The sequence below is a fragment of the Citrobacter sp. MGH104 genome (assembly GCF_001034485.1).
GTDB lineage: Bacteria > Pseudomonadota > Gammaproteobacteria > Enterobacterales > Enterobacteriaceae > Citrobacter > Citrobacter freundii.
Genome location: NZ_KQ089818.1, coordinates 3014734 through 3072404, shown reverse-complemented (window position 1 = coordinate 3072404; position 57671 = coordinate 3014734). Strand labels below are relative to the sequence as shown.

The 57671-nt window shown below is 51.4% G+C and carries 55 protein-coding genes, 5 tRNA genes, 1 other RNA gene and 1 pseudogene (1 of these 62 running past the window's edge); 26 read left to right on the top strand and 36 right to left on the bottom strand.

The window, feature by feature from the left end; genetic code table 11:
* Positions 1-28: 28 nt before the first annotated feature.
* The 6 genes from modF to gpmA all read left to right on the top strand — a co-directional run bounded on the left by modF (position 29) and on the right by gpmA (position 6963).
* Positions 29-1501, top strand: coding sequence for a molybdate ABC transporter ATP-binding protein ModF (gene modF / locus SK34_RS14350; RefSeq protein ID WP_048233291.1), 1473 nt, complete (start codon positions 29-31; stop codon positions 1499-1501).
* A 217-nt stretch (positions 1502-1718) separates the two neighbouring features.
* Positions 1719-2735 carry a UDP-glucose 4-epimerase GalE gene (gene galE / locus SK34_RS14345; protein ID WP_003837100.1) on the top strand — a complete coding sequence of 339 codons (1017 nt, stop codon included), beginning with the start codon at positions 1719-1721 and terminating at the stop codon, positions 2733-2735.
* Between the two features lie 9 nt (positions 2736-2744).
* Entirely contained in the window at positions 2745-3791 is a 1047-nt protein-coding gene (gene galT / locus SK34_RS14340) for a galactose-1-phosphate uridylyltransferase (protein WP_003837102.1), read from the top strand.
* Positions 3792-3794: 3 nt separating this feature from the next.
* Positions 3795-4943, top strand: a complete 1149-nt coding sequence (gene galK / locus SK34_RS14335; protein WP_016149810.1) for a galactokinase — start codon at positions 3795-3797, stop codon at positions 4941-4943.
* A complete protein-coding gene (gene galM / locus SK34_RS14330) occupies positions 4937-5977 on the top strand; it encodes a galactose-1-epimerase (protein ID WP_016149809.1) in 1041 nt (346 codons plus the stop codon). The genes galK and galM overlap by 7 nt, the downstream gene beginning before the upstream one ends.
* Before the next feature lie 233 nt (positions 5978-6210).
* Positions 6211-6963: a 2,3-diphosphoglycerate-dependent phosphoglycerate mutase gene (gene gpmA, locus SK34_RS14325; protein ID WP_003022999.1), complete on the top strand. Its 753-nt coding sequence runs from the start codon at positions 6211-6213 to the stop codon at positions 6961-6963.
* Positions 6964-7030: 67 nt separating this feature from the next.
* Here the strand turns inward: gpmA and aroG are convergent, their stop codons facing one another.
* The gene (gene aroG, locus SK34_RS14320) at positions 7031-8083 is read right to left on the bottom strand and encodes a 3-deoxy-7-phosphoheptulonate synthase AroG (protein ID WP_003837108.1); all 1053 of its coding nucleotides are present in this window, start codon (positions 8081-8083) and stop codon (positions 7031-7033) included.
* A 317-nt stretch (positions 8084-8400) separates the two neighbouring features.
* On the opposite strand from aroG, the gene SK34_RS14315 reads away from it, so the two are divergent.
* Positions 8401-8775, top strand: coding sequence for a YbgS-like family protein (locus SK34_RS14315; protein ID WP_003022994.1), 375 nt, complete (start codon positions 8401-8403; stop codon positions 8773-8775).
* Between the two features lie 113 nt (positions 8776-8888).
* Positions 8889-9830 (top strand): CDF family zinc transporter ZitB, encoded by a 942-nt coding sequence (gene zitB, locus SK34_RS14310; RefSeq protein ID WP_003022992.1) that lies wholly within the window; start codon positions 8889-8891, stop codon positions 9828-9830.
* Here the strand turns inward: zitB and pnuC are convergent.
* The 19 genes from pnuC to cydA all read right to left on the bottom strand — a co-directional run bounded on the left by pnuC (position 9827) and on the right by cydA (position 21827).
* The gene (gene pnuC / locus SK34_RS14305; protein WP_003022990.1) at positions 9827-10546 is read right to left on the bottom strand and encodes a nicotinamide riboside transporter PnuC; all 720 of its coding nucleotides are present in this window, start codon (positions 10544-10546) and stop codon (positions 9827-9829) included. The genes zitB and pnuC overlap by 4 nt on opposite strands.
* Positions 10547-10572: 26 nt before the next feature.
* Positions 10573-11616: a quinolinate synthase NadA gene (nadA, locus tag SK34_RS14300; RefSeq protein WP_048233290.1), complete on the bottom strand. Its 1044-nt coding sequence runs from the start codon at positions 11614-11616 to the stop codon at positions 10573-10575.
* A gap of 281 nt (positions 11617-11897) precedes the next feature.
* A non-coding RNA gene (locus SK34_RS23915) (RtT sRNA) lies at positions 11898-12031 on the bottom strand.
* 22 nt (positions 12032-12053) lie between these two features.
* A tRNA-Lys gene (locus tag SK34_RS14295) sits at positions 12054-12129 on the bottom strand.
* 133 nt (positions 12130-12262) lie between these two features.
* A tRNA-Lys gene (locus SK34_RS14290) sits at positions 12263-12338 on the bottom strand.
* Between the two features lie 3 nt (positions 12339-12341).
* Positions 12342-12417: transfer RNA gene (locus SK34_RS14285), tRNA-Val, on the bottom strand.
* A 137-nt stretch (positions 12418-12554) separates the two neighbouring features.
* A tRNA-Lys gene (locus SK34_RS14280) sits at positions 12555-12630 on the bottom strand.
* A 45-nt stretch (positions 12631-12675) separates the two neighbouring features.
* Positions 12676-12751, bottom strand: a tRNA-Lys gene (locus SK34_RS14275).
* A 165-nt stretch (positions 12752-12916) separates the two neighbouring features.
* Positions 12917-13702 carry a cell division protein CpoB gene (gene cpoB, locus SK34_RS14270; RefSeq protein ID WP_044701059.1) on the bottom strand — a complete coding sequence of 262 codons (786 nt, stop codon included), beginning with the start codon at positions 13700-13702 and terminating at the stop codon, positions 12917-12919.
* A 9-nt stretch (positions 13703-13711) separates the two neighbouring features.
* Positions 13712-14230, bottom strand: coding sequence for a peptidoglycan-associated lipoprotein Pal (gene pal, locus SK34_RS14265; RefSeq protein ID WP_003022983.1), 519 nt, complete (start codon positions 14228-14230; stop codon positions 13712-13714).
* A gap of 34 nt (positions 14231-14264) precedes the next feature.
* The gene (gene tolB, locus SK34_RS14260) at positions 14265-15557 is read right to left on the bottom strand and encodes a Tol-Pal system beta propeller repeat protein TolB (RefSeq protein ID WP_048233289.1); all 1293 of its coding nucleotides are present in this window, start codon (positions 15555-15557) and stop codon (positions 14265-14267) included.
* A gap of 128 nt (positions 15558-15685) precedes the next feature.
* On the bottom strand, positions 15686-16942 hold the full coding sequence (gene tolA / locus SK34_RS14255) for a cell envelope integrity protein TolA (protein ID WP_003022980.1): 1257 nt from the start codon (positions 16940-16942) through the stop codon (positions 15686-15688).
* A gap of 64 nt (positions 16943-17006) precedes the next feature.
* On the bottom strand, positions 17007-17435 hold the full coding sequence (gene tolR, locus SK34_RS14250; RefSeq protein WP_003022978.1) for a colicin uptake protein TolR: 429 nt from the start codon (positions 17433-17435) through the stop codon (positions 17007-17009).
* A 3-nt stretch (positions 17436-17438) separates the two neighbouring features.
* Positions 17439-18131 (bottom strand): Tol-Pal system protein TolQ, encoded by a 693-nt coding sequence (gene tolQ / locus SK34_RS14245; RefSeq protein WP_003022976.1) that lies wholly within the window; start codon positions 18129-18131, stop codon positions 17439-17441.
* A complete protein-coding gene (gene ybgC, locus SK34_RS14240) occupies positions 18128-18532 on the bottom strand; it encodes a tol-pal system-associated acyl-CoA thioesterase (protein WP_003835413.1) in 405 nt (134 codons plus the stop codon). The genes tolQ and ybgC overlap by 4 nt, the downstream gene beginning before the upstream one ends.
* A 150-nt stretch (positions 18533-18682) precedes the next feature.
* The gene (gene ybgE, locus SK34_RS14235) at positions 18683-18976 is read right to left on the bottom strand and encodes a cyd operon protein YbgE (RefSeq protein WP_003022971.1); all 294 of its coding nucleotides are present in this window, start codon (positions 18974-18976) and stop codon (positions 18683-18685) included.
* On the bottom strand, positions 18976-19089 hold the full coding sequence (gene cydX / locus SK34_RS23910) for a cytochrome bd-I oxidase subunit CydX (RefSeq protein WP_003022970.1): 114 nt from the start codon (positions 19087-19089) through the stop codon (positions 18976-18978). Before cydX ends, ybgE begins: the two co-directional genes overlap by 1 nt.
* Before the next feature lie 14 nt (positions 19090-19103).
* Positions 19104-20243, bottom strand: a complete 1140-nt coding sequence (cydB, locus tag SK34_RS14230; protein WP_003022968.1) for a cytochrome d ubiquinol oxidase subunit II — start codon at positions 20241-20243, stop codon at positions 19104-19106.
* Positions 20244-20258: 15 nt separating this feature from the next.
* Positions 20259-21827: a cytochrome ubiquinol oxidase subunit I gene (cydA, locus tag SK34_RS14225; protein WP_003022965.1), complete on the bottom strand. Its 1569-nt coding sequence runs from the start codon at positions 21825-21827 to the stop codon at positions 20259-20261.
* A 1217-nt stretch (positions 21828-23044) separates the two neighbouring features.
* Here cydA and glmS point away from each other — a divergent pair.
* The 10 genes from glmS (at position 23045) to cobO (ending at position 34200) form a co-directional block, all read left to right on the top strand.
* Entirely contained in the window at positions 23045-23494 is a 450-nt protein-coding gene (glmS, locus tag SK34_RS14220) for a methylaspartate mutase subunit S (protein ID WP_003022963.1), read from the top strand.
* A complete protein-coding gene (glmL, locus tag SK34_RS14215) occupies positions 23494-24882 on the top strand; it encodes a methylaspartate mutase accessory protein GlmL (protein WP_003835417.1) in 1389 nt (462 codons plus the stop codon). Before glmS ends, glmL begins: the two co-directional genes overlap by 1 nt.
* A gap of 18 nt (positions 24883-24900) precedes the next feature.
* Positions 24901-26346 (top strand): methylaspartate mutase subunit E, encoded by a 1446-nt coding sequence (locus SK34_RS14210; protein WP_003022957.1) that lies wholly within the window; start codon positions 24901-24903, stop codon positions 26344-26346.
* Entirely contained in the window at positions 26346-27587 is a 1242-nt protein-coding gene (locus SK34_RS14205) for a methylaspartate ammonia-lyase (RefSeq protein WP_003022953.1), read from the top strand. Before SK34_RS14210 ends, SK34_RS14205 begins: the two co-directional genes overlap by 1 nt.
* Before the next feature lie 3 nt (positions 27588-27590).
* Positions 27591-28961, top strand: a complete 1371-nt coding sequence (locus SK34_RS14200; RefSeq protein ID WP_003835421.1) for an acyclic terpene utilization AtuA family protein — start codon at positions 27591-27593, stop codon at positions 28959-28961.
* Entirely contained in the window at positions 28958-29275 is a 318-nt protein-coding gene (locus SK34_RS14195) for a DUF4387 domain-containing protein (protein ID WP_008320068.1), read from the top strand. Before SK34_RS14200 ends, SK34_RS14195 begins: the two co-directional genes overlap by 4 nt.
* 168 nt (positions 29276-29443) lie before the next feature.
* Positions 29444-30748: a dicarboxylate/amino acid:cation symporter gene (locus tag SK34_RS14190; RefSeq protein ID WP_003022946.1), complete on the top strand. Its 1305-nt coding sequence runs from the start codon at positions 29444-29446 to the stop codon at positions 30746-30748.
* Between the two features lie 125 nt (positions 30749-30873).
* Positions 30874-31875 carry a glutaminase A gene (gene glsA / locus SK34_RS14185; RefSeq protein WP_032942734.1) on the top strand — a complete coding sequence of 334 codons (1002 nt, stop codon included), beginning with the start codon at positions 30874-30876 and terminating at the stop codon, positions 31873-31875.
* A 60-nt stretch (positions 31876-31935) separates the two neighbouring features.
* On the top strand, positions 31936-33588 hold the full coding sequence (locus SK34_RS14180; RefSeq protein ID WP_003835428.1) for a class I fumarate hydratase: 1653 nt from the start codon (positions 31936-31938) through the stop codon (positions 33586-33588).
* 9 nt (positions 33589-33597) lie between these two features.
* Positions 33598-34200 carry a cob(I)yrinic acid a,c-diamide adenosyltransferase gene (cobO, locus tag SK34_RS14175; RefSeq protein WP_048233288.1) on the top strand — a complete coding sequence of 201 codons (603 nt, stop codon included), beginning with the start codon at positions 33598-33600 and terminating at the stop codon, positions 34198-34200.
* 82 nt (positions 34201-34282) lie between these two features.
* Here the strand turns inward: cobO and SK34_RS14170 are convergent, their stop codons facing one another.
* Positions 34283-35185 carry a LysR substrate-binding domain-containing protein gene (locus SK34_RS14170; RefSeq protein ID WP_003022936.1) on the bottom strand — a complete coding sequence of 301 codons (903 nt, stop codon included), beginning with the start codon at positions 35183-35185 and terminating at the stop codon, positions 34283-34285.
* 405 nt (positions 35186-35590) lie between these two features.
* On the opposite strand from SK34_RS14170, the gene cobA reads away from it, so the two are divergent.
* A complete protein-coding gene (gene cobA / locus SK34_RS14165) occupies positions 35591-36379 on the top strand; it encodes a uroporphyrinogen-III C-methyltransferase (RefSeq protein ID WP_003835432.1) in 789 nt (262 codons plus the stop codon).
* Here the strand turns inward: cobA and SK34_RS14160 are convergent.
* From SK34_RS14160 to sdhC, 9 genes are all read right to left on the bottom strand, one after another.
* Complete coding sequence (locus tag SK34_RS14160) at positions 36358-37251, bottom strand: PocR ligand-binding domain-containing protein (RefSeq protein WP_048233287.1); 894 nt, start codon at positions 37249-37251, stop codon at positions 36358-36360. The genes cobA and SK34_RS14160 overlap by 22 nt on opposite strands.
* A 225-nt stretch (positions 37252-37476) precedes the next feature.
* Complete coding sequence (sucD, locus tag SK34_RS14155) at positions 37477-38346, bottom strand: succinate--CoA ligase subunit alpha (RefSeq protein ID WP_003022929.1); 870 nt, start codon at positions 38344-38346, stop codon at positions 37477-37479.
* The gene (gene sucC, locus SK34_RS14150; protein WP_003022927.1) at positions 38346-39512 is read right to left on the bottom strand and encodes an ADP-forming succinate--CoA ligase subunit beta; all 1167 of its coding nucleotides are present in this window, start codon (positions 39510-39512) and stop codon (positions 38346-38348) included. The genes sucD and sucC overlap by 1 nt, the downstream gene beginning before the upstream one ends.
* Positions 39513-39602: 90 nt before the next feature.
* Positions 39603-40826, bottom strand: coding sequence for a 2-oxoglutarate dehydrogenase complex dihydrolipoyllysine-residue succinyltransferase (gene odhB / locus SK34_RS14145; protein WP_003022925.1), 1224 nt, complete (start codon positions 40824-40826; stop codon positions 39603-39605).
* A gap of 14 nt (positions 40827-40840) precedes the next feature.
* On the bottom strand, positions 40841-43642 hold the full coding sequence (sucA, locus tag SK34_RS14140) for a 2-oxoglutarate dehydrogenase E1 component (RefSeq protein ID WP_003022923.1): 2802 nt from the start codon (positions 43640-43642) through the stop codon (positions 40841-40843).
* Between the two features lie 403 nt (positions 43643-44045).
* The gene (sdhB, locus tag SK34_RS14135; protein ID WP_003022921.1) at positions 44046-44762 is read right to left on the bottom strand and encodes a succinate dehydrogenase iron-sulfur subunit SdhB; all 717 of its coding nucleotides are present in this window, start codon (positions 44760-44762) and stop codon (positions 44046-44048) included.
* 15 nt (positions 44763-44777) lie between these two features.
* A complete protein-coding gene (sdhA, locus tag SK34_RS14130; protein ID WP_003022919.1) occupies positions 44778-46544 on the bottom strand; it encodes a succinate dehydrogenase flavoprotein subunit in 1767 nt (588 codons plus the stop codon).
* Positions 46544-46891 carry a succinate dehydrogenase membrane anchor subunit gene (gene sdhD, locus SK34_RS14125; RefSeq protein ID WP_003022916.1) on the bottom strand — a complete coding sequence of 116 codons (348 nt, stop codon included), beginning with the start codon at positions 46889-46891 and terminating at the stop codon, positions 46544-46546. The genes sdhA and sdhD overlap by 1 nt, the downstream gene beginning before the upstream one ends.
* The gene (sdhC, locus tag SK34_RS14120) at positions 46885-47289 is read right to left on the bottom strand and encodes a succinate dehydrogenase cytochrome b556 subunit (protein ID WP_003831406.1); all 405 of its coding nucleotides are present in this window, start codon (positions 47287-47289) and stop codon (positions 46885-46887) included. The genes sdhD and sdhC overlap by 7 nt, the downstream gene beginning before the upstream one ends.
* Before the next feature lie 383 nt (positions 47290-47672).
* Between sdhC and SK34_RS24835 the strand changes: the two are divergent.
* The 7 genes and pseudogenes from SK34_RS24835 (at position 47673) to SK34_RS14090 (ending at position 53461) form a co-directional block, all read left to right on the top strand.
* Positions 47673-47783 (top strand): annotated as a pseudogene (locus tag SK34_RS24835) (hypothetical protein).
* A 203-nt stretch (positions 47784-47986) separates the two neighbouring features.
* Positions 47987-49270: a citrate synthase gene (locus tag SK34_RS14115; protein WP_003831404.1), complete on the top strand. Its 1284-nt coding sequence runs from the start codon at positions 47987-47989 to the stop codon at positions 49268-49270.
* Between the two features lie 219 nt (positions 49271-49489).
* Positions 49490-51133, top strand: a complete 1644-nt coding sequence (tssD, locus tag SK34_RS14110) for a type VI secretion system tube protein TssD (protein ID WP_048233286.1) — start codon at positions 49490-49492, stop codon at positions 51131-51133.
* Complete coding sequence (locus SK34_RS14105; protein WP_046669878.1) at positions 51130-51468, top strand: hypothetical protein; 339 nt, start codon at positions 51130-51132, stop codon at positions 51466-51468. Before tssD ends, SK34_RS14105 begins: the two co-directional genes overlap by 4 nt.
* A gap of 61 nt (positions 51469-51529) precedes the next feature.
* Complete coding sequence (locus SK34_RS14100; protein ID WP_032938511.1) at positions 51530-51811, top strand: bacteriocin immunity protein; 282 nt, start codon at positions 51530-51532, stop codon at positions 51809-51811.
* A 76-nt stretch (positions 51812-51887) separates the two neighbouring features.
* Positions 51888-52292 carry a DUF2251 domain-containing protein gene (locus SK34_RS14095; protein ID WP_032938540.1) on the top strand — a complete coding sequence of 135 codons (405 nt, stop codon included), beginning with the start codon at positions 51888-51890 and terminating at the stop codon, positions 52290-52292.
* Between the two features lie 122 nt (positions 52293-52414).
* On the top strand, positions 52415-53461 hold the full coding sequence (locus SK34_RS14090; protein WP_048233284.1) for an AbrB family transcriptional regulator: 1047 nt from the start codon (positions 52415-52417) through the stop codon (positions 53459-53461).
* On the opposite strand, the gene nei is transcribed toward SK34_RS14090, so the two are convergent.
* The 6 genes in view from nei to pxpC are tightly spaced (at most 53 nt apart) and all read right to left on the bottom strand, a layout consistent with a single transcriptional unit that may run on beyond the window.
* A complete protein-coding gene (gene nei / locus SK34_RS14085; protein WP_048233282.1) occupies positions 53458-54249 on the bottom strand; it encodes an endonuclease VIII in 792 nt (263 codons plus the stop codon). The two genes, SK34_RS14090 and nei, sit on opposite strands and share 4 nt — an antisense overlap.
* Positions 54250-54263: 14 nt before the next feature.
* On the bottom strand, positions 54264-54908 hold the full coding sequence (pcp, locus tag SK34_RS14080) for a pyroglutamyl-peptidase I (RefSeq protein WP_048233280.1): 645 nt from the start codon (positions 54906-54908) through the stop codon (positions 54264-54266).
* Positions 54909-54917: 9 nt separating this feature from the next.
* Entirely contained in the window at positions 54918-55913 is a 996-nt protein-coding gene (locus tag SK34_RS14075; protein ID WP_048233279.1) for a DUF979 domain-containing protein, read from the bottom strand.
* A complete protein-coding gene (locus SK34_RS14070) occupies positions 55910-56632 on the bottom strand; it encodes a DUF969 domain-containing protein (RefSeq protein WP_048233278.1) in 723 nt (240 codons plus the stop codon). The genes SK34_RS14075 and SK34_RS14070 overlap by 4 nt, the downstream gene beginning before the upstream one ends.
* Positions 56633-56685: 53 nt before the next feature.
* Positions 56686-57420: a 5-oxoprolinase subunit PxpA gene (gene pxpA, locus SK34_RS14065; protein ID WP_003835451.1), complete on the bottom strand. Its 735-nt coding sequence runs from the start codon at positions 57418-57420 to the stop codon at positions 56686-56688.
* Positions 57410-57671, bottom strand: the 3' portion of a protein-coding gene (gene pxpC / locus SK34_RS14060; protein WP_032938517.1) for a 5-oxoprolinase subunit PxpC. It continues 671 nt past the right edge of the window; 262 of the gene's 933 nt are visible here — the last part of the coding sequence; its start codon lies beyond the right edge, outside the window; its stop codon occupies positions 57410-57412. Before pxpC ends, pxpA begins: the two co-directional genes overlap by 11 nt.

Sequence of the window (57671 nt, the reverse complement as noted above, 5' to 3'; positions counted from 1 at the left end):
TTCATCGCTGCAAATAATGGGATACAAAATGTCATCGTTGCAAATTTCGCAAGGCATGTTTCGTCTTAGCGACACAAAAACGCTCCAGTTAGATGCGTTGACGTTAAACGCGGGTGATAGCTGGGCGTTTGTTGGCTTTAATGGTAGCGGGAAATCTGCGCTGGCCCGCGCGCTGGCGGGCGAGTTGCCGCTCCTGAAAGGCGAACGCCGCTGCCAGTTCACACGTATTACCCGACTCTCCTTTGAGCAGCTCCAAAAGCTGGTCAGCGACGAGTGGCAGCGGAACAACACCGATCTTCTTAGTCCCGGTGAAGACGACACAGGGCGCACCACCGCAGAAATCATTCAGGATGAGGTCAACGATCCCGCCCGCTGCGCTGCGCTGGCGCAGCAGTTTGGCATTTCAGCCCTACTCAACAGGCGTTTCAAATACCTTTCCACCGGTGAAACACGCAAAACTCTGCTCTGCCAGGCATTAATGTCCACGCCAGATTTGCTGATCCTTGATGAACCCTTTGACGGGCTGGACGTCGCGTCCCGCCGCCAGTTAGCAGAACTGCTCGATGAGCTGCACCAGGCCGGCTTAACGCTGGTACTGGTGCTTAATCGCTTTGATGAAATTCCCGAATTCGTGCAGTTTGCCGGCGTGCTTGCCGATTGCACACTGACGGAAACCGGCGCAAAAATCGACCTTCTGCAACAGGCATTAATCGCTCAGCTTGCCCATAGCGAGCGGCTGGAAGGCATCCAGTTACCTGAGCCGGATGAGCCTTCAGTACGCCACACATTGTCAGATAACGAGCCGCGCATTGTGCTTAACGATGGCACCGTCTCGTATAACGATCGCCCTATCCTGCATCATCTGAGCTGGCGGGTAAATCCGGGGGAACACTGGCAAATCGTCGGCCCCAACGGTGCGGGGAAATCAACCCTGCTCAGTTTAATCACCGGCGATCATCCCCAGGGATATAGCAACGACCTGACCCTGTTTGGCCGACGCCGGGGCAGCGGTGAAACTATCTGGGATATCAAAAAACACATTGGCTATGTCAGCAGCAGCCTGCATTTGGATTACCGGGTAAGTACAACAGTTCGCAACGTTATTCTCTCCGGTTATTTCGATTCAATCGGCATTTATCAGGCCGTCTCCGACAGGCAGCACAAGCTGGTACAGCAGTGGCTGGATATTCTTGGCATCGATAAACGTACCGCGGATGCGCCATTTCATAGTCTTTCCTGGGGACAACAGCGGCTGGCATTGATTGTTCGTGCTCTGGTGAAACATCCTACATTGCTGATCCTCGATGAACCCTTGCAAGGATTAGATCCGCTCAACCGCCAACTGATCCGTCGGTTTGTGGATGTCCTGATCGGTGAAGGCGAAACTCAGCTTTTGTTCGTCTCTCATCACGCCGAAGATGCCCCGGCCTGCATTACCCATCGGCTAGAGTTTGTACCCGAGGGAGATATCTACGGCTATCGACAAACTTCTCTGCGTTAATTTTCATGCCAGGGCGTTTATCACGCCCTTTTTTCTGCTTTTTTTTCAGACAATCGCTGTAATAACAACCTAACATAATGATTTATAATAAATTAACTAGCAGCGTCGAGTGAAAACCCTGGAGTGTAAACGATTCCACTAATTTATTCCGTGTCACACTTTTCGCATCTTTGTTATGCTATGGTTATTGCATACCATAGGCTTAACGGAGCGAATTATGAGAGTATTGGTTACAGGTGGTAGCGGTTACATTGGAAGCCACACTTGCGTGCAGTTGCTGAAAAACGGTCACGAGGTGGTGATCCTGGATAATCTCTGCAACAGCAAGCGCAGCGTACTGCCCGTCATTGAGCGTTTAGGCGGCAAGCATCCGACCTTCGTGGAAGGAGACATCCGTAACGAAGCGCTGATAACCGAAATTCTGCACGATCATGCCATTGATACGGTCATCCATTTTGCCGGTTTAAAAGCCGTTGGAGAATCCGTTGCCAAGCCGCTGGAGTACTATGACAACAACGTCAACGGCACTCTGCGTCTGGTGAATGCAATGCGCGCAGCCAACGTGAAAAACTTTATTTTCAGCTCCTCCGCGACCGTCTATGGCGATCAGCCGCAAATTCCTTACGTTGAAAGCTTCCCCACCGGCACGCCACAAAGTCCGTACGGCAAAAGCAAGCTGATGGTGGAACAGATCCTGACCGATCTGCAAAAAGCTCAGCCCGACTGGAGCATTGCCCTGCTGCGCTACTTTAACCCTGTTGGCGCTCATCCGTCAGGAGATATGGGGGAAGATCCGCAAGGTATTCCAAACAACCTGATGCCTTACATCGCGCAGGTTGCCGTTGGCCGCCGCGAGTCTCTTGCCATATTTGGCAATGACTACCCTACTGAAGATGGCACCGGCGTACGCGACTACATCCATGTGATGGATCTCGCCGACGGCCACGTTGCCGCCATGGAAAAACTGGCAGGCATTCAGGGTGTGCATATTTATAACCTCGGTGCAGGCATCGGCAGCAGCGTGCTGGACGTGGTCCACGCCTTCAGCAAAGCCTGTGGTAAACCGGTGAATTACCACTTCGCCCCGCGCCGTGAAGGCGATCTTCCGGCCTACTGGGCTGATGCCAGCAAAGCCGATCGCGAGCTCAACTGGCGCGTGACCCGCACATTGGATGAAATGGCACAAGATACCTGGCACTGGCAGTCACGCCACCCACAGGGATATTCGGATTAAGGACCAATCATGACGCAATTCAATCCTGTCGATCATCCACACCGCCGTTTTAACCCGCTCACCGGGCAGTGGATCCTCGTATCACCGCATCGCGCCAAACGCCCGTGGCAAGGGGCGCAGGAAACTCCGTCTAAGCAGGTACTACCTGCACATGACCCGGACTGCTTCCTGTGCGCTGGCAATACGCGCGTTACCGGCGACAAAAACCCGGATTACACCGGGACCTATGTCTTTACCAATGACTTTGCGGCGCTGATGTCCGATACCCCCGACGCGCCGGACAGTCACGATCCGTTGATGCGCTGCCAGAGCGCGCGCGGTACCAGCCGCGTGATTTGCTTCTCACCCGATCACAGCAAAACGTTGCCGGAACTCAGCGTCCCTGCACTGACAGAAATCGTAAAAACGTGGCAGGAGCAGACCGAAGACTTAGGGAAAACCTATCCCTGGGTGCAGGTATTTGAGAATAAAGGCGCAGCGATGGGGTGCTCGAACCCGCACCCACACGGACAAATTTGGGCCAACAGCTTTTTGCCTAACGAAGCCGAACGTGAAGATCGCCTGCAGAAAGCGTACTTCGCCGAACAAGGCGCGCCAATGCTCGTTGATTACGTCCAGAGAGAACTGGCGGACGGCAGTCGTACGGTCGTAGAAACCGAGCACTGGCTGGCGGTTGTGCCTTACTGGGCCGCGTGGCCGTTCGAAACGCTGCTGCTGCCGAAAGCGCATGTGCTGCGTATTACCGATTTGAGCGACGAACAGCGTGCTGACCTGGCGCTGGCGTTGAAAAAACTGACCAGTCGTTACGACAATCTGTTCCAGTGTTCATTCCCCTACTCCATGGGCTGGCACGGCGCACCGTTTAACGGTGAAGAAAACCAACACTGGCAGTTGCATGCACACTTTTATCCGCCGCTGCTGCGTTCCGCGACTGTGCGTAAATTTATGGTCGGATATGAAATGCTGGCAGAAACCCAGCGCGACCTGACGGCAGAACAAGCGGCTGAACGACTGCGTGCGGTCAGCGACATCCATTTTCGCGAATCCGGAGTTTAAATAATGAGTCTGAAAGAAAAAACACAATCTCTGTTTGCAGAAACATTTGGCTACCCTGCCACCCATACTATTCAGGCACCGGGTCGTGTAAACCTGATCGGCGAACATACCGATTATAACGACGGCTTCGTTCTGCCTTGCGCCATCGACTATCAAACCGTTATCAGTTGTGCGGCACGCGACGATCGAAAAGTCCGCGTGATCGCCGCTGATTACGACAATCAGATTGATGAGTTCTCGCTTGATGCGCCGATTATCGCCCACGACAGCCAGCAGTGGTCAAACTACGTGCGTGGCGTAGTGAAACATCTGCAAAAGCGCAATAACACCTTTGGCGGCGCTGATCTGGTGATCAGCGGTAACGTCCCACAGGGCGCGGGGTTAAGTTCTTCTGCCTCGCTGGAAGTCGCTGTGGGTACGGTATTCCAGCAGCTCTATCATCTGCCGCTCGACGGCGCGCAGATTGCCCTGAACGGTCAGGAAGCTGAAAACCAGTTTGTCGGCTGTAACTGCGGCATTATGGATCAGTTGATCTCGGCACTTGGTAAGAAAGATCATGCGCTACTGATCGACTGCCGAACGCTTGGCACCAAAGCAGTTTCTATGCCTGAGGGCGTAGCGGTGGTGATCATCAACAGTAACTTTAAACGTACGCTGGTCGGTAGCGAATACAACACCCGTCGCGAACAGTGTGAAACCGGCGCGCGTTTCTTCCAGCAGCCAGCGCTGCGTGATGTTAACCTTGAAGCGTTTAACGCCGTCGCCCACGAATTGGATCCGATCGTCGCCAAACGCGTTCGCCACGTGATCACGGAAAATGCGCGTACCGTTGAAGCAGCACAGGCGCTGGAAAAAGGCGACCTGCTGCGTATGGGCCAACTGATGGCGGAATCTCACGCCTCAATGCGCGATGACTTTGAAATTACCGTGCCGCAAATTGATACGCTGGTTGAGATTGTCAAAGCGACCATTGGCGATAAAGGCGGTGTACGCATGACCGGCGGCGGCTTCGGCGGCTGTATAGTGGCGCTGATCCCGCAAGATTTGGTGCCTGCCGTACAGCAAGCTGTCGCTGAGCAGTACGAAGCAAAAACTGGAATTAAAGAAACATTCTACGTCTGCAAACCTTCTCAAGGAGCCGGACAATGTTAAACGAAATCCCCGTGCAGGCTCCGGACGGTCAGCCGTTTCGCCTGCTCACCCTGCGCAATGACGCAGGGATGGTGGTCACGCTGATGGACTGGGGCGCGACCCTACTCTCTGCGCGTATTCCGCTCAGCGATGATAGCGTGCGCGAAGCATTACTCGGTTGTGCCAGCCCGGAACAATACCCGGGACAGGCTGCATTTCTGGGGGCCTCGATTGGTCGCTACGCTAACCGTATCGCCAACAGCCGCTATACATTTGCTGGCGAAACCGTTGAATTAATACCAAGTCAGGGCGACAACCAGCTGCACGGCGGGCCGGACGGTTTTGACAAACGTCGCTGGCAGATAGTCAATCAAAATGACCGCCAGGTGCTGTTCGCCTTAACGTCTGACGATGGCGATCAGGGCTTCCCTGGCCATCTTTGCGCTACCGTGCAGTATCGCCTGACTGACGATAATCGTATTTCGATAACCTACCGCGCCACGGTCGATAAGCCCTGCCCGGTGAATCTGACGAATCACGTTTATTTCAACCTCGACGGTGACAAAACGGATGTGCGCCAACACAAGCTGCAAATCCTCGCCGACGAGTACTTGCCGGTTGATGAAATGGGCATCCCGCACGACGGACTGAAATCCGTCGCTGGTAGCACTTTCGATTTCCGTACGCCTAAGATCATCAGCAGTGAATTTCTTGCCGATGACGATCAGCGCAAGGTAAAAGGTTACGATCACGCCTTCCTGCTCCAGGCACAGGGCAATACGCATACGCCGGTCGCTCGACTGTGGTCCCAGGATGAAAAACTGCAGATGGAGGTCTACACCTCCGCCCCGGCATTACAGTTTTATTCCGGGAATTTCCTCGGCGGTACGCCATCCCGTGGTCCTGATGCCTACGCCGACTGGCAAGGTCTGGCACTGGAAAGCGAGTTCCTGCCGGACAGCCCGAACCATCCGGAATGGCCGCAGCCAGACTGCTTCCTGCGTCCTGGTGAAGAGTACGCCAGCGTGACGGAATACCGGTTTATTCCAGCTTAATTGTTCCCCCCTCCCAGGCCCGATGACGTAACGTATCGGGCCTGTTGCTTGTTTATCACAGTAGAACCGCTCAAATCCCCACCGTTCAAAGACAAAATCGCAACCTTGAGTTCACAAGAACCTTACACTGTGGCGCTATTTTCGCTATGGTTATGCGTAAGGATTGCCGCTGACGCATTACGGCAATATAATGAGAATTATTATCATTAAATATGATTTATAGGAGTGAGTGTATGGCTGTAACTAAGCTGGTTCTGGTACGTCACGGTGAAAGTCAGTGGAACAACGAGAACCGTTTTACCGGTTGGTATGACGTTGATCTGTCCGAGAAAGGTGTGGGCGAAGCAAAAGCGGCAGGTAAACTGCTGAAAGAGGAAGGCTACAGCTTCGATTTTGCTTATACCTCTGTGCTGAAACGTGCCATTCACACCCTGTGGAACGTACTGGACGAACTGGATCAGGCCTGGCTGCCAGTTGAGAAATCCTGGAAACTGAACGAACGTCATTACGGCGCGTTGCAGGGTCTGAACAAAGCTGAAACCGCTGAAAAATACGGTGACGAGCAGGTTAAACAATGGCGTCGCGGCTTTGCGGTAACGCCACCGGAACTGACCAAAGATGACGAGCGTTATCCGGGTCACGATCCGCGTTATGCGAAACTGACCGACAAAGAGTTACCGGTTACCGAAAGCCTGGCGCTGACCATCGATCGCGTTATCCCCTACTGGAACGAAACTATTCTGCCGCGCATGAAAAGCGGTGAGCGTGTGATTATCGCCGCTCACGGTAACTCTCTGCGTGCGCTGGTTAAATACCTGGATAACATGGGCGAAGATGAGATCCTTGAACTGAACATTCCGACCGGCGTACCGCTGGTATATGAGTTCGACGAAAACTTCAAACCGATCAAACACTACTATCTGGGTAACGCTGACGAGATCGCCGCAAAAGCTGCGGCCGTTGCGAACCAGGGTAAAGCGAAGTAATTTCTTCGCGACACATAAAAAAGCGCGGATTATCCGCGCTTTTTTATTTTTCTGGAAGGCTAACGTTTTAACCGCGACGCGCTTTTACCGCATCCGCCAACTGGCGCAGCACCGCATCGGTGTCTTCCCAGCCAATGCAGGCGTCGGTGATGCTCTTACCGTAGGTCAGCGGCTCGCCGCTATCCGGGTTCTGATTACCCTCGACCAGATGGCTTTCGATCATCACGCCAATAATCGCTTTTTCTCCACCAGCGACTTGTCCGCAAACGTCTTTCGCAACATCCATCTGCTTTTTGAACTGCTTGCAGGAGTTGGCATGGCTAAAGTCGATCATCACTTGTGCAGAGAGCCCTGCTTTGATCAGACCTTCTTTCACGTCGGCAACGTGCTGAGCGCTGTAGTTAGGTTCTTTGCCGCCGCGCAAAATAATATGGCAATCGCCGTTACCGCTGGTATTCACGATCGCTGAATGACCCCATTTGGTCACAGACAGGAAGCAGTGTGGCGCCCCTGCTGCGTTGATTGCATCAATCGCAACTTTGATCGTGCCATCGGTACCGTTTTTAAAACCAACCGGGCAAGACAGACCTGATGCCAGCTCGCGGTGTACTTGAGACTCGGTGGTACGAGCCCCAATCGCGCCCCAGCTCATCAGATCGGCAAGGTATTGCGGCGTGATCATATCGAGGAACTCACCCGCAGCCGGCAATCCGCTATCGTTGATATCCAGCAGCAATTTACGTGCAATGCGCAGCCCATCGTTGATTTGGAAGCTGTTGTCCATGTGCGGATCGTTGATAAGCCCTTTCCAGCCGACGGTGGTTCGCGGTTTTTCAAAATAGACGCGCATGACAATTTCAAGCTCGCCTTTTAACTCTTCGCGCAGCGCCAGCAGGCGGGCGGCGTACTCTTTAGCGGCTGCCGGATCATGAATAGAGCACGGCCCAATCACCACTAACAGGCGATCATCGCTCCCTTTCAGAATTTTATGAATCGCCTTACGGGCATGAGCCACCGTGTTTGCGGCATTTTCAGTAGCGGGGAATTTTTCCAGCAATGCGACTGGCGGTAATAACTCGTTGATCTCTTTAATGCGTAAATCGTCGTTCTGATAATTCATGATTATTCCAGCGTTGCCATACTTATATAAATGAATGCAATCCCTCCAATCTATATCTTCAGTCATAAAGTGTAAACGGGGTTTTACACTTTGGACGGATTAATCCTGGAATTGGCCAAAAAAACACAATAAAGTAGCGAAAAACGAGATCCAACCTACAATTTATAACTGTAACAGCTTTAATTTTCATAAATTTCAAGATTCTATGCTGGGTTTAATTTCTCAGACAAAACTATTAACCACATATTGATGATGTAACTGGCACATGCACTGTTGGAAGACGTTATCCGACATATCGACCATAACAGGAGCATATTATGCATATGACAAAGCTGGCTTCACTCTTTCTTACCGCTACACTCAGCCTCGCCAGCGGCGCGGCGCTGGCTGCTGAAACCAATACGCAGTCCAATAACGGCCAGGCAAATTCCTCGGCGGATGCCGGTCAGGTCGCCCCAGACGCACGCGAAAACGTGGCACCAAATAACGTCGACAACAGTAACGTGAATTCGGGTGGCACAATGCTGCACCCGAACGGTTCATCAATGAACCATGAAGGGATGACCAAAGACGAGATGCACAAGAACACCATGTGTAAGGACGGTCGCTGCCCTGATGTGAATAAGAAGGTTGAGACCGGAAACGGCATTAATAATGATGCCGAGACAAAAACTGATGGCACTACGCAGTAACGCTGAAAATAAAGCTAATAACGGGAGAGCAATAGCTCTCCTTTTTAATTTTATCATCCCAAAAACGGTATGATGGCATACAGTAAAGATGAGAATAACAAAGGGATGGCATAATGGCGCACTCGCATACTCATAATTCCTCTGAGCAACCCAAGGACAATAATGCCCGCCGCTTGATGTTTGCATTCTGCATTACAGCCGGATTTATGTTGGTTGAAGTGGTAGGTGGAATACTTTCAGGTTCACTGGCCTTATTGGCTGATGCCGGGCATATGCTCACTGATGCCGCAGCGCTCCTTTTCGCGCTGCTGGCCGTCCGGTTTTCCCATCGACCGCCTACAATACGACACACCTTCGGCTGGCTGAGGCTCACGACACTGGCCGCGTTTGTTAATGCCATCGCATTGGTCGTGATCACCATTTTAATCGTCTGGGAAGCCATTGAGCGCTTCCATACGCCCCGCCCCGTAGCAGGCGGTATGATGATGGTTATAGCTGTCGCGGGTTTACTCGCTAACGTGCTGGCTTTTTGGGTTCTACACCGCGGCAGTGAGGAGAAAAACCTGAACGTCCGCGCCGCGGCACTACATGTGATGGGCGATTTACTCGGCTCGGTCGGGGCGATCATCGCTGCGCTTATTATTATCTGGACGGGCTGGACGCCTGCGGACCCAATTCTTTCGATTCTGGTTTCCGTGCTGGTACTGCGCAGCGCCTGGCGACTGTTAAAGGATAGCGTTAACGAATTACTGGAAGGTGCCCCGCTGACGCTGGATATTGCCGCACTGCAGCGCCATCTCAGCCGGGATATCCCCGAAGTCCGCAATGTACACCATGTCCATGTCTGGATGGTGGGTGAAAAACCGGTAATGACTCTGCATGTGCAGGTGATCCCGCCGCACGATCATGATGCCCTGCTGGAACGTATTCAGCATTTCCTTATCCATCACTACCAGATTGAACACGCGACGATCCAGATGGAGTATCAGCCGTGCAATGGGCCGGACTGCCACCTGTACCAAGGCGTGTCCGGCCATTCACATCATCACCATTAATGGGACAGCGCGCGGGAACCCCGCTCACGCGCGCTGTTAATCCACATCCTGCTACCATTCAGGGCGATAACCGTCAGGATCATATACTCCAGCGACATGGCATATACGCCTTGTAGGGCGAAAATCACTACGCTTATTACGTTAATGATCACCCACAGCAGCCAGTTTTCGACGTATTTGCGCGTCATCAGGATCATCGCCGCAATCGACAACACCATCATGCAGGAGTCCCAGAACGGGAATGCATCGGGTTGCAACTCAGGCACAACAACCTGTAATCCTAATGCCTGCATAATGTTCACCGCAATGCGGGTCAGGAACGCAAAAACCGGATCGATATAGACCGACATCAGACCGATCGCTACCACGCAAGCCGCCAGCCAGCCGATCGCTTTTGGTAACGGCAGCCAGCGAATTTTCAGTTCCGCTTCATGCTGGTTAGTTTGCCTGGACCAGGCATACCAGCCGTAGATGTTGGCGGCAAAGAAGAAAACTTGCAGCAACAGGCTTGCATAGAGCTGGATCTGAAAGAAGATAATCGCAAACAGCGTGACGTTTATCAGGCCGAAGAAGTAATTGCTTATTTTCTCAAGGCTCGCCAGACCAATACACAGCAACCCGGCGATCGTCCCCACAGCTTCGATCCACGACAGATCGTAACCGCCAGCGCCAATCGGAATATGTACCAGAATATTCTGCGTGCTAAAAAAGTCCATCTTTTCCCCCAGAGCAAAAAAATTAATTAAGCTCGAAGTGTAGCCGCAAATTCCAACATGCGGTTTAACGGTAACAACGCCCCTTCTCGCAGCGCAGCATCAACATGTATCTCATGAGCCGCTCCGCCTTGTTCCAGGCCCTCAGCAATCGCCTTGAGGCCGTTCATCGCCATCCACGGACAATGCGCACAGCTGCGACAGGTTGCCCCCTCGCCAGCCGTCGGCGCTTCAAGCAATTCTTTATCCGGAACGGCCTGCTGCATTTTGTAAAAAATGCCCCGGTCAGTCGCCACAATCAGTTGTTGATGCGGTAACGATTTAGCTGCGTTGATTAACTGGCTGGTTGAGCCAACCGCATCGGCCATATCAACGATAGACTGAGGGGACTCCGGGTGCACCAACACCGCAGCATCAGGGTAAAGCCCCTTCATGCGTGTTAAAGCCTGAATTTTAAATTCGTCGTGGACGATACAGGCCCCCTGCCAACAAAGAACGTCTGCACCGGTCTGTTTTTGCACGTAGTTGCCCAGATGTCTGTCCGGAGCCCAGATGATCTTTTCACCTAAACTATCAAGATGCTCAATAAGTTCTACCGCGATACTGGACGTGACAACCCAGTCCGCCCGCGCTTTAACGGCAGCGGAGGTATTGGCGTAAACCACCACAGTACGATCAGGATGCGCATCGCAAAACGCGCTGAAAGCATCAATCGGGCAACCCAGATCTAATGAACATTCCGCCTGTAAGGTCGGCATCAGGATGGTCTTTTCCGGGCTGAGGATTTTGGCGGTTTCCCCCATAAACCTCACTCCTGCAACCAACAGCGTAGAGGCAGAATGTTTTGAGCCGAACCGCGCCATCTCCAGAGAATCAGAAATACAGCCACCGGTCTCTTCGGCCAATTGCTGAATTTCAGGATCGGTGTAATAGTGCGCGACCATAACGGCATCACGCTCTTTCAACAGGCGCTTGATTTTTTCACGATAAAATTGCTTTTCATCCACACTCAGCGGGGCTGGCTTCGGCGGAAACGGATAAATTGCTGCTTCTGGATCAAACATCACGCTCATCTTGCTTTCTCGTTTTACTAGCTTAACGAAATAACCGATTAAAAGCGTGACGCACGCCGTATTCGGTTAGATTTGTTTTATATGCTAAACAAGATAGCGGATTGGCGTAAGAAAGTCACAATAATTGCGTGTGATGAATGCCGGATGGCGACTGACGTCTTATCCGGCCTACGTGAATAGTGTCGTCTGTAGGACTGATAAGCGAAGCGCATCAGGCAAGCAGGTTCGAATCGTTAATTCTGCGCATAGCAAAAAAGCGCCTTTAGGGCGCCTTTTTACACTGGTGGGGCGTGCAGGATGACTCGCTACGCTCGCCCTTCGGGCCATCGCCGTAAACGGCTCCGTTGTCTCACTTCGTTCGACCCGAACCTGCTGCAGATTCGAATCATGAAATCCTGCGCATAGCAAAAAAGCGCCTTTAGGGCGCTTTTTTACACTGGTGGGGCGTGCAGGATTCGAACCTGCGACCAATTGATTAAAAGTCAACTGCTCTACCAACTGAGCTAACGCCCCCTTATGGGGTTTACTTCTTTATACTTTCAGGATGGTGGGTCGTGCAGGATGACTCGGCTTTGCCTCGCCCTACGGGCCGTTGCTTACGCAACGTTATCCTTCACGTTTTACAATCGCGTTCCACCTTAGCGATTGGTGGGTCGTGCAGGATTCGAACCTGCGACCAATTGATTAAAAGTCAACTGCTCTACCAACTGAGCTAACGCCCCGAGTGGTGGGTGATGACGGGATCGAACCGCCGACCCCCTCCTTGTAAGGGAGGTGCTCTCCCAGCTGAGCTAATCACCCGATACTACGCTGGATACTACTTACTAACTGAGTTAGTGGTGGGTCGTGCAGGATGACTCGACTTCGTCTCGCCCTACGGGCCGTTGCTTACGCAACGTTATCCTTCACGTTTTACAATCGCGTTCCACCTTAGCGATTGGTGGGTCGTGCAGGATTCGAACCTGCGACCAATTGATTAAAAGTCAACTGCTCTACCAACTGAGCTAACGACCCGCTCGGGTATAACCTGAAAATTTTTACTCGGTACCACCAATAAATTGGTGGGGCGTGCAGGATTCGAACCTGCGACCAATTGATTAAAAGTCAACTGCTCTACCAACTGAGCTAACGACCCACTTTTTTTGCCGCTTTCGGGCTGTTTGATATCCCTTGGCAACGGCGGCATATATTACTGATTTCAGATTTTAGCGCAACAAAAATTTCGATGTAAATAACTCAACTGCTTAGGAATCACACGACGCGACCAGAATTAACACGATTTCTGGTCGCATGGTGTTCATTACATCGCGCCAAGGCGTTTTTGCGCTTGTTTCGCGCCATCAGTGCCAGGGTATTTAGTGATAACCTGCTGATAAACGGCTTTAGCTTTTGCTGTGTCACCTTTGTCCTGCATGATGACGCCGACTTTATACATCGCGTCTGCAGCCTTTGGTGATTTCGGGAAGTTTTTAACTACTGAAGCAAAATAGAACGCTGCATCATCTTTTTTCCCCTTGTTGTAATTCAACTGACCCAGCCAGTAATTCGCATTTGGCAGGTAAGTCGAGTCTGGGTACTTTTTGATGAAGTTCTGAAATGCTTCAATCGCATCATCCTGGCGGGATTTATCCTGCACCAGAGCAATGGCCGCATTGTAATCAGTGTTCGCATCGCCAGTCTGCGCCGGGGCTCCTGCCGCTGCGCCCGCATCAGGCGTAGGGGTTGCTGCTGCCCCACTCTGATCGCTACCTGCAGACTGCGCCGCAGGCGCACTACCGCTGCCAAGATTATTAATCTGCAACAATATTTGCTTCTGGCGTTCAACAACCTGGTTCAACTGATACTGATTTTCCTGAATTTGACCACGCAGGGAATCAATATCGGACTGATTATCGGAGAGTTGTTGCTGGAGTTGGGTTAAAAGCTGACTGTGAGCGTTAGAAATACGCTCGAGTTGAGTGACACGGTCTTCGACCGAGCCTGAGCCGACACTACTGATTGGCGCCTGAGCAAAAGCGGCCCAAGGGGCCGCTATGCCAACCAGTAACGACAGACTCAACAGATGATGTCTGAAGTTACTGCTCATGCAATTCTCTTAGTAAACCAGTACGGCGCGACGGTTTTTGGCGTAAGCCGCTTCGTCATGACCCAGTACTGCAGGTTTTTCTTTACCGTAAGAAACGATGGAGATCTGGTCAGCAGAAACGCCTTTACCCTGCAGGTACATCTTAACGGCGTTCGCACGACGCTCACCCAGGGAGATGTTGTACTCAGGAGTACCACGTTCGTCCGCATGACCTTCTACGGTGACTTTGTAAGACGGGTTGCTACGCAGGAAGTTAGCGTGAGCATCCAGCATTGCAGCGAAATCAGAACGGATATCGTACTTGTCCAGATCGAAGTAAACGATGTTGTTCTGCTGCAGCTGTTGCATCTGAAGACGCGCTTGCTCTTCAGAAGACATGTTGCCGCTGCCGTTTGCATCCATACCAGTGCCGGCACCCAGCATGCCTTCGCTGCCGTCATTGCTGGCGTTCTTGTTAGAAGAACACGCTGCAATAGCCATAACAGGCAGAGCAATCATCAGCCCTTTCAGCACTTTGTTCAGTTGCATTTCAATGATTCCTTTATTAATCAATTATTTATTATCACAGATACGGCGACCAGGCAGGGAATTTAACCTGTCCATCAGTTGCCGGAAGACGCGCTTTGAAACGCCCATCTGTAGAAACCAAATTCAGCACGGATCCCATCCCCTGAGAAGAGCTGTAGATTACCATAGTGCCGTTAGGTGCCAGACTTGGCGTTTCGTCCAGGAACGTTGACGACAGAACTTGTACGCCACCCGCTACCAGATCTTGTTTGGCAATGTGCTGCTGACCGTTGGCCGAACTTACCATTACCATAAATTTACCGTCGCTGCTCACATCCGCATCCTGGTTTTGCGAACCTTCCCAGGTAATGCGCTGCGGAGCACCGCCGTTGACGTTAACTTTATATACCTGCGGACGACCGGCCTGGTCAGATGTAAAGGCCAGGTTTTGGCTGTCCGGGAACCAGGTCGGTTCCGTGTTGTTGCTACGACCATCCGTCACCTGACGGATCTGACCGGAACCAATGTCCATGACATACAGGTTCAGGCTACCGGTTTTAGACAGGGCAAACGCCAGTTTGCTGCCATCCGGAGAAAACGCAGGCGCACCGTTGTGACGTGGGAACGACGCTACCTGACGAACCGCGCCATTAGACAACGTCTGAATAACCAGTGCAGAACGACCACTCTCGAAGGTTACGTACGCCAGTTTTGAACCGTCCGGAGACCACGCCGGAGACATCAGCGGCTGCGGAGAACGGTGTACCACGAACTGGTTGTAACCATCGTAGTCGGACACACGTAATTCGTACGGGAACTGACCACCGTTGGTCTGAACAACATAAGCGATACGGGTACGGAATGCACCTTTAATGCCGGTCAGTTTTTCAAACACTTCGTCACTTGCAGTATGCCCCGCGTAACGCAGCCACTGCTTGTTCACTTTATAAGTGTTCTGTGCCAGTACGGTACCCGGTGCGCCACCGGTGTCAACCAGCTGATAGGCAACGCTGTAAGAACCATCCGGGTTCGGCGTAACCTGGCCGACGACTACGGAATCAATGCCCAGCGCAGACCAAGCGGCAGGTTGAACTTCCTGCGCGGTACCAGGCTGCTGAGGCAGACGAGAACGGTCTAACGGGTTAAATTTACCGCTGTTACGCAGGTCAGCACCTACGATACCACCGATATCTTCAGGTGCAGCACCCGGTCCTGCCCACTGGAAGGGGACAACACCAATCGGGCGCGCCGAGTCCACCCCCTGGGTGATCTCGATACGTACTTCTGCGTGCAGCACCGCTGCCCACAGCATCAGAAAACCAAATGCTACTCGTAATGCCTGCTTCATCATATCTCCCTTATCTGGACGGAAAGCCCACGATAATTTAGCAGAATGTTAACAAACTCAAATACACAAAACTACCACAACTCAGTATCAACCTTAGACCGTTTCCCCTGATTTCTCAGGGGTCGTTATTACAGTTTGAAGTCCAGTTTGGCATCTTTTACTTTTTCATAAACTGCCTGGCTAGGCGGTTTAGGAATTCTGGCGGTTTTCGCAGCCGTCAGCGCAGCCTGACACAATGCTGGATCCCCACCCTCTTCGGTCACATCCAGTAACAGACCATCGGGTGCTAACTTGATATGTAATACGCAAGATTTACCTGCATACAAATCTGCACCATACAGACGGCTCTGGATCGCATTACGAATTTGAGATGCGTAAGCACTGATATCAGCACCAGATGCACCGCCATTGGCACCACTTGTACCACTATCTTTCGCCGGTTGGCCGTTTCCTTTCGCTCCACCGCCCGATTTCGGTGCATTCTTACCGGAGCTCAGGTCACCCAACAAGTCGTCAACGCCAGAGGCTGCAGCGGCTTTTTCGGCCGCAGCCTTTTTAGCAGCAGCTGCTTTATCTGCCGCAGCTTTCTTATCGGCAGCGGCTTTCTCGGCTGCAGCTTTTTTGTCTGCTGCTGCTTTTTCCGCTGCGGCTTTCTTATCAGCCGCCGCTTTTTCAGCAGCGGCCGCTTTCGCAGCGGCGGCTTTTTCTGCTTTCTCAGCGGCAGCTTTCTCGGCTGCTGCTTGCTTAGCGGCTTCAGCCTGTGCTTTCTTCGCAGCGTCCGCGGCAGCTTTAGCAGCTTGTGCTTCGGCAACTTTCTTCGCATCAGCAGCGGCTTTAGCAGCTTCCGCCTCAGCTTTTTTCTGTGCGTCCGCAGCGGCTTTCTTCGCGGCATCTGCCGCTTGTTTCGCCTGTGCATCAGCTTTAGCCTTCGCGTCTGCAGCAGCCTTCGCCGCAGCTTCTTCAGCCTGTTTCTGTTGCTCTTGCGCTTTCGCGGCGGCGGCTTCAGCTTGCTTCTGCTGTTCCGCCTGTTCGCGCACTTTTTCCTGCGCGGCTAAGCGTTCTTTTTCCAGCTGCTTCAGTCGCTCTTGCTCAGCTGCCTGTTTCTCGCGAAGTTCTTCAGCTTGCTGCTGCGCCTGCTTTTCACGCTGCTCTTCAGCACGTTTCGCGCTTGCCTGCTGTTGCTGCTGCCTGTCGTACTGTTGCACAACGGCGCCAGGATCGACCATAACGGCGTCGATGGACGAACCGCCACCGCCGCCGGCTGAAGCATCAATGTGCTCATCGAACGAACTCCAGATCAGCGCTGCAAATAAAATGACATGCAGCACCGCTGAAATAATTATCGCCCTTTTGAGCTTGTCGTTTTGTTCGGTTGCCTTTGACACTCTCGGTTCCCAAAAAACTGTTCGCCTGTTACGTGCTATCTTTCAAGCCAGCAAAACGCCGTCATCAGATTGGCTGCGTCATCAAGCCAACCGATTTTACGCCTGCACTGTGTAACAAGTTCAGCGCTTTAATTATTTCATCATAAGGCACGTCTTTCGCACCACCGATTAAAAAGACCGTTTTCGGATTGGTCTGCAGGCGACTTTTCGCTTCCGCGATAACCTGCTCCGGCGGCAGTTGATCCATACGATCTTTCTCAACCACCACGCTGTATTGCCCAATACCGGAAACTTCAATAATGACCGGGGGTTCGTCGTTACTGCTGACGGCTTGCGATTCGGTCGCATCCGGCAGGTCGACTTCCACACTCTGCGTAATGATCGGTGCGGTTGCCATAAAGATCAGCAACAGCACCAGCAGTACGTCGAGCAGCGGTACAATATTGATTTCGGACTTGAGTTCGCGACGACCTCGTCCACGCGTTCTGGCCATGGCTTACCCCTTGTTGCTCTCGCTAACGGTAAACGCCTGGCGGTGCAGAATCGCGGTGAACTCTTCCATAAAGTTGTCGTAATTCAGTTCCAGTTTGTTCACGCGCTGGTTCAGACGGTTGTAGGCCATAACCGCCGGGATTGCCGCAAACAGACCGATAGCCGTTGCAATCAACGCTTCCGCGATACCCGGTGCAACCATTTGCAGCGTCGCCTGTTTTACCGCGCCCAGCGCGATAAATGCGTGCATGATCCCCCAAACGGTACCGAACAGACCGATATACGGGCTGATGGAGCCAACGGTTCCGAGGAATGGAATATGCGTTTCCAGCGTTTCCAGCTCACGGTTCATCGAGATACGCATCGCACGGGAAGCACCCTCAACGACCGCTTCCGGCGCGTGGCTATTTGCCCGATGCAAACGGGCAAATTCTTTGAACCCGCTGTAGAAAATTTGTTCTGAGCCAGCCAAATTATCACGACGCCCCTGGCTTTCCTGGTACAGGCGCGACAATTCAATGCCAGACCAGAACTTGTCTTCAAATGCTTCGGCTTCACGTGAAGCAGCATTAAGAATACGGGTCCGCTGGATAATAATGGCCCAGGATGCGATTGAGAAACCAATCAAAATCAACATGATAAGTTTAACCAGAAGGCTTGCCTTCAGGAACAAATCAAGGATATTCATGTCAGTCACTGCTTAAACTCCGCGACAATAGACTTGGGAAGCGCACGAGGCTTCATTTTGAGTGGATCAACGCAAACAATCAGAACTTCGGCTTCATTCAGCACGGTGTTCTCTGCGTTGACAATGCGTTGCGTGAAAACCAAAGAGGTGCCACGCATTGACGTAATTTCGGTTTGAACTTCGAGCATATCGTCGAGCCGGGCAGGCGCAAAATACTCGAGGGTCATCTTGCGCACCACAAAGGCTACACGTTCAGCCAACAGGACCTGCTGACTGAAGTGATGATGACGCAGCATCTCTGTGCGCGCTCTTTCATAAAAAGCGACGTAGCTGGCGTGGTAAACCACCCCACCGGCATCGGTATCTTCATAGTAGACACGAACCGGCCATCGAAACAGCGTTGTATTCACTTTACATCCCGGTAATGCAACAAAAGGTTAGTGCTTTCAAACTTCGCTACTATACGCGCGGGAATGGTGCTTTGGAATGGGGGAAAGTAAACGGAGAGTAAAAAATTATGGGCTTATGCAAGCCCATAAATATTTAAGGATGTTTCTTATTCAAAAGAAGAAGAAAAACAGACCAACAACGAGGACGATATCCGCGATCAGCGGGCAGAAGATACCCTGCCAGTGTACGGCACGAGGACGAAAGCCAACGCCGTGAATGATGCCTGCGCAGACCGCCCACATCAGCAGAAAACCATGCCAGATTTCAAGCTCACTGGTTTTAGCCGCGAAACGTGACGGATCCCAGAATATGCAGCCGGCCAATACGATTGCCAGCACAAATGAAAGCGCCCGCAAGGGGCGCTTGTCCATCGCGTTGTATAACATCGCGATAATATTGGTCATTAGCTATCTTCTTGTCCGGCTTTGCCTGATTCAACGTGCTCAAGCGCCAGCGCTGTGATTATCCCAAATGCACAGGCAAGAAGCGTTCCCAAAATCCATGCGAAATACCACATTTTAAGCTCCTTACTTAGTACAGAGAGTGGGTGTTGCTTTCAATATCTTCTTTAGTGATGCGACCAAACATCTTCCAGTAACACCAGCCGGTGTACAGCAGAATGATCGGTACAAACACACAAGCTACATACGTCATCAGATTCAGCGTCAGCTGGCTGGACGTTGCATCCCACATGGTCAAACTTGCGTTCATCATGGTGCTGGATGGCATCACAAACGGGAACATTGCGATACCGGCAGTCAAGATGATGCAGGCTAACGTCAGTGAAGAGAAGACGAATGCCCAGGCCCCTTTCTCCATACGAGAAGTCAGAATGGTCAACAGCGGCAGAACCACGCCCAGTGCAGGAACCAGCCACAGGATAGGTGCATTGTTAAAGTTCACCATCCATGCGCCAGCCACGCGAGCCACTTCTTTGGTCAGCGGGTTGGAGGCGGCATGATGATCCAGAGCTGAGGTCACAACATAACCGTCAATACCGTAAATCACCCATACACCGGCCAGCGCGAAGCAGACCAGAGTCACCAGCGCCGCAACCTGTGAAGTTGCACGAGCACGCAGATGCAGTTCACCTACCGTACGCATCTGCAGATAGGTCGCACCCTGGGTGATGATCATCCCAACGCTCACGACACCTGCCAGCAGACCAAACGGATTCAGCAACTGGAAGAAGTTACCGGTGTAGTACAAACGCATGTAGTCATCTACGTGGAACGGAACCCCTTGCAGCAGGTTGCCGAACGCCACGCCAATCACCAGCGGTGGCACGAAGCTACCAATGAAGATGCCCCAGTCCCACATGTTGCGCCAGCGCATGTCTTCAATCTTGGAGCGGTAATCAAAACCGACCGGACGGAAGAACAAAGACGCCAGTACCAGGATCATCGCCACATAGAAACCGGAGAACGCAGCGGCATACACCATCGGCCAGGCAGCGAACAGTGCGCCACCCGCGGTGATAAGCCAAACCTGGTTACCGTCCCAGTGCGGGGCGATGGAGTTAATCATAATTCGACGCTCGGTATCATTACGACCGAGGAAACGGGTGAGCATGCCCACCCCCATGTCGAAGCCATCAGTGACCGCGAAACCAATCAGCAGAATGCCAACCAGCAGCCACCAGATAAAACGCAATACTTCATAATCGATCATTTGACGACTCCTGTCTTAGCGTGCCGGCTGAGAAGTCACAGTGGACTGCTCGTAGTGATAACGACCGGTTTTCAGGCTACTCGGCCCAAGGCGTGCGAACTTGAACATCAGATACAGTTCAGCCACCAGGAACAGGGTATACAGGCCGCAAATCAACAGCATCGAGAAGATGAGGTCGCCAGCAGTCAGCGAAGAGTTCGCTACGGCTGTTGGTAACACTTCACCAATCGCCCACGGTTGACGACCGTACTCTGCGACAAACCAACCGGATTCAATAGCAATCCACGGCAGAGGAATCGCGTACAGCGCAGTGCGCAGCAGCCATTTTTTCTCACCGATACGGTTACGAAGCACAGTCCAGAAGGACACCGCGATAATTGCCAGCATCAGGATGCCGCACGCCACCATGATACGGAAAGCGAAGTACAGCGGCGCAACGCGAGGGATAGAATCTTTCGTTGCCTGCTGAATTTGCGCTTCGGTCGCGTCGGTGACGTTATCCGTATAGCGTTTCAGCAGCAGACCATAACCCAGGTCTTTCTTCATGCTGTTGAACTGGTCGCGAACGGCCTGGTCGGTAGTACCAGCACGCAGTTCTTCCAGCAACTGATACGCTTTCATCCCGTTACGGATACGCTCTTCGTGCTGCACCATCAGGTCTTTCAGACCAATGACCGGTGTATCAACAGAGCGGGTGGCGATGATGCCCAGCGCATAAGGAATTTGAATCGCAAAATGGTTTTCCTGCGCATCCTGGTCCGGAATACCGAACAGCGTAAAGGAAGCCGGTGCAGGCTGAGTTTCCCATTCTGCTTCAATCGCTGCGAGTTTGGTTTTCTGCACGTCGCCCATTTCGTAACCAGATTCATCACCCAGAACGATAACAGACAGAATGGCAGCCATACCAAAGCTGGCCGCGATGGCAAAAGAACGTTTAGCAAACGCGAAGTCACGACCGCGCAGCATATAGTAGGAGCTGATACCCAGAACGAACATCGCGCCGCATACATAACCAGATGCCACAGTGTGAACAAATTTCACCTGTGCTACCGGGTTGAGCACCAGTTCAGAGAAGCTCAGCATCTCCATACGCATGGTTTCGAAGTTGAAATCCGCTGCGATTGGGTTCTGCATCCAGCCGTTCGCAACCAGAATCCACAGCGCGGACAGGTTAGAACCCAGGGCCACCAGCCAGGTGACACACATATGCTGGACTTTACCCAAACGGTCCCAGCCGAAGAAGAACAGACCTACAAAGGTGGATTCGAGGAAGAAGGCCATCAAACCTTCGATCGCCAGTGGCGCACCGAAAATATCCCCTACATAGTGGGAGTAGTAAGACCAGTTAGTCCCGAACTGGAACTCCATGGTCAGACCGGTAGCCACACCCAGAGCGAAGTTGATACCAAACAACTTGCCCCAGAACTTGGTCATATCTTTATAAATCTGTTTGCCGGAAAGGACGTAGACCGTTTCCATAATGGCCAGCAAGAACGCCATACCGAGCGTCAGTGGCACAAACAGGAAGTGGTACATCGCGGTCAAGGCAAACTGTAAGCGCGACAGTTCGACTATATCTAACATCATGACTCCTTGCTCATCGCATGAAGACTCCGAGAGTGAACCCCGTTAGAAAGGGTCACACGCATGCCCCAATACAAATTTATCTGCTTCCTTACGCCGCTACTCTTTCTTCTCTTGTGAAGAAAGGACAATGGAGAAAGGTTACAAACATGTTAATAAAACACTCAAATTGATCCCGCAATTATATTACGCCGTAAAATCCTTACAATAAACAGGTTTTTATCGAGACAAATTTGCATTTTTCGATAGTGATCAATTTATAGCTAATTTACCACTTTCAGACCAATTTGATCTGCAGCAATTTAACCTCTTTTGATGCTGTTTTCCAAGTTTTAAACATTGATTTAAATCAATTTTCAAATTTAATGTTAATAGTGTTTAACACTCGCATGACTAGTGAATGCGATGTTAACAACATGTTTTTCAATGAGTAATTGCCGTTACTACAAATGATAGGATATTTATTTAAATGTACACGATCTTTTAACCAGCCCGGCTGACAAAATTGATAGCAGATAAAGAATCACTAATGCTAGGTAGCTCACAGTTTTTTGTTTAGCAAGTCATGGACTTGTTATTTCATACAAATTATTCATTTAAATTTTACTTATAATTAACACCGAGATGTAACTATCTCAGCTGGAAGAGAAAACGTTCCACATTGACCGATGCATTGCGTTTGGTGTTCTGCGAGAGAACGCTGGCGTTTCGCTTAAATCATCACTGAAAGTTATCTTTAACGCCCACTCTGCACTTATGTGGCAAAGATTAAATATGCCACAAACATTTCATTATCATTTTTATCCTAAAATTAACAAAAATGAATTGTGACATATAAGATTAAAAAATAAAAAACCGTTACGTCGTTCACAAGTTAATTAGTAATTGTGATTTTTGAAATTATTAAAAACACGACATAAATGGCGCGCATAACAAAATAAGATTTCGATCACAAACATGGCAAGTAATTTATTACCCATTTTTCTAATAAATTAAAACCGGCCAAGAAAATATGATACATCCTACTGATTATAAAGAGATTTTATAACAACCAAATATAACAATCATTTTTCTCAGGATATTTTGAAAATAGATCAATTGCTTCCTTTTTCGCTTCCACAGAAACTCCAACCCTATTAAGAGGTTGTCACAATCCATGTTCTAAATATTAGAAAATAATTTCACTTATTGACCATCAGCCCTACAGAGGATTACCCATGAAGAAATCTACACTTGTTATTGGCGTCATCGGTGCTGACTGCCATGCAGTAGGTAATAAAGTTCTGGATCGCGTTTTTACCGCTCATGATTTTCACGTAATCAACCTTGGGGTGATGGTGAGCCAGGATGAATATATTGATGCTGCGATTGAAACAGGCGCCGATGCCATCGTGGTGTCCTCTATCTACGGTCATGGCGACATTGATTGCCTCGGATTACGTGAGCGCTGCATCGAACGCGGCCTTGGCGACATTCTGCTGTACGTCGGCGGCAACCTGGTCGTCGGTAAACATGACTTCGCCGATGTGGAAGTGAAGTTTAAAGAGATGGGCTTTAACCGGGTCTTCGCCCCCAGTCACGATCTGGAAGATGTTTGCGCGCTTATCACTAATGATATTCACCAACACAATGGCCTCGAACAGCGTTGCCTGGAAGAGGCCATCTGATGCAAACAGTTTCTGTCGATATCGGCTCGACATGGACCAAGGCAGCCCTCTTCGCCCATGAAGGCGAGGATTTAACCCTGATAAACCATGTCCTGACCCCAACCACCACACATCATCTGGCAGACGGTTTTTTTGCCAGCCTGAATCAGGTGCTGAATGTTGCCGATGCTCGCCCGTTACTGAAAAGTGGTGAAGTGCAGTTGAAATACTCCTCCTCAGCGAAAGGTGGGCTTGCCGTTGCAGCAATGGGGCTGGTGCCTTCCATTACGCTGGAATCGGCAAAAGTTACCGCCCATTCGGCAGGAGCGAAAATCGCGCAATATTATTCGTACAAGCTGAACCGTCATGACATCCAGGAGCTGGAGTCATCCCCTCCAGATATTCTGCTGTTTACCGGCGGTACAGACGGTGGCGAAGAAAGTTACGGCCTGGCGAATGCGCATGCGCTGGCAGGCTCAAAGCTTGATTGCGCCATTATCTACGCCGGAAACCGGGACATTCAGGACGAAATACAAACGATTCTGGGACATAAGGATTTGACCACGGTAGACAACATTCTGCCTGACCTCGATCACCCGAATCCGTTTGCCGCACGTCAGGCGATTTGTGATGTGTTCTTGTCACGCATTGTCAAAGGCAAAGGTCTGGACGTCATTGTTGGCGAAACAGGCGAAGAGCCAATGCCGACGCCATGGACGGTCTATGAGTTAGTCAAAGCCATTAGCGATTACGACAGCGCATGGAAGGAATTCATGCTGATTGATATGGGCGGAGCCACCACGGATGTCTATTCGGCCAGCGCGAATACCCTCTCCCCCGATACCGTCCTGCATGGTGTTCCTGAACCGTTCGTCAAACGTACCGTAGAAGGCGACCTGGGCATGCGCGTTTCCGCCGTCGTGGTGGGAGAAAGCACGCAGGATATGGTGAAAGTCATCTTCGCCCAACAACCACAGCGCGAGGAAGCGTTTTACCGCTACCTGCGCCATCTGGTAGGGCAACCGGATTACCTGCCACTCAGTGAGGAAGAGAAATATTACGACACCCTGCTGGCAGGTTTATGCGTGGGCTATGCCGCTGAGCGCCACGCGGGCACTAAAAAGCAGGTTTGCACCTGCGTGGGTAACGTGGATTTACAGATGGGTCGCGATCTCACCACCGTACGCAAAGTCGTCGGTTCAGGGGGATGGCTCTCTCGCGCCAGCCAGTTTGATATCCATAACTGGCTCAAATACCGGGAGCTGGACGACCAGGGGAAAAGAATTCTGTTACCGAATCAGTTTGAGTATTACCGCGATTCAAATGGCCTGCTCCCGCTTCTGGCAAACGTCGCCAGGCTGTACCCGCAAGCCGCTGCTCGCACCAGCATTCAGTGTTTAACCCTATAAAACTTAAGGCAGCTACGAATGGAACTTCGAAATAAAAAATTGACCCATGACGAATTCATGACCGAAAGGCATCAGGTATTACAAACCTGGGAAACCGGCAAAGACGTTGAGAACTTCGAAGATGGCGTGAAGTACCAGCAATCAATTCCAGATAAAAAACGCTTCTCCCTTGCCCTGCTGAAAGCCGATCAGGAAGGTAAAACCCTGAGCCAGCCGCGTGCAGGCGTAGCATTAATGGATGAGCATATTGCGCTGCTCAAAACATTGCAGGAAGAGTGCGACCTCCTGCCGAGTACTATCGATGCCTATACCCGTCTGAACCGCTATGAAGAAGCCGCTGTCGGGATCCAGAAATCCATCGAAGCAGGTACTTCCAAGCTGAATGGTTTACCAGTTGTCAATCACGGGGTTGCTGCCTGCCGCCGGATGACTGAATCGCTGGAAAAACCGATCCAGGTTCGCCACGGTACACCGGATGCGCGCCTGCTGGCAGAAATCGCCATGGCCAGTGGCTTCACCAGCTACGAAGGCGGCGGTATCTCCTACAACATCCCTTACGCCAAACGCGTCACCCTGGAAAAATCCATTCGCGACTGGCAGTACTGCGACCGTCTGATGGGTCTGTACGAAGAGAACGGCATTCGCATCAACCGTGAGCCGTTTGGCCCGCTGACCGGTACCCTGATCCCGCCGTTTATGTCCCACTCGGTGGCGATTATTGAAGGTCTGCTGGCGCTGGAACAAGGCGTGAAATCCATTACCGTCGGCTACGGCCAGGTCGGTAGCCTGACGCAGGATATCGCCGCTATTCAGGCGCTGCGTGAACTGTCCCACGAATACTTCCATAACCATGGCTTCGACGATTACGAACTGAGCACCGTTTTCCACCAGTGGATGGGCGGATTCCCGGAAGATGAAGCGAAAGCCTTCTCTGTTATCGCCTGGGGTGCAGCGGTTGCTGGTATGTCGGGTGCCACAAAAGTGATCACCAAAAGCCCGCACGAAGCGTTCGGTATCCCAACCGCGGCAGCTAACGCCCAGGGTCTGAAAGCGTCACGCCAGATGCTCAACATGGTCAGCGACCAGAAATTCCCGCAGTGCGCTGCCGTGGAGCAGGAAGTTGACCTGATTAAGAGCGAAGTCCGCGCGGTGTTGAAGAAAGTCTTCGAACTGGGCAATGGCGACATTGCGCGCGGTACGGTGCTGGCCTTTGAAGCTGGCGTGCTGGATGTACCTTTCGCTCCTGCCGCCTGTAACGCCGGTAAGATCCTGCCTGTTCGCGATAACACAGGCGCAATCCGTATTCTTGAAGCCGGTGCCGTGCCGCTGCCGAAAGATATTCTCGCCCTGCACCACGACTATGTCGCAGAGCGCGCACATTTTGAAGGCCGCAAGCCTTCTTTCCAGATGGTCATTGATGACATCAACGCCGTATCCCACAGTAAATTAATAGGAAGACCATAATGAAAATCAAAAAGGCCCTTTTCACCGCTGGCTACTCCTCATTTTATTTTGACGATCAGCAGGCCATCAAAAATGGCGCCGGTCATGACGGGTTTATCTACACCGGCGATCCGGTCACGCCTGGATTTACCTCTGTTCGTCAGGCGGGTGAATGTGTTTCCGTACAACTGATTCTGGAAAACGGCGCGGTAGCTGTGGGCGATTGCGCAGCGGTGCAATATTCAGGTGCAGGCGGTCGTGACCCGCTGTTCCTGGCTGAAAACTTCATTCCGTTCCTCAACGACCACATCAAGCCGTTGCTGGAAGGTCGTGACGTTGATTCGTTCCTGACCAACGCCCGTTTCTTTGATGAATTGCGTATTGACGGCCATCTGCTACATACCGCCGTACGTTATGGTCTGTCTCAGGCACTGCTCGACGCGGCGGCACTGGCTACCGGTCGTCTGAAAGCCGAAGTGGTTTGTGATGAATGGCAACTGCCATGCGTTCCGGAAGCCATTCCGTTATTTGGTCAGAGCGGCGACGACCGTTATATCGCCGTCGACAAGATGATCCTCAAAGGTGTGGATGTCCTGCCGCATGCCCTGATCAATAACGTTGAAGAGAAGCTGGGCTTTAAAGGTGAAAAACTGCGTGAGTACGTCCGCTGGTTGTCTAACCGCATCCTGAGCCTGCGCACCAACGAAAGCTATCACCCGACACTGCATATTGATGTCTACGGCACCATTGGTCTGATCTTCGATATGGATCCAGTGCGTTGCGCCGAATACATCGCCAGCCTGGAAGCCGAAGCTCAAGGTCTACCGCTGTACATTGAAGGCCCGGTTGATGCCGGTAACAAGCCGGATCAGATCCGCATGTTAACTGAGATCACTCAGGAGCTGACTCGTCTGGGTTCCGGCGTGAAAATCGTTGCGGATGAATGGTGTAACACCTATCAGGACATCGTGGACTTCACCGACGCGGGCAGCTGCCACATGGTGCAGATTAAAACCCCGGATCTGGGCGGTATTCACAACATCGTTGATGCAGTGCTGTATTGCAACAAACACGGAATGGAAGCCTATCAGGGCGGTACCTGTAACGAAACGGAAATCAGTGCTCGTACCTGCGTACACGTCGCGCTGGCCGCGCGTCCAATGCGCATGCTGATCAAACCGGGTATGGGTTTCGATGAAGGTCTCAACATCGTGTTTAACGAAATGAACCGCACCATCGCGCTGTTGCAAACTAAGGATTAAGAGATGGCACGCACATTTAAGATCTTATCGCCTACGGCTATCCTGGGTTATGGCTTCCCGGAAGAAAGTTTTCGTAAAGCCATGGAAGAGTCACCGGATCTTATTGCTGTTGACGCAGGTTCCTCCGATCCTGGCCCCCACTACCTGGGGGCAGGTAAACCCTTTACCGACAGGGCCGGTGTGAAACGCGATCTGCGCTATATGATTATGGCAGGCGTTAAGAACAACATCCCGGTAGTGATCGGCACAGCCGGTGGTTCTGGCGCAGCTCCGCATCTGGAGTGGTGTCGCCAAATAATCCATGAGATCGCGCAGGAAGAAAAACTGTCTTTCTCAATGGCGCTAATTCCGTCTGATGTCGACAAAGAAATCGTTCATCAGGCACTGGATAACGGCAAAATCACCGCGCTCGATTTTGTGCCTGAACTGACTCACGAGGCCATTGAAGAGAGCACCTACATTGTCGCGCAGATGGGCGTCGAGCCTTTCCAGCGTGCGCTGAAAGCCGGTGCACAGGTGGTCCTGGGCGGACGTGCCTACGATCCGGCCTGCTTCGCCGCGCTGCCGATTATGCAGGGCTTTGATGAAGGTCTGGCGCTTCATTGCGGTAAGATCCTTGAGTGTGCTGCCATTGCCGCCACCCCTGGCTCCGGCTCCGATTGTGCGATGGGGATTATCGACGACAACGGCTTTACGCTGAAGGCGTTCAATCCCAAGCGTAAGTTCACTGAAACTTCTGCTGCGGCGCACACCCTGTACGAGAAGTCAGATCCTTACTTCCTGCCAGGGCCAGGCGGTGTGCTGAACCTGAAAGCATGCACTTTCACCCAGGTTAACGAGGGTGAAGTGTATGTCAGCGGTTCACGCCATGAAGAAACACCGTATGCGTTGAAACTGGAAGGTGCACGCCAGGTTGGCTTCCGTTGCCTGACCATCGCCGGAACACGCGACCCGATTATGATTGCCGGGATTGACACGATTCTTGAAGAGGTACAGGCAAGCGTTGCACGTAACCTCTCCCTGAATGACGACAGTATCCGCATGACGTTCCACTTGTACGGTAAGAACGGTGTGATGGGCAACCATGAGCCGATGAAAACAGCGGGCCATGAACTGGGAATTTTACTGGATGTCGTTGCGCCGACGCAGGACATCGCCAACAGCGTTTGCTCGCTGGTGCGCTCTACCCTGCTGCACTACGGCTATGAAAATCGCATTGCGACTGCGGGCAACCTCGCCTTCCCGTTCTCGCCATCTGATATTCAGAGTGGACCGGTGTATGAGTTCTCGATCTATCACCTGATTGAAGCGAGCGATGCGCTGCGTTTTGATTTCCACATTGAACAGGTGACGCCAGAAGGAGTTCAGGCATGAAACACTCAATTTGTTCACTGGCACAAGTTATTCGCTCGAAAAACGCCGGACCGTACGAACTGGTTTTAGATATTTTATTTAAAACCCGGGAAGATTATCAGCGCGTAAAACGCTCAGAGCAATTAACACCGCAGCTTATTGCCGGTTTATATAACGTTAAACCTGACTTTATTCACAATATTGTATGGTTCGATCCGGCGAATGCCGTAAAAATCGTCATGCCGCGCGATATTATTTCCGGCAACGTCGGTGACAATGATGTTTATGGTGCACAGCAACACGCACCATTATTAAGTATTGAGTTCGACTTGTAACAAAAAACACAATAACAACCATTGGGGCACAGAATTCAGCTGTATCACAGTGCTTCGAATTATTCATGCGGTTGGTCACAACAGGCGTGCGTCTAAGCTGCTGTCCAGGCTCAGGCGCACGCCACCCTACACAATTCCAATTACCAACCTTTATCCGATGGAGTACACATGAAGAAAATAAGTTTAACGAAGATGATCATATTAGGCCTGATACTCGGCATGATTGCCGGGGTGGCCATAAATAATATGGCCGCGGCTGAAACAGCAAAATCTTATGCAGCAGACATTTCCATTTTTACCACTATATTCTTACGTATGGTGAAAATGATTATCGCACCATTGGTTATTTCAACTCTGGTTGTGGGTATTGCCAAAATGGGCGATGCCAAAACGCTGGGACGTATATTTTCGAAAACCTTCTTCCTGTTTATTTGCGCGTCATTGCTGTCAATCGCGCTGGGTCTGGTTATCGTAAATATCTTCCAGCCAGGCGCAGGTATCAACTTTGTGCCACATGATGTCGGCGCTGTTGCCGCCGTTAAGTCAGAGCCATTCACGCTGAAAGTGTTCATCTCACACGCGGTACCGACCAGTATTGTCGATGCGATGGCGCGTAACGAAATTCTGCAGATCGTCGTGTTCTCCATCTTCCTTGGTTGCAGCCTCGCTGCGATTGGTGAAAAAGCCGACCCTATTGTGAAAGTGCTGGATTCACTGGTGCACGTGATGCTGAAGCTGACGGGTTACGTCATGCTGTTTGCGCCACTGACCGTTTTTGCCGCTATTTCAGGTCTGATTGCCGAACGTGGTCTGGGTGTGATGGTTAGCGCCGGGATCTTCATGGGTGAGTTCTACCTGACGTTGGGTATGCTGTGGGCGATCCTGATTGGCCTGTCTACTATGATCGTCGGGCCTTGCATCGCACGGTTAACTAAATCAATCCTCGAACCCGCTCTGCTGGCCTTTACCACTTCAAGCTCTGAAGCCGCCTTCCCGGGTACGCTGGACAAGCTGGAAAAATTCGGCGTTTCCTCAAAAATTGCCAGCTTCGTTCTGCCTATCGGTTACTCCTTTAACCTGGTCGGCTCCATGGCTTATTGCTCCTTTGCCACTGTCTTTATTGCTCAGGCGTGCAACATCGAACTGAGCATGGGCGAGCAAATTACCATGCTGTTAATTCTGATGCTGACTTCTAAAGGGATGGCGGGTGTACCGCGTGCCTCGATGGTCGTTATCGCCGCTACCCTGAACCAATTCAACATTCCGGAAGCGGGTTTGATCCTGCTTATGGGTGTCGATCCGTTCCTCGATATGGGTCGTTCCGCTACCAACGTCATGAGTAACGCCATGGGCGCTGCCATTGTGGGCCGTTGGGAAGGCGAACACTTCGGCCAGGGTTGCCGTGGAACTGCGCCAGTGAAGTCACCGGAACAGGAACGCCCGGTTACCGAAACGGAAGTCGCTTTGTCCTGATACTACGTTATTGCCGGATGGCGCTTGCGCTTATCCGGCCTACATAACGTTTAACTATCCGTAGGTCGGATTAGGCGGTACGCCGCCATCCGGCATCAAGATGAGCACACCAACAGGAATGCATAATGAATAAAACAATTCTCGGCGTGAGTCTCTTTTCTTTCAGTGTCTTGTTTAGCGCAACCACATTCGCGCAAACCACGCCCGACTACGCCAAGCTGATAGAACAGGCTCATCAGAAGTACAAAAGTAATAACGATGGAAAAGTCGCCGACTACATCCCTGCTCTGGCGACCTATAGCCCGAAAAATTTTGCCATCACCATTGCGACGGTGGACGGCAAGATCTACCAGGTTGGCGATGTTAACAAACCTTTCCCAATGGAATCCCTGAGTAAAGTGTTCACCATGGCGCTCGCCATGGAGCAGCACGGTCCTCAGGTAGTGCTGGATAAACTTGGCGCCAATGCCACCGGCATGCCGTTCAACTCAGGTTTGGCCGTTGAACTGACCAAAGGCGCGCCTGAAAACCCACTGGTAAACGCCGGGGCCATGAGCACCGTTAGCCTGATTGAAGCCAAAGACAAAACCGATCGTTGGAACAAAATCCTCGACAACCTGAACGTCTGGGCCGATGCCACTCTCACCGTAAACGAACCGGTTTTCAAATCTGAAATGGAAACCAACCAGCACAATCAGGCGCTGGCCAAACTGATGGAATCCTATAACAGCTTCTATGGCAACACTGACGAAGCCGTTGAAATTTATACCCGCCAGTGCTCGGTGGATATCACCGTTGAGCAACTGGCCAAAATGGGTGCCGTACTGGCGAACAAAGGCAAATCTCCGTTCAACGGCAAACAGTTGCTGAATGAGAAATATGTTCCACAGGTACTGGCAGAAATGGCAATTGCCGGACTGTACGACGGCAGCGGTAAATGGCTGTACACCGTTGGCATTCCGGCGAAAAGCGGCGTCGGCGGCGGCATGGTTGCCGTCGTCCCAGGCGAATATGCGATTGCGGTCTATTCTCCACCGCTTGATGAAGCCGGAAACAGCGTTCGTGCCCAGAAAACTATCGAATATGTCGCCGAAGCGACAAAAGCCAACGTCTTTTTAGCCAAATAACTTTACGCCGGATGGCACATTGCTTATCCGGCAAACAATACGAAGAGGTGAGAAGTAAACATGTCTAAACCATTTGTCTGGCAGGAACTCTTTGTTCAGAGTAAAGATAGTACCGAATATGAATTACTCAGTAACCAGCACGTTACGGTAACGGAGTTAGACGGAGAGGAAGTTATCAAGGTTGCACCGGAAGCGTTAACCTTGTTAGCACAGCAGGCGTTTTATGAGGCTTCATTTTTCCTGCGCGCCGGACATTTAAAACAGATTGCCAGCATTTTGCACGACCCACAGGCCAGCGGTAACGATAAGTACGTCGCATTGCAGCTGCTGCGCAATGCAGAGGTTTCAGCTAAAGGTGTACTGCCTAACTGCCAGGACACCGGGACGGCAACCATTGTGGCCAGCAAAGGGCAACATGTCTGGACCGGCGGCGATGACGCCGAAGCCTTAAGCAAAGGCGTGTATACCACCTTCACCGAAAACAATCTGCGTTACTCGCAAAATGCCCCGCTGGACATGTATACCGAGGTCAATACTCAGACAAACCTGCCGGCACAAATCGACATCAGCGCCACGCCGGGCAATGAATATAAATTCCTGTTCGTCAACAAAGGCGGCGGTTCTGCCAATAAGGCGGCGTTATTCCAGGAAACCAAATCCATTCTGCAGCCGGAAAAGCTCACCGCGTTCCTGATCGAAAAAATGAAATCACTGGGTACCGCCGCTTGTCCGCCGTATCACATCGCTTTTGTGGTTGGGGGCTTATCCGCCGACCAGACGTTGAAAGTCGCCAAACTGGCTTCAACCAAATATTACGATAATCTGCCCACCAGCGGGAACGAGCTGGGCCAGGCGTTCCGTGATACGGCGCTGGAAGCCGAGTTGCTCAATGCCAGCCGTGAGTTTGGCATCGGGGCGCAGTTTGGCGGCAAATACTTTGCCCACGATATTCGCGTAATTCGCTTACCGCGCCACGGCGGCTCCTGCCCAATCGCGATGGCCCTCTCCTGCTCTGCCGACCGCAATATTAAAGCCAAAATTAATAAACACGGTATCTGGCTGGAAAAACTCGAGCATAATCCGGGCAAATTTATCCCCGATTCTCACCGGGTAGAAAACGGCGCCCAGACCGTACAACTGGATCTGAACCGTCCGCTGCGCGAGATCCTGCATGATCTCTCCGCCTTGCCCATTGGTACACGTCTGTCGTTAAGCGGCCCGATTGTTGTGGCTCGCGATATCGCTCACGCGAACATCAAAGCGCGACTGGATAACGGTGAACCGATGCCGGAATACATGAAAAAGCATATCGTTTACTATGCTGGTCCAGCCAAAACCCCGGAAAATCAGGCCTGTGGCTCAATGGGACCCACCACCGGCGGGCGCATGGATGGGTATGTCGATGCTTTCCAGGCACAAGGCGGCAGCCTCATTATGCTCACCAAGGGTAACCGCAGCCAGCAGGTCACTGATGCCTGTCACAAACACGGTGGATTTAGCCTCGGCAGCATTGGCGGTGCCGCCGCCCTACTGGCGCAACAGTACGTGAAGAGTCTGCAGTGTCTTGAATATCCAGAACTGGGAATGGAAGCGGTGTGGATGATGGAAGTTAAAAATATGCCCGCCTTCGTATTAGTGGATGACAAAGGTAATAACTTCTTCAGCCAGTTCGAGCAGCAGCATCGCTGCGCAACTTGTCCGGCAGGGCATTAAGGAGTTTCCATGGAAGCGCGCGCCAATAACGACAGACACCGTCAGCGTCAGCAGAAGCTAAAAGAGCAGGTTGATACCCGCGTAGCGGCTGCAACGGAGAAGAAAGGGATCCTGATTGTCTTCACCGGCAACGGAAAAGGAAAATCCACCGCAGCCTTTGGCACGGCAACGCGCGCAGTGGGTCACGGAAAAACCGTTGGCATCGCGCAGTTTATTAAAGGTCAGTGGGATAATGGTGAGTACAACACACTGCAACCGCTCGGCGTCGAATTCCATATTATGGGTACCGGATTTACCTGGGAAACCCAAAATCGGCAAGCAGATATCGAAGCGGCAACGGTTGTCTGGCAGGAAAGTAAGCGCATGCTGGCTGATGCGCATTACGATCTAGTGGTGCTGGATGAACTCACCTACATGCTGGCTTACCACTATCTGGATACGCAAGAGGTTATCAACGCCATCGAAAATCGTCCTGCCGGTCAGAGCGTTATCGTCACAGGACGCGGATGCCATACGCGGTTACTGGAACTGGCCGATACGGTCAGTGAAATACGCCCGGTCAAACACGCGTTTGACCGCGGTATTCAGGCACAGATTGGGATCGACTGGTAGCCGTTCTTTTGCCGGATAACGATGCTAACGCTTCTTATCCGGCCTACCCATCGTTGTAGGCCTGATAAGGCATAAGCCACCCTCAGGCAGCCGATACTACGGACTTACTGAGCAACCAGTTGCGGAAAATCTGTAAATGCTCGGATTCCGATTTTTCTTCACGCCATGTCATAATAAATCGATTCCCGGTACGCATCGGAACATCGCAAGGAATGACCATATCGCCACTGTCCAGATCGTGCTGAATGGCAAAACGCGGGAGCAGCGCAACGCCCAGATTAGAGCGGACCGCCGCGATCAGCATCGATAACAAATCAAATCTCGGACCTTTATTCACCAACGGACTGCTGACATCTGACAGCGCAAACCATTCCTGCCACCCTTTGATGCGCGTGCTTTGGTGCAATAGCGGGAATTCGTTTAGTAATTCGTTTACCGCCAGTTTTCGTTCCGGTTCGGCCAGCAAACAGCGACTGCATACCGGCAGAATCTCCTCTTCAAACAGGTACTCAACCCCTGACCATGGCGAATAAAAGTCTTCGCGCATGATTGCCGCGTCATACTCTCGATTGAGAAAATCACCAATATTCGCCAGGGAATGAATGTTCACGATAATATCAGGATTAAGTTTGTTAAATTCACGCAGGTTTGGGATCAGCCAGTGCGTGCTGAACGTCGGATTCACCGCCAGCTCAATAACCTGTACCGTCGGCTGCCAGGTCATTATCGTCGTCGTATCTCGTTCAAGCTTATTTAACGTTTCTTTAACGATGCTTAAATAGTGTTTGCCCGCCGCATTTAAAAAAATGCGTTTTTTGGCGTGATTAAATAGCGCGGTATTGAGAAAATCCTCCAGTGCATTTACCTGGCGGAAAACAGCACTTTGTGTTAAAGCCAGCTCTTCAGCTGCCCGGGTATAACTTTCGTGACGCGCAACCACTTCAAAAGTTACCAGCAACTCCGTCTTGGGTATTTTTCCTCTCATAACCTCTTCCATTTGCAGCGTACAAAAATAGTTTAATTTATAAAAAATAATTCAAGACACCCAGATAAGCATCGAGAGTTATATTTTATTTTATCCATTGATGTCATTGATCCAATCCATGATTTACTCACACTGATGACGGGTAAATATTAACCAATAATACTTAAGGGAAACAATAAACACAATTTAAATAAGGTTAAACTTAAGCAAATAGTGCCAATAAGTTCTTAATAATTTTTCAAGTCATCTTGTTTATTGCAGAAAAAACTTTGCGAGATTAATCAATATTATCAATGCGATAATTTTGGATAATTTCACGTTATAACTTACGGGCAAACGACTGCTTTTTATCATTCCTTGATGTAGTTTCTGCCTTTTTTTGTTAGACGTGATAAAGGACACAATGTGAAAACTTTCGGAAAGGTCTGGCTCGTTGGGGCAGGTCCCGGTGATATTTCATTACTTACCCTCAAAGCAATGATGTGCATTAAACAGGCTGATGTCATTATTTACGATCGGCTGGTCAATCCTAAAATTTTGGAATGGGCATTACCAGATTGCCTGCTTATCAATGTCGGCAAAAACCCAGGCTTCCATTGTGTACCCCAGGATGAAATCAATGCGCTGCTTGTCCAGTATGCCCAAACTCACAATAATATTGTACGCCTGAAAGGTGGCGATCCGTATGTTTTTGGACGCGGGGCTGAAGAAGTTGAGGATCTCGTCGAGACGGGCATCCCGTTTGAAGTGGTGCCGGGTATCAGCTCAACCATTGGTGGCCTGACCTATGCCGGGATTCCGGTAACACACCGCGATTTCGCCTCGGGATTTCACGTAGTGACCGGCCATACACGGGAGGGCAACCAACAGCAGGACTGGCGTCAACTGGCAAAACTGAATGGTACCCTGGTTATCGTCATGGGCATCGCCAATCTGGCGTTTATCTGTGAGGAATTATTGATGGGTGGAAAATCAGCAGATACGCCTGCAGCGCTAATTATGTCTGCCACCCGCGATAATCAACGCCGACTGACCTGTACGCTCGGTTCACTACTGAGCAAGGCGCAGGAAGCTAACATCCTTCCCCCTGCACTGATAGTGATTGGTGATGTGGTAACCCTGAGCGATCGGCTCTCTTTTATCCCTGAAGCCTTCAAGCTGCCAGAAAACCTTTACTGTGACAGTCTGGCATGACGAAAAGACTGGGGCGACGTTTGATGCGCCGCCCGGAAAACGCGGCAAAAGTAGCTGGTTTGTGCGTATTGGAGTTTCCGGGCAATGCTGTCTATGGAATGAACGGGATCGTGCAATAACTCCCCCGCTTTTTGCATTTTTTTCTGATTCACCCAGGTTTTAAAGTTAACGCCCTGCCGTTTCTTAAAAAAACGGCTGAAATAGTTTGCGCTTAAGCAGACGTGAGCTGCTACGGATTCAAGGGATAATTCACCATACAAATTCTCATCGATATAACGCAACGCTGCCAGTAGCTTTTTCTCGTGTCGGGAAGGTTCTGTAAAATAATGACGCATGTAACTGGTCGCTGGGATAACAATTTCATCAGATTGTTGTTTTTCTGCCTCAAAATTATCAATAATAAAATTCAATAAATTTGCTGATGCCACCAGCGTATTATTATCGACTACCGCCACCTGACTCCATTCAGTTTTTATTTTTGGTTCATCCATCCATGAGTATTCATTATCAATAATGATGGTTTTATATTCCTGATATTTTGCCCGCACCTGCCCACAGAGCATAAAACCGTACAGATGCCCCTCGCGAATTAATGGCATAGAAAACAGACTTAGCCCTGCATGACAGCTGAGTATTCTGGGTTTAAGGTGTTTTAATCCTTCAAAAGCACAATACTTGTCACACTTTTGGCAACTCACACAATAGCGTTCATCCGCCCGCATTAATGTGCAGAACGAATTAAAATTATGACAATCTGAGAGAATTTTTCCGGTAACATCAACCACGACGGTGGCTAATCCAGTCGCACTGGAAAATACCTTTGCTATCGAGAAAAAACGTTGTAGGTAATCATCCTGGATTTTCAACGACACGGTATCCTCCGGCATAAATGAAATTAAAGCCGGTAATATGCAGAATTTAACCAAGAGAAAGAATGATGTTCACCGCAAAAAATAATCTCATTTATGCAGATGATTATGAGTAATTTGCAAGATTCAGATAACTAAAAATAAAAAAAGGCCATCATCAGATGGCCAACCATGTCGAAACGGGACCAGCCCTTGACTACGCAGAGAGTCAGGGCTGTTTTTTATTTATTACTTAATAACGGTTTTCAGCGCTTCGCCGATATCGGCCAGGCTACGAACAGTTTTCACGCCTGCGGCTTCCAGCGCAGCGAATTTCTCATCCGCCGTACCTTTCCCACCTGCGATGATCGCACCCGCGTGACCCATACGCTTACCTTTCGGTGCAGTCACACCCGCGATGTAACCCACAACCGGCTTGGTTACATGATCTTTAATGTATGCAGCGGCTTCTTCTTCTGCACTACCGCCGATCTCACCGATCATGACGATCGCTTCAGTCTGCGGATCTTCCTGGAACAGCTTCAGGATGTCGATGAAGTTAGAGCCTGGGATCGGGTCACCACCGATGCCCACACAGGTGGACTGGCCGAAACCGTAGTCGGTAGTCTGCTTAACCGCTTCATAGGTCAGGGTACCTGAACGGGAAACGATACCCACTTTACCCGGCTTGTGAATGTGGCCCGGCATGATGCCGATTTTGCACTCGCCCGGGGTGATCACACCTGGGCAGTTCGGGCCGATCATGCGCACGCCAGCTTCATCCAGCTTCACTTTCACGGTCAGCATATCCAGCGTCGGGATGCCTTCGGTGATGGTGATAATCAGTTTGATACCAGCATCAATCGCTTCCAGTATGGAGTCTTTGCAGAACGGTGCCGGAACGTAGATAACGGTGGCGGTAGCGCCAGTCGCTTCTACAGCTTCACGCACGGTGTTGAACACCGGCAGGCCCAGGTGCGTGGTGCCGCCTTTGCCCGGCGTAACGCCGCCAACCATCTGCGTACCGTAAGCAATCGCTTGTTCGGAGTGGAATGTCCCCTGGCTACCGGTGAAGCCCTGGCAGATAACCTTGGTATCTTTATTAATTAAAACTGACATTATTTCCCCTCCACTGCGGCAACAACCTGCTGAGCTGCATCCGTCAGACTTTTCGCTGCAATAATATTCAGGCCGCTATCAGCCAGTTTTTTCGCGCCGAGTTCAGCGTTGTTACCTTCCAGACGTACCACGACCGGAACGTTTACACCTACTTCTGCTACCGCGCCGATGATACCGTCAGCGATCAGGTCGCAACGTACGATACCGCCGAAGATGTTAACCAGTACGGCTTTAACATTGTCATCTGAGAGGATAATTTTGAACGCTTCGGTTACACGCTCTTTGGTCGCACCGCCACCAACGTCGAGGAAGTTAGCCGGTTCGCCGCCGTGCAGCTTAACGATGTCCATGGTGCCCATTGCCAGGCCCGCACCGTTAACCATGCAACCGATGTTGCCGTCGAGCGCAACGTAGTTCAGTTCCCACTGCGCAGCCTGCGCTTCACGCGGATCTTCCTGAGACTGGTCGCGCATTTCGCGCAGGTCAGCCTGGCGGAACAGCGCGTTGCCGTCAGCACCCAGTTTGCCGTCGAGGCAGATCAGGTCACCCTGCTTGGTCACGACCAGCGGGTTGATTTCGATCAGCGCCAGGTCGCGCTCAAGGAAGATAGTCGCCAGACCCATGAAGATCTTGGTGAACTGCTGAACCTGTTTACCTTCCAGACCCAGTTTGAACGCCAGCTCGCGTCCCTGGTAAGGCATCGGGCCTGCCAGCGGATCGAGCGCCACTTTGTGGATCAGGTGCGGGGTTTCTTCCGCTACTTTTTCGATTTCCACGCCGCCTTCGGTAGAGGCCATGAAGACCACGCGACGAGAGCTACGGTCAACAACTGCGCCGAGGTAAAGTTCTTTACCAATGTCGGTCGCGGCTTCAACCAGAATCTGATTTACCGGTTGGCCATGAGCGTCTGTCTGGTAAGTAACCAGACGTTTACCCAGCCAGTGTTCAGCAAAAGCGCGAATGTCTTCTTTGCTGTTCACAACCTTCACACCGCCCGCTTTACCGCGGCCGCCAGCGTGAACCTGACATTTCACTACCCACGGGCCAGCGCCGATTTTTGAAGCGGCTTCTTCTGCTTCACGCGGAGTAGTACAGGCATAACCCACCGGTGCCGGTAAGCCATAGCGGGCAAAAAGTTGTTTTGCCTGATATTCATGTAAGTTCATGTGTTCTGTCCATCCTTCAGGTAATCGTTATCTTTTACCCGTAGGTCTGATAAACATCCAGACCTACGGGGCAGGTGATACTCTTATTAACTACACGTCCAGCAGCAGACGCGTTGGATCTTCCAGCAACTCTTTAATGGTTACCAGGAAGCCTACTGACTCACGACCATCGATCAGACGGTGGTCATAAGACAGCGCCAGATACATCATCGGCAGGATTTCAACCTTGCCGTCTACCGCCATCGGACGATCTTTGATGGCATGCATACCCAGGATGGCGCTCTGCGGTGGGTTGATGATCGGCGTGGACATCAGGGAACCGAACACCCCACCGTTAGTGATGGTGAAGTTACCGCCCGTCAGATCTTCAACCGTCAACTTGCCGTCGCGACCTTTAACAGCCAGTTCTTTAATGTTCTTCTCGATGTCAGCCATACCCAGCAGATCCACATCACGCAGGACCGGCGTGACCAGACCACGCGGCGTGGAGACCGCCATGCTGACATCAAAGTAGTTGTGATAAACCACGTCATCGCCGTCGATGGACGCGTTCACTTCCGGATAGCGTTTCAGCGCTTCAACAACCGCTTTCACGTAGAAAGACATAAAGCCCAGACGGATACCGTGGCGTTTCTCGAACGCATCACCGTATTGCTTACGCAGGTCCATGATTGGCTTCATGTTGACTTCGTTGAAGGTGGTCAGCATGGCGGTGGAATTTTTCGCTTCCAGCAGACGCTCGGCTACGCGTTTGCGCAGACGGGTCATCGGAACACGTTTTTCGCCACGCGCGCCCAGTTGAGCCTGTGGTGCAGGTGCTGCTGCCGGCGCTTTGGCTTCGGCTTTCGCAGCCGGGGCTTTCGCCAGATGTTTTTCAACATCTTCACGCGTGATACGACCGCCGACACCGGTGCCGTTGATAGCGCTGGCTTCGAGGTTATGCTCACCCAGCAGGCGACGGATCGCCGGGCTCAGGGCATCGTTGTTCTGCTCAGCAAGAGACGCCTGCTGGCGCTGTGCCGGCGTAGAATCTTTCTCTTCAGACTTAGCGCTGGTTTCTTTACCGGTGCTGTTGCCTTCACGCAGGCGACCAAGGATCTGGCGAGAAGTGACGGTTGTCCCTTCATCTTCCAGAACCGCATCAAGAATACCGTCCGCTGATGCCGGTACTTCCAGTACCACTTTGTCAGTTTCGATTTCTACCAGTACTTCATCACGACGTACTGCATCGCCCGGTTTTTTGTGCCAGGTTGCAACCGTTGCATCCGCTACGGATTCAGGCAGGTCGGGAACAAGAATATCTACGCTACTCATTATTTATCCTTTATTTAATCGACGTTCAGCGCGTCATTTACCAGATCTTGTTGCTGCTTCTGGTGAACGGACATATACCCTACTGCCGGAGAGGCAGAGGCCGGGCGACCTGCATAACGCAGAGCTGACCCAAATGGAATTACTTCACGGAAATGATGCTGGCTGCAGTACCATGCGCCCTGGTTGAGCGGCTCTTCCTGGCACCAGACAAAATCATGTACATGAGCAAACGGTTTCAGCGCTTCCTGCACCGCTTTATGCGGGAACGGATAGAGCTGTTCGATGCGCACAATGGCAACATCTTTTTGGTCGTTCTTGCGGCGTTGCTCCAGCAGGTCGTAATAAACCTTACCAGAACACATCACGACACGCTTCACGCCTTTCGGATCAAGTTCATCGACTTCGCCAATGGCTGGCAGGAAGGTGCCATTTGCCAGTTCGTCCAGCGTAGACACCGCCAACGGATGACGCAGCAGCGACTTCGGTGACATCACCACCAGCGGACGGCGCATACCGCGCAGCGCCTGACGACGCAGCATGTGGTAGACCTGTGCCGGGGTAGACGGGACGCAAACCTGCATGTTTTGCTCAGCGCAAAGTTGCAGATAACGTTCCAGACGCGCGGAGGAGTGCTCCGGACCCTGACCTTCGTAGCCGTGCGGCAGCAGCATCACCAGACCGCACATACGGCCCCATTTCTGCTCGCCGGAAGAGATGAACTGGTCGATAACCACCTGCGCACCGTTGGCGAAGTCGCCGAACTGCGCTTCCCAGATGGTCAGCGTGCGCGGTTCTGCCGTGGCATAACCATACTCGAACGCCAGTACCGCTTCTTCAGACAGCACGGAGTCCCATACGCGGAACGTGCCCTGGCCGTTATGCACATGCTGCAGCGGCGTGTAGGTTGAACCGTTCGCCTGATTATGAATGACCGCGTGACGGTGGAAGAAGGTTCCGCGACCGGAGTCTTCACCCGACAGACGAACCGGAATGCCTTCGTCCACCAGCGTGGCGTAAGCCAGATTCTCTGCCCCCCCCCAGTCGAATAGCTTCTCGCCTGCGGCCATGGCCTGACGGTCGCCGTAAATTTTGGCAACACGCGACTGCATTTCAACGGCTTCAGGCACGGTGCTGATACGTTTTGCCAGCTCCTGCAGACGCTTCATCTCAACCTTGTTCGGGTAGCTTTCGTCCCACTCGTGGTTGAGGTACGGCGACCAGGTGAAGGAGTGCATGTTCATTGGACGCCACTCTTTCACCACGCATTCACCAGCATCCAGCGCATCACGGTACAGATTGACCATTTCGGTCGCATCTTCCAGCGTGGCGACTTTGTCCGCTTCCAGCTTGTCAGCGTAGATTTTACGCGGGGTCGGATGCTTTTTGATTTTCTGATACATCAGCGGCTGGGTTGCGCTCGGCTCGTCGGCTTCGTTGTGGCCGTGACGGCGGTAGCACACCAGATCGATGAACACATCGCGTTTGAAGGTGTTACGGAAATCCAGAGCCAGACGCGTCACGAAAGCGACCGCTTCCGGGTCATCCGCGTTAACGTGGAAGATTGGTGCCTGAACCATCTTACCGATGTCGGTGCAGTACGGCGTAGAACGCGCATCCAACGGGTTAGAGGTAGTAAAGCCAACCTGGTTGTTAATGACGATACGCACGGTACCGCCCACTTCGTAACCACGCGCTTTCGACATGTTCAGGGTTTCCTGAACCACGCCCTGCCCGGTTACCGCCGCATCGCCGTGGATGGTGATTGGCAGTACTTTATTGCTGCTCGGCTCGTCCAGACGATCCAGGCGTGCACGTACGGAGCCGATAACCACCGGGCTAACGATTTCCAGGTGCGACGGGTTAAACGCCAGCGCCAGGTGTACCAGACCGCCTTCGGTTTCGATATCAGACGAGAAGCCCATGTGGTACTTCACGTCACCGGTGCCGAGGTGTTCTTTATGTTTGCCCGCAAATTCGTCGAACAGTTCCTGCGGGCGTTTGCCCAGTACGTTAACCAGAACGTTCAGACGACCACGGTGCGCCATGCCCAGTACCACTTCACGGGTACCACTGTTACCAGCGTGGCGGATCATCTCTTTGAGCATTGGGATTAACGCATCACCGCCTTCCAGCGAGAAGCGTTTCGCGCCCGGGAACTTAGCGCCCAGGTAGCGTTCCAGTCCTTCTGCTGCGGTCAGTTCGCTCAGGAAGCGTTTCTTCTCTTCGCTACTGAATGCGGCACGGCCAGACTCGATACGCTGTTGAAGCCAGCGTTTTTCTTCGGTGCTGGTGATGTGCATATACTCGGCGCCAATTGGGCCGCAGTAGGTTTGTTTCAGCGCAACAACCAGGTCGCTCAGCTTCATGGTGTCTTTGCCGCCGGCAAAAGAACCTACGTTAAAGCTTTCCTGGAAATCCGCATCGGTCAGATCGTGGAAAGACGGGTCCAGATCGGCCACATTTTCTTGCTGCCACAGTCCCAGCGGATCAAGATTCGCATGCTGATGACCGCGGAAACGGTAGGCGTTAATGAGCTGCAGGACTTTAACCTGCTTCACATTGGCATCAGGGTCGGAGATAGAAGAAGAGTAACGTGGAGTAATCAACGCCTGCCGACGGAAATAATCACGTGTTTTTGAGTGGAGTTGATCCGGTTTGACTCCGGTACCAGGTAACTGCTGGAACGTCGAACGCCAGTTAGCATCTACCGAGTCAGGGTCGGTTAAGAAGTCTTCATAGAGCTGTTCTATCCAGCTCTGGTTAGAACCAGAGAGGTAAGAAGAGTCCAACCAGGCTTTCAAAGCGCTGTTCTGCATCGTGATCCCTTAAGCATCTTTTCTGCTTATTTAATACTCTAAATAGATCGCGTTTCAGGAAGGTGGCAAGCTTGCGAATCCCAGGGAGCTTACATCCAGTAAGTGACCAGGGTGAGCAAGTGCAGCCAACGCACATGCAACGTGAACTATGACGAGTATTTCGCCGTGGATACTACCACGCACACCGATGTGCGTGCCGGGGTTCACTTGTTGCGGACTGTCGTGTCATCTGCGTCCGCTAAGGAACCTTTAAAAACTGTCTAATAATCTTCGCTGTTCAGGCTACGACTTCGTTGCGGCCTTGTCTCGCTCTGAACATCTCGATTATTACTACTCATATGGCAGTTTTTAGAGGTTTCCTGTACTACCGGGGAATCACTTCCCCGGCAACCACTACAAAATCTTACGCACTACGTTTGAGCAGCATCGACTTAATATGGCCGATGGCGCGCGTCGGGTTCAGTCCTTTAGGACATACACTGACGCAGTTCATGATGCTATGGCAGCGGAATACGCTGAAAGCGTCACTTAAACCTTCCAGGCGGCTGTCGGTCTCGGTATCGCGGCTATCAATTAAGAAGCGATACGCGGCCAGCAGGCCTGCCGGGCCAATAAACTTGTCCGGATTCCACCAGAATGATGGGCAGGACGTTGAGCAGCATGCACACAAAATACATTCATACAGCCCATCGAGCTTCTCACGCTGCTCAGGCATTTGTAAATGCTCACGAGCCGGCGGATTTTTCCCATTATTCAACAAGTAAGGCTTAATCTTCTCATACTGTGCGTAGAATTGCCCCATGTCTACCACCAAATCGCGCACAACCGGTAAACCCGGCAGCGGGCGAATGACAATTTTCTTGCCCGGCTGATTCAGCGCAGAAATAGGTGTGATACAGGCCAGTCCATTTTTGCCGTTCATATTCAGACCGTCGGAGCCGCAGACCCCTTCACGGCAGGAACGGCGGAACGACAGAGACGGATCTTTTTCTTTCAGCTGCATCAATGCATCCAGCAGCATCATGTCGCGCCCTTCTTCCGCCTCCAGGGTGTAATCCTGCATACGCGGAGCGTCGTCAACATCCGGGTTATAGCGATAAACTGAAAACTCGAGTTTCATTGTCCTGTCTCCGCATTAATAAGTACGAATCTTCGGCGGGAATGCCGGGCGCAGCTTCGGTTCCATATTGACTTGACGTCGCGTCATGGATTCCGACTCTGGCAGGTACAGGGAATGGCACAGCCAGTTTTCATCATCACGTTCCGGGAAGTCGAAGCGGCTATGCGCGCCACGGCTTTCGGTACGGAAGTTTGCAGATACTGCAGTGGCGTACGCGGTCTCCATCAGGTTATCCAACTCCAGACACTCAACGCGCTGGGTGTTGAACTCGCTGGAGGTATCGTCCAGACGGGCATTTTTCAGGCGTTCGCGAATCGCTTTCAGCTCTTCCAGACCTTTCGCCATCGCATCGCCTTCGCGGAATACCGAGAAGTTATGCTGCATACATTCTTGCAGCGCTTTGCGAATCGCCACCGGGTCTTCACCGTTACGGTTACCGTTCCAGCGGTTCAGTCGTGCCAGAGAAGCATCGATTTCATCTTCGGTCGCATCCAGCAGGTCACCCTGCTCAGCGATAGATTCCTGCAGATGCAGACCCACCGCACGACCAAACACCACCAGGTCCAGCAGCGAGTTGCCGCCGAGACGGTTGGCGCCGTGAACCGATACGCAGGCGATTTCGCCTACCGCAAACAGTCCCGGGATCACCACATCTTCGCCCTGCTCATTCACAGTCAGCGCCTGGCCAGTAACTTTGGTCGGAATACCACCCATCATATAGTGGCAGGTTGGGATAACCGGAATCGGCTCTTTGACCGGGTCAACGTGAGCAAAGGTACGAGACAGTTCGAGAATGCCCGGCAGACGGGATTCCAGTACTTCTTTACCCAGGTGGTCGAGTTTCAGTTTGGCGTGCGGACCCCACGGGCCGTCGCAGCCGCGACCTTCACGGATTTCGATCATGATGGAACGCGCCACCACGTCACGACCCGCCAGGTCTTTCGCATTCGGGGCATAACGCTCCATGAAGCGCTCACCGTGTTTGTTCAGCAGGTAGCCACCTTCACCACGGCAGCCTTCTGTGACCAGAACGCCCGCACCGGCGATACCGGTTGGGTGGAACTGCCACATTTCCATATCCTGCACCGGCACGCCAGCGCGGATAGCCATACCAACACCGTCACCAGTATTGATGTGGGCATTGGTGGTGGACTGATAAATACGGCCAGCACCGCCGGTCGCCAGCACGGTCGCACGGGCTTTGAAGTAAACTACCTCACCGGTTTCAATACACAACGCGGTACAACCGACAATCGCGCCATCGGCATTTTTTACCAGATCCAGCGCATACCATTCTGAGAAGATGGTGGTATGGTTTTTCAGGTTCTGCTGATACAGCGTGTGCAACAGCGCATGACCGGTACGGTCTGCCGCTGCCGCAGTACGTGCCGCTTGCTCACCGCCGAAGTTCTTCGACTGGCCGCCAAACGGACGTTGATAAATTGTGCCATTGTCGAGGCGAGAGAACGGCAGCCCCATGTGGTCCAGTTCCAGAATCGCTTCCGGACCGGTTTTACACATATATTCAATAGCGTCCTGGTCACCAATGTAGTCCGACCCTTTAACGGTGTCGTACATGTGCCATTCCCAGTTATCTTCATGGGTATTACCGAGCGCAACGGTGATGCCACCCTGCGCGGATACGGTATGGGAACGGGTTGGGAACACTTTAGAGAGCAGCGCACAAGTCTGCCCGCTCTGGGAAATTTGCAGCGCCGCGCGCATACCTGCGCCGCCGGCACCAATCACAACAGCATCAAATTCTCTGACTGGCAGTTTCATTACACACCCCACACCACAACAAATCCATAAATGACGTAAACCACCAGCGCAACAACGATAGCCAGTTGCAGAATCAGGCGCACAGCCAGAGGTTTAACGTAGTCGGTCAACACCTGCCACATGCCGATCCAGGCATGAATCAAGATGGAGAAAAGTGCCAGCAGGGTGAAGACTTTGGTGAATGCCGATGAGAAGAAACCGGTCCAGACTTCATACGTCAGCTCGCCGCTGGTGGCGAAGAAACCGACCATAAAGATGATGTATAACGTCAGAACGATAGCGGTAGCACGGACCAGAATGAAGTCATGTACGCCGTTGCGTCCTAATGCGGAGGCGTTGCTTACCATACGAGGACTCCTGCGAGAAGTGAAAGCACGACAATAATAACGAAACAAATTTTGGCGGAGCGTGTCCCTGCTTCGAGGGTTTCTTCGATATAGCCAAAATCCATCAACAGATGGCGAATGCCCATTACGGCGTGATATGCCAGCGCAATCAGGATCCCCCACAGAATTAACTCCACAAAGAAGTTATTCATAATGGATGACGCGGTGAGGAAACCTTCAGGGGAGGAAAGGCTGGTACCCAATAACCACAACAGAATCCCGACCGCCACGAAGGTGATCACTCCGGATACGCGATGGAGAATGGACGCTATCGCCGTGATTGGGAACCGGATCGTTTGCAGATCCAGATTGACAGGTCTTTGTTTTTTCACATTTCTTATCATGAATAACGCCCACATGCTGTTCTTATTATTCCCTTTAGACTTCGGGTACAGAAGATGAAGACACCTGTAGCCTGAAAGACGACGGGATTTCCTTCCTCCGGTCTGCGTGCGGGTCAGACAGCGTCCTTACTATAACTACGCGTCATATAAAACACTGCTTCCAGATGCTAAAACGACACGTTACAACGCTGGTTGGCTCGGGATTGCAGGGTATTCCGGAGACCTGGCGGCAGTATAGGACGTTCACAAAATCATTACAATTAACCTACATATAGTTTGTCGGGTTTTATCCCGAACAGTGACATAGGTCACGATAACAACATTATTTTAATTTTTAATCATCTGATTTGACAATCATTAAACAAAGTTGTTACAAACGACACCAGAAAAAGCATATAATGCGTAAAAGTTATGGGGTCACTCTTTCACCGGAGATTTAGTTATGTAACAGTGTGGAAGTATTGACCAATACCTTCAGGACAGTTATTAGTGATAGACAGGTTAAATAATTCGGATTGCTAAGTTCTTGATTTGCAGTTTATTCGCCATAAAAAGACCGTTTTACCTGCAAGCGCCCATAGCTCTGTACCCAGGTCATCCCCTCTTTCGCAGAGCGGCGAGCCAAATAACAAACTGGTAACGGTTTATTGATGCACGAAGGCAAATTTGAGTTCCGGCAGTCTTAAGCAATAAGGCGCTAAGGAGACCGTAAATGGCTGATACTAAAGCAAAACTCACTCTAAATGGTGATGCTGCTATTGAACTGGATGTGCTGAAAGGTACGCTCGGTCAGGACGTTATTGATATTCGTAGCCTTGGCTCAAAAGGGATGTTTACTTTTGACCCAGGTTTTACCTCTACCGCATCCTGCGAATCCAAAATTACTTTCATCGACGGTGACGAAGGTGTTTTGCTGCATCGCGGCTTCCCGATTGACCAGTTGGCGACCGAGTCCAACTATCTGGAAGTGTGTTATATCCTGCTGTACGGCGAAAAACCGACGCAGGAAGAGTACGACGAGTTCAAAACCACAGTCACTCGCCATACCATGATCCACGAGCAGATCACGCGTCTGTTCCACGGTTTCCGCCGCGACTCTCACCCGATGGCCGTTATGTGCGGTGTCACCGGAGCGCTGGCAGCGTTTTATCATGACTCGCTGGATGTAAACAACGCGCGTCACCGTGAAATCGCCGCCTTCCGCCTACTGTCCAAAATGCCAACCATGGCAGCGATGTGCTACAAGTATTCCATCGGGCAGCCGTTCGTGTACCCGCGTAACGATCTCTCCTACGCCGGTAACTTCCTGAACATGATGTTCTCTACGCCGTGCGAAAAATACGAAGTGAATCCGATTCTGGAACGCGCCATGGACCGTATCTTAATCCTGCACGCTGACCACGAACAGAACGCCTCAACCTCTACCGTACGTACCGCGGGCTCTTCTGGCGCTAACCCGTTTGCCTGCATCGCGGCTGGTATCGCTTCCCTGTGGGGACCGGCACACGGCGGCGCAAACGAAGCTGCACTGAAAATGCTGGAAGAAATCAGCTCTGTTAAACACATTCCGGAATTTGTTCGCCGCGCGAAAGACAAGAATGATTCCTTCCGCCTGATGGGCTTTGGTCACCGTGTTTATAAAAACTATGACCCGCGCGCTACCGTCATGCGTGAAACCTGCCACGAAGTGCTGAAAGAACTGGGCACCAAAGATGATCTGCTGGAAGTGGCGATGGAACTTGAGCACATTGCGCTCAACGACCCATACTTCATCGAGAAGAAACTCTACCCGAACGTAGACTTCTACTCCGGCATAATCCTGAAAGCGATGGGGATTCCGTCCTCCATGTTCACCGTTATCTTCGCCATGGCGCGTACCGTTGGCTGGATTGCACACTGGAACGAAATGCACACCGACGGCATGAAAATCGCCCGTCCGCGTCAGCTGTACACCGGCTACGACAAGCGCGATTTTAAATCTGATATTAAGCGTTAATTGTTCAGGCCACCGGGTAATTCCGGTGGCTTTTCTCAGACCCTGCTCAAATTACCGCATTCATCTCATTAATATTATTCTCATCAGCCAATTCGTCCCATAATACATTTCAGACATGCGCCCCTTTTATATAGCATTAATCGCCAACGCATTATTTGATTTTTAAATTTATTAGCTATTTAATTCGGCCTTATAAAATACATCTCTGGATTAAATGGCATGGGCGATCTTATTTACCTGAAGATAACAGGTGAACAACAAGGAAATATTTCTTCCGGCTGCGGCACTTCCGCGTCAGTAGGGAATCGCTGGCAGGAAAACCATCCTGATGAGATTTTTGTTTTTTCACTTTCGAATGGATTAGCTAATACTGATTCTGGTATTAATACCCAGCTACTGAACTTCACAAAACTAATTGATAAAAGCACACCATTATTGATTAACGCCATCAATAATAATGAACGTCTGTTTATTGAAATTGATTTATGGAGAATAAACAGATTTGGTAGATGGGAACGCTTCTATTATATTCAATTAAGAAATGCATCGGTAAAAAGCATACAAACCTATGTGGCCCTAAACGAGCTGGATACCGAAGAAATTGCAGTATCGTATGACTATATTCTTTGCAAACACCTGATTGCCAACACTGAGTTTGACTACCTGGCATTGCCTGCTGAGTACAACCGTTTGTTTATACCACCCCGCCCTCAGCCGGTCAGTACGATAAAACCCATAGTGAAACGCCCTTCTCCCCCTGCACCACACATTCCAGCAGTTACGCCGGTCTATGCTAAATCCTGTCTGAAAGAAAAAGGCTGTACAGACGCGGGGAGCCGTGAAGAATCGGCTGAAAACTTCGGACAGATGGCGGTTTTCGCACAATCTTCCGTCGATGATTGTTGCGGATATGCACAGCCCGCAGAAGCCTCGGCCGCGCTGCCGATCTTAGGTGGGCTGACGCAGGTGTGGGGCGAGTGGTCACTCAGTGGCATGCTCAGCGCCGCACGCGGCGTTCCTTATATCGGAGCGCTAGCTTCCGCGCTGTATATTCCGTCCGCGGGTACGGGCAGCGCACGCGTTCCCGGACGTGATGAGTTCTGGTATGAGGAAGAACTGCGGAAAAAGGCGCTGGTAGGTGGCACTGCCACCACCTGGGTTCGTTTTTTCTGGGGAACCGACATTCACGGTAAATCGCAAGTCTACGGCGTGCATACCGGCGAAGGTACTCCTTATGAAAACGTGCGCGTCGCGAATATGCTGTGGAACGATGAACATCATCGCTATGAATTTACGCCTGCCCACGACGCAGACGGGCCGTTAATCACATGGACGCCGGAAAATCCTGCGACCGGCGATTTACCCACACATACGGGTAGCAATGTTCCACCGCTGGATCAGCCAACCATTCTGGTGACACCAATCCCGGATGGCAAAAACGAATACACCACGCCGCCGTTCCTTGTGCCCGATGTCGCCGATTTTAACGATTATATTCTGGTCTTTCCGGCCGATTCAGGCATTCAGCCGATATATGTTTACCTCAGCGAGAGAAAAACATCTTATACTCATAGACATAAGCACTATCCTTCCAAAAATAGACCCTGGGAGGAAGTGATAAAAAATACGAAGTCTGGTCCAGCAAAATTCAAACCAGAAGTCCATATCGAATCTGTAGACCAGGATGTATGGGAGAATGGTACTCCAACAACTAATGGACAAAACTGGAAAGTTAAAGAATTCAATAATGTCCAAGGCGCTTACAAAGGAAAGGAAACGAAATGGGTGGTTACCAAAGAATCTCAAGGAACTATTCACTCTCATCCAATAGGTTCAAATGAGGCCAGGAAATTAACAAAATGAAAACAAATTACTGCATTTTAGGAAATAACTATCACATCGAAAATGTAGAGAATATTTACGACGAAATATCTGCTTTAGATTTCAACAAAACTGAGTTAGAAGAGGTAACACGATTAGATGAAGATTTATTTCAGCTAGCTTTAAATGATGGAGTTGTTGTAGACATTGGTTGGTATCCTTCATTTGAAGAAGGTGGTGAATTTATCATTCAAATGATACAAAATAGTGACTGGGATCACCCTATAATAAAAATATCTTCTGGATGGGATAAAAATGAGTTAATTGAAAAGTTAAACATAGTTTTAGAACAATTACCTTTTTGTCTTAAAAGTTGAATAAGCATTTAGAAAACAAATAATAACACTCTGCAAAGCATCTTATTATAAAGGTGAGTATATGAATCATCTTAAGCAAAAACTCGAAGACTACACTGAATCCGAATTCTTAGACTTCCTAAATGAATTCTCTGCAAACCCGCGCTACCAGGGAGAAATGGATCGTGAATCTTACATCGACTCATTAGTCGATCATTTCGATAAAATCGTGGACCATCCGGAAAGTAATGGATTGATTTTTTATCCCACGGATGACAGGGAAGACAGCCCACAAGGCGTCATTGATGAAATCAAAAGATGGCGTAAGTCCCAGGGACGCTCATCATTTAAACAATCAACCTAAAAATTTTCAAATCAAACACTCGAATTATCAGTGTAAATTATATAACAACGAATATTTATACATGTGGGAATTTAAAATGACGATCACGGTTACGGTTCAAGCTCAACTCATTGTCGGTGAAGCACAGGTAATAGAAAGTTTGGCCCCAGAAGGTTCTTACACGGCTGTATTTGAAGATGATGGTCAAACCGGGTACTTCTATGCACTTGATGAATCTGCTGACGGAAATCCTATCAAAGATGCACTGCATATTTACAATGCAGAAGATGTTTCAGATGGGCATATCCCATCAGATGTGAAGATCGGTTGGTCAGAAGACAGTAAGAAATGTGTGTTGCTGATAAATGGTTACCCACACGGCGTCTTTAATTTTGAATCTAAAAATGGATACTGCCGGAGCGGTTTTCCACCTACAATCAGTCAGGAATGGTCTGTCTTTGGGCATGCATGGAATGATGCTGTCGATGATTTATTCAGATAACAGGCATCAATACCCGATCACCGGTTAGTCCGTTTTTATTGATACTTGATATTTTTTTCAGCGGACTTTTTCTCTATGCTGTATCAACACGTTAAACGCAACATATAACTCAGGAGCATGGGATGCCTGTTTTGCAGTGGAGCCTGTTGTTTGTGCTATCGCTCCTGCTTTCCCTGCTCTTTCTGTTTATCCATCTTCCAGGCCCCTTGCTGCTCGGTTCGATGATCGTTGGCATCATCTTCAGTCTGCGCGGCATCTCTCTGCATCCTCCCCGCTGCACATTTCTTGGCGCGCAGGCGATTCTCGGCTGCATGATTGCCCAAAATCTGACCGGTTCAATCTTCACAACCCTTGCAGCCCACTGGCCGATGGTGATTGTTATCCTGCTGGCAACCCTTATCAGCAGCGCGATAATCGGCTGGCTGCTGGTTCGCTACAGTACGCTACCGGGTAACACCGGCGCATGGGGCTCGTCACCAGGCGGCGCAGCGGCAATGGTTGCAATGGCGCAGGATTATGGTGCCGACATCCGCCTGGTGGCGTTTATGCAGTATCTGCGCGTACTGTTAGTAGTCGGCGCGGCAGCGCTGGTCACCCGGCTGGTGATGGGCGACCAGGCGCAGGCGGTCAGTGAACAAATCATCTGGTTTCCGCCGCTAAGCGGCAATCTTTTCAGCACTCTGATGCTGGCCGCCGTTGCCGGCACGGCTGGACGCTTACTGCGTATTCCCTCTGGCGTCATGCTATTGCCGATGCTGGTGGGTGCCTTGCTGAATGCAAGCGGAGTGATGGTGATTGAACTGCCGGAATGGCTACTGGCGATAGCCTATATGGCCATCGGCTGGCAAATCGGCCTTGGCTTTGACAAACAGATCTTTCTAATGGCATTACGACCACTGCCGCAGATCCTGTTGTCCATTTTTTCACTAATGGCGATCTGCGCCGGTATGGCCTGGGGACTGGCGCATTACATGCAGATTGATTTTCTCACTGCCTATCTGGCGACCAGTCCAGGTGGCGTGGATTCTGTCGCGGTGATTGCCGCAGGAAGCCACGCTGATATGGCGCTCATCATGGCGATGCAAACCCTGCGACTGTTCAGCATTTTGTTAACTGGCCCCGCAGTCGCGCGGTTTATTTCGGTGCACGCGCCAAAACGGCCCGCTTAGTGCTGACATCCCGGACACCAGTAAAAAGGTCGCGAAGAGAGCATCGTTTTCTCGATAGTCCCACCACAACGCTCACAGGCTTCGCCGTCCCGATGAAAGACCTTGAAGCGAAACAACGCACCGTGATGCTTATTCTCATCGGCCAGCCCGCGGGTATTATAAGACAGGCGCGGAATATCAAGCAGCGCATGCGCCAGTGCATCCAACTGTTCATCGGCAAGCTGCGACGCTTTATGCTGTCCGGTCAACCCTACCTGCCAGAGGATCTCTACCCGCAGGTAGTTACCTAATCCCGCCAGAAACGCCTGGTCCAGTAGCAGACCAGAAAACTGGCGATTGCAAAAACGCGGAGATAACAGACGCGCTTTAACCTCATCGGGCGTTAAACGTAAATCCAGTACATCCGGCCCAACCCGTTGCAGGAACGGGTGGGTGGTTAGCTGTTCTGGCGTCAGCATTTCGATATCAGACGCGCTATAGAGCAGAATTGTCTTGTCATGTGTTTGCAGACTGACGCGCAGTACCCGCGAAGTTTGCGGAATTTCGCCGGTATCCACCACTCGCCACACGCCATAGAGCTGATTGTGACTGTACAGCGTCAGGCCATTAGAAAAATGGGTCAGCAGCGCTTTCCCTCGCGTTTCAAGCTGGGTTACACGTTGCCCAATCAGTTGAGATTGATACGGTTTTAACTGCTCAAAGGCAAACCAGACATCCGTCAGGGGTTTGCCTTTGACTGCCGCCTCCAGGTTATCCGCCGCGCGGCGGATTTCCGGGCCTTCAGGCATAATACTGTCCTTTGTTAATGTGTTGCGCCGCCCGTCACTGCGATATCGCTTTCCACCTGCAAGGCGGTGGCAATTGCAATCTCCAGCGCACGGCGCACCGTTTCTGTCGCCATACTTGGCGCTCCGGGATGCTGTGCAGCCTGTTGCGGCAAATATGGGATATGAATAAAGCCGCCCTTCACCGCCGGTACATCGCGTAGTTTATGCAGCAGACCATACATCACATGATTACACACGAAAGTACCAGCGGTCTGGGAAACCGAGGCCGGAATTCCCGCGTTGTGCATAGCCACAACCATCGCTTTGATCGGCAGCGAGCTAAACCACGCCGCTGGACCATCGGCTACAATCGGCACATCTACCGGCTGTTGCCCCTGATTATCCGCAATACGCGCATCGTCAACGTTAATCGCCACGCGTTCCACGGTGATATCCGTGCGGCCACCTGCCTGCCCCACCGCCAGGACCAGCGATGGCGACAGCGCGTCAATTGCGCCATTGAGTACGATAAGAGACTCGCCAAAGACGCACGGCAGTTGGCGGGCAACGACGCGGCATCCACCGATGATAGCATTATCGAGTCCCGAGACCACTTCCCAGGAAGGGTTAACTGACTCGCCGCCAAAGGGTTCAAATCCCGTGATGAGTACTGTTTTCATCCTGTCACCTTACAAGAACATCAGAAAATACATCAGGAACACGTTGACCAATAGCAGCAGTATGCCGGTTGGCACCTGCGCCTTAATCACCGCGTTTTTGTCCGGTAGTTCCAGCAGCGCAGCAGGGACAATGTTAAAGTTCGCCGCCATCGGCGTCATCAGTGTCCCGCAATAACCGGAGAACATACCAATCGCCGCCATTACCGCCGGATTACCGCCGTGTTGCAGAACAAGAATCGGAATACCAATCCCAGCGGTCACGATCGGAAAAGCAGCAAACGCATTGCCCATCACCATAGTCAGCAATGCCATGCCGATGGTGTACACCGCCACTGCGATAAAGCGACTGTCTACCGCCAGATATTCCTGCGTCAGATATGAAATGCCGTTGCCTACGCCCGCTGCCGTAAACAACAGCCCGAGCGTGGCCAGAATCTGTGGCAGGATGAACGCCCAGCCGATGGAGTCCAGCAGACGGCGCGCCTCCTGGATCGGTTGATGCACCCACTCATGGGTCATTTTTATTGCCATCGCCAGGCCAATCAACGAACCTGCGGTCATGGAAAAAAGCGTCACCAGCGTGGCGTGATTACCCGGCCCAAACAGCGCATCCTGTAAGCCCGGAATATGGTTGAACATCAGCACGCCAATAACCGTTACCACCGGGATCGCCAGCGCCGGAAAAAAAAGGCGGTTGCCCAAGCGACTGGCACTTTCTTCGCGCTGTTGCTGGGTCCGTTGATGGTAACTTCCCAGCTTCACGCCGCCAAAACCGGCGATCAGCGCCAGGATGACCACCGCAATACCGACGGCAATATGCACCGCGCGCTTGTCGCCAAACAGCGAGAATGTCCAGTCGCCAAGCAGAAACAGTACGCCGTATATGCCCCAAAACAGGCCAGTGGTGAAACGACGCGGGTTCGCTTTATCCTGCCAGGACATGACAGCCACAATCAGTAATACCGCGCCCGCCAGCCAGTAGAGATAGCTTTGTTGAAAATTCATTGCGCTTCCCCTTTCGCTGCGGCGTTCGCTTTCGCCACCTCACGTTGCAAATAGCTATCCAGACGCCACAAACGTGTGCCGTGGATCAGGAAAGCACAAATTGCCGTTGGGATCCCCCATAGGGCGATATGCAGCGGTTCGGTCTGGATCCCACCAGACTCCAGCATAAAGTTATGCATGAAGATGATGGCGCCGAAAGCAACAAAGATATCTTCACCGAAAAACAGCCCGACGTTATCGGTCGCCGCTGACATTGCGCGCAGTCGATAGCGTACCGCCCCAGGTATCTCGCCGTGATTTTTCTCAGCGGCCCCTTCCGCCATCGGCGCCAGCAGCGGACGCACCATTTGCGGATGCCCCCCCAGACTGGTGAGTCCTAATGCAGCGGTCGCTTCGCGAATGAACAGATAGACAATCAGCAGGCGGCCGCTGGTAGCGCTGCGGATTTTTGCAATCCACGCCTGCGCACGCTCTTTCAGACCGTGACGTTCCAGCAGACCGATTACCGCCAGTGGGATCAATAAGATAAATGGCAGGTTACGGGTGTTGAGAAAACCTTCACCCAGTTTCTCGAGAATAGTGGCGATCGGCATATGCGCCGCCACTCCCGTGACGATCCCGGCAATAATGACCACCAATACCGGGTTAAAACGTAAAAGAAATCCGACCACGATGACGGCGATCCCCGTCAATGGCCAGAGAGAAATAGCCTCTCCCATAATTAAATCCCTTATGTTGTTGTGTGATATATTATTGTTTTGTATGAATAAATTTATGCGCTAATTTGAATATTGCATGCTTCAAAGGCGCTACGCAAGCGACGGGCAAAAGCGAGTGCGTGCTCGCCATCCCCATGAATGCATACCGTCTGGGCAGTCACGCTCGCCCATGTCCCACTTTGGCTTTTTACTCTGCCGGATTGCACCATTTCTAACGTTTGCGCCAACGCCTGCTCTTCATCCTCAATCAGTGCGCCCGGCTGACTACGCGGCACCAGGCTGCCATCGGCCTGATAACCCCGATCGGCAAACACCTCCTGACGCGTTACCAGGCCATAGTGTTCTCCAGCACGAATCAGTTCGCTTCCCGCCAGTCCCACTAAAATCAGCGACGGATCGCAGGCATGAACCGCTTTCGCAATCGCATCAGCCAGTTGAGGATCTTTCGCTGCCTGGTTATAGAGCATGCCATGCGGTTTGACATGATGCATCACACCGCCCTCCGCCCGCGTGATGGCAGCCAGCGCGCCAATTTGATACAGCGTCTGCGCATACACCGTTTGCGCAGGCAGGGTCATGGCGCTACGGCCAAAATTTTCCCGATCCGGAAAGCTGGGATGCGCACCTATCGCTACGCCATTTTTTAGCGCTTCGCGCACGCTTGAGAGCATGGTTTGCGCATCGCCTGCGTGAAACCCACAGGCGATGTTGGCCGATGACACCAATTGCAGCAACGCTGCATCGTTCGCACATCCCTCACCGAGGTCTGCATTGAGATCAATTTTCATTGTTAAGTCGCCATGCTAACTGTTCCAGGTAACGCTGCTGGTCGTACCGCGCCTTCAGCGCTTCCTCCAGCGAACACTGCACAAAATGAATCGGTTGACCGAGCGGGATCTGCGCCAGATGATACATATCTGCCTCGATGATACAGGCGATGCGCGGATAGCCGCCCGTCGTCTGGGCATCGTTCATCAGCACAATGGGTTGGCCATTATGTGGAACCTGCACCACGCCGGGGAGCAAGCCATGCGACAGC

Bases quoted from the DNA above. Each gene is read 5' to 3' on its own strand.
- sdhB (WP_003022921.1), bottom strand. From the start codon at position 44,762: ATGAAACTCGAGTTTTCAGTTTATCGCTATAACCCGGATGTTGACGAC.
- SK34_RS14115 (WP_003831404.1), top strand. From the start codon at position 47,987: ATGGCTGATACTAAAGCAAAACTCACTCTAAATGGTGATGCTGCTATT.
- sucD (WP_003022929.1), bottom strand. From the start codon at position 38,346: ATGTCAGTTTTAATTAATAAAGATACCAAGGTTATCTGCCAGGGCTTC.
- SK34_RS14180 (WP_003835428.1), top strand. From the start codon at position 31,936: ATGTCTAAACCATTTGTCTGGCAGGAACTCTTTGTTCAGAGTAAAGAT.
- SK34_RS14195 (WP_008320068.1), top strand. From the start codon at position 28,958: ATGAAACACTCAATTTGTTCACTGGCACAAGTTATTCGCTCGAAAAAC.
- pal (WP_003022983.1), bottom strand. From the start codon at position 14,230: ATGCAACTGAACAAAGTGCTGAAAGGGCTGATGATTGCTCTGCCTGTT.
- SK34_RS14200 (WP_003835421.1), top strand. From the start codon at position 27,591: ATGGCACGCACATTTAAGATCTTATCGCCTACGGCTATCCTGGGTTAT.
- SK34_RS14105 (WP_046669878.1), top strand. From the start codon at position 51,130: ATGAAAACAAATTACTGCATTTTAGGAAATAACTATCACATCGAAAAT.
- cobO (WP_048233288.1), top strand. From the start codon at position 33,598: ATGGAAGCGCGCGCCAATAACGACAGACACCGTCAGCGTCAGCAGAAG.
- nadA (WP_048233290.1), bottom strand. From the start codon at position 11,616: ATGAGCGTGATGTTTGATCCAGAAGCAGCAATTTATCCGTTTCCGCCG.
- zitB (WP_003022992.1), top strand. From the start codon at position 8,889: ATGGCGCACTCGCATACTCATAATTCCTCTGAGCAACCCAAGGACAAT.
- pxpA (WP_003835451.1), bottom strand. From the start codon at position 57,420: ATGAAAATTGATCTCAATGCAGACCTCGGTGAGGGATGTGCGAACGAT.
- SK34_RS14100 (WP_032938511.1), top strand. From the start codon at position 51,530: ATGAATCATCTTAAGCAAAAACTCGAAGACTACACTGAATCCGAATTC.
- glmS (WP_003022963.1), top strand. From the start codon at position 23,045: ATGAAGAAATCTACACTTGTTATTGGCGTCATCGGTGCTGACTGCCAT.
- SK34_RS14170 (WP_003022936.1), bottom strand. From the start codon at position 35,185: ATGAGAGGAAAAATACCCAAGACGGAGTTGCTGGTAACTTTTGAAGTG.
- cydA (WP_003022965.1), bottom strand. From the start codon at position 21,827: ATGTTAGATATAGTCGAACTGTCGCGCTTACAGTTTGCCTTGACCGCG.
- sucC (WP_003022927.1), bottom strand. From the start codon at position 39,512: ATGAACTTACATGAATATCAGGCAAAACAACTTTTTGCCCGCTATGGC.
- odhB (WP_003022925.1), bottom strand. From the start codon at position 40,826: ATGAGTAGCGTAGATATTCTTGTTCCCGACCTGCCTGAATCCGTAGCG.
- glsA (WP_032942734.1), top strand. From the start codon at position 30,874: ATGAATAAAACAATTCTCGGCGTGAGTCTCTTTTCTTTCAGTGTCTTG.
- sdhA (WP_003022919.1), bottom strand. From the start codon at position 46,544: ATGAAACTGCCAGTCAGAGAATTTGATGCTGTTGTGATTGGTGCCGGC.
- galE (WP_003837100.1), top strand. From the start codon at position 1,719: ATGAGAGTATTGGTTACAGGTGGTAGCGGTTACATTGGAAGCCACACT.
- tolR (WP_003022978.1), bottom strand. From the start codon at position 17,435: ATGGCCAGAACGCGTGGACGAGGTCGTCGCGAACTCAAGTCCGAAATC.
- SK34_RS14095 (WP_032938540.1), top strand. From the start codon at position 51,888: ATGACGATCACGGTTACGGTTCAAGCTCAACTCATTGTCGGTGAAGCA.
- cydX (WP_003022970.1), bottom strand. From the start codon at position 19,089: ATGTGGTATTTCGCATGGATTTTGGGAACGCTTCTTGCCTGTGCATTT.
- ybgE (WP_003022971.1), bottom strand. From the start codon at position 18,976: ATGACCAATATTATCGCGATGTTATACAACGCGATGGACAAGCGCCCC.
- galM (WP_016149809.1), top strand. From the start codon at position 4,937: ATGTTAAACGAAATCCCCGTGCAGGCTCCGGACGGTCAGCCGTTTCGC.
- SK34_RS14315 (WP_003022994.1), top strand. From the start codon at position 8,401: ATGCATATGACAAAGCTGGCTTCACTCTTTCTTACCGCTACACTCAGC.
- SK34_RS14205 (WP_003022953.1), top strand. From the start codon at position 26,346: ATGAAAATCAAAAAGGCCCTTTTCACCGCTGGCTACTCCTCATTTTAT.
- cpoB (WP_044701059.1), bottom strand. From the start codon at position 13,702: ATGAGCAGTAACTTCAGACATCATCTGTTGAGTCTGTCGTTACTGGTT.
- pcp (WP_048233280.1), bottom strand. From the start codon at position 54,908: ATGAAAACAGTACTCATCACGGGATTTGAACCCTTTGGCGGCGAGTCA.
- sdhD (WP_003022916.1), bottom strand. From the start codon at position 46,891: ATGGTAAGCAACGCCTCCGCATTAGGACGCAACGGCGTACATGACTTC.
- gpmA (WP_003022999.1), top strand. From the start codon at position 6,211: ATGGCTGTAACTAAGCTGGTTCTGGTACGTCACGGTGAAAGTCAGTGG.
- SK34_RS14075 (WP_048233279.1), bottom strand. From the start codon at position 55,913: ATGAATTTTCAACAAAGCTATCTCTACTGGCTGGCGGGCGCGGTATTA.
- sucA (WP_003022923.1), bottom strand. From the start codon at position 43,642: ATGCAGAACAGCGCTTTGAAAGCCTGGTTGGACTCTTCTTACCTCTCT.
- SK34_RS14090 (WP_048233284.1), top strand. From the start codon at position 52,415: ATGCCTGTTTTGCAGTGGAGCCTGTTGTTTGTGCTATCGCTCCTGCTT.
- glmL (WP_003835417.1), top strand. From the start codon at position 23,494: ATGCAAACAGTTTCTGTCGATATCGGCTCGACATGGACCAAGGCAGCC.
- nei (WP_048233282.1), bottom strand. From the start codon at position 54,249: ATGCCTGAAGGCCCGGAAATCCGCCGCGCGGCGGATAACCTGGAGGCG.
- sdhC (WP_003831406.1), bottom strand. From the start codon at position 47,289: ATGTGGGCGTTATTCATGATAAGAAATGTGAAAAAACAAAGACCTGTC.
- cydB (WP_003022968.1), bottom strand. From the start codon at position 20,243: ATGATCGATTATGAAGTATTGCGTTTTATCTGGTGGCTGCTGGTTGGC.
- SK34_RS14070 (WP_048233278.1), bottom strand. From the start codon at position 56,632: ATGGGAGAGGCTATTTCTCTCTGGCCATTGACGGGGATCGCCGTCATC.
- galK (WP_016149810.1), top strand. From the start codon at position 3,795: ATGAGTCTGAAAGAAAAAACACAATCTCTGTTTGCAGAAACATTTGGC.
- SK34_RS14210 (WP_003022957.1), top strand. From the start codon at position 24,901: ATGGAACTTCGAAATAAAAAATTGACCCATGACGAATTCATGACCGAA.
- aroG (WP_003837108.1), bottom strand. From the start codon at position 8,083: ATGAATTATCAGAACGACGATTTACGCATTAAAGAGATCAACGAGTTA.
- modF (WP_048233291.1), top strand. From the start codon at position 29: ATGTCATCGTTGCAAATTTCGCAAGGCATGTTTCGTCTTAGCGACACA.
- tolB (WP_048233289.1), bottom strand. From the start codon at position 15,557: ATGAAGCAGGCATTACGAGTAGCATTTGGTTTTCTGATGCTGTGGGCA.
- pnuC (WP_003022990.1), bottom strand. From the start codon at position 10,546: ATGGACTTTTTTAGCACGCAGAATATTCTGGTACATATTCCGATTGGC.
- galT (WP_003837102.1), top strand. From the start codon at position 2,745: ATGACGCAATTCAATCCTGTCGATCATCCACACCGCCGTTTTAACCCG.
- tssD (WP_048233286.1), top strand. From the start codon at position 49,490: ATGGGCGATCTTATTTACCTGAAGATAACAGGTGAACAACAAGGAAAT.
- SK34_RS14190 (WP_003022946.1), top strand. From the start codon at position 29,444: ATGAAGAAAATAAGTTTAACGAAGATGATCATATTAGGCCTGATACTC.